Source organism: Chitinophaga tropicalis (assembly GCF_009758205.1).
Lineage (GTDB): Bacteria > Bacteroidota > Bacteroidia > Chitinophagales > Chitinophagaceae > Chitinophaga > Chitinophaga tropicalis.
Genome location: NZ_WRXN01000005.1, coordinates 57,672 through 115,342, shown reverse-complemented (window position 1 = coordinate 115,342; position 57,671 = coordinate 57,672). Strand labels below are relative to the sequence as shown.

Sequence of the window (57,671 nt, the reverse complement as noted above, 5' to 3'; positions counted from 1 at the left end):
TTATCCGTGGAGTGACCGTCAACTCCGTCGGTATACCAAGAGGAGACGGAATTGATATTGAATCCAGCCGGAATGTACTCATAGAATACTGTACGCTGAGTTGCGGGGATGATTGCTTTACAATGAAAGCCGGTCGCGGGGAAGATGGATTACGGGTGAACAAGCCTACAGAGAATGTAGTGGTAAGATATTGCCTGGCCAGGCAAGGGCACGGGGGAATCACTGTAGGAAGTGAAACAGCCGGTATGATCCGCAACCTCTATGTGCACGATGCCGTGTTTGACGATACCGGCGTAGGTATACGGTTTAAAACCAGAAGACCCAGGGGCGGAGGCGGAGAGCATCTCTACTATGAGCGTATCCGCATGAACCTGCGTGAAGATGCTTTCCGGTGGGACATGCTGGGCAGCAGGATGTATGTAGGAGAGCTGGCAGACAGACTGCCGGCCAGGGAAGTCAACAGACTAACTCCTGTATACAGGGATATTCATGCAAAAGATATCATTATAGAAAAATCCAGGACCTTTGTCAGGATTGATGGTATTCCTGAATCGCCGCTGACAGGTTTCGATCTTGAAGACGCCGAGGTGAACTGCAGGAATATCATAATATGCCGGGACGCAAAAGACATCAGCATCAAAAATACTGTTGTACATAGTGAAGAAGAACAAATGACTTTTACTGATACCAGGAATCTGTCATTTGAGAATGTGAATGTCATTTCAGTAACGCCATAAAAAAAGTGGGGATCGTCGATCCCCACTTTTCATGTAGATTCAGGTTGTTTTAAAGCTGTCTTTTTCCGGATGACCATCTTTCTTATACCGCATTGTATCCTTCATATACCATTGATTCTGCCCCTGGATCATCACGCCCAGGTAATGAGCAAAAGCACGTACTGTATCTGTATAAATGCCATAGTCCGGTACCTCTTGCTGCATCCGGCAGATAGTCTGTACGTCTTCGTCATGAATAGCCATAGCCCTGGTATGCGCCTCTTCCAGTGACAGGTTATATTCATGCTGTAAGACCAGCACCAGGTTGAGCGGCTCCCGGCCGATATCCTTTAACAACGAATAGAAGTCATTACACCAGGCAAACACCCTTGCTGCCAGCCGGTACAGTTCCTTCATATAATCGCTGTACATGATCTCGTCCGGCAAACAGCCTCCCAGCTGCATTTCTATGAGATCAAGATAAGCCTGGACCCCAATGGTCTTTTCCCTTAGTTCCATGAAATACCTGAGAGAAGGGAAGTGCATAACGCCTTTGTAAGGCACTTCTTCCTGCATGCTGGCTATCCAGACGCTTACATTCTGTATAAACCTTCTGATCCAGTAAGCTGGCATCAGGCTAACCAGGGAATCTCTGATACCGGCCAGGATAGTGAAGAAAGGCGTCTCTGAAGGATCCGGATCGCTGCCCTTAAGTATCTCCATGGCACGGTCATGCAGGTAGCGAAGCTCTGAAACGGTTTTAAATTCAAAGAAATCATCGAAGATGGTGCCCCACAACATAAACTGTCCTGTTACCCGCAGATGGGCGTAGGTAGGCATGTCCGGAAGACAGCGGGCGCTGATCTTCCCGAAGTTGCTCAGCTGGTACTTCAGTCGCATTTTTTCGGGAAGGAAGGAGAAGTCCTGTTCCAGCCATTTATCGGTATCTTCCTTGATGGCGGCAGACCATGAACTGATAGCAGCGGGAAAAGTATATCCCGGCAAAGGCAATGATGCTAAGTTTGTCATATAATAGAGGTTTGGTTCTGCAAGAGATTACAGTGCCAACCGTACCTACTATAATGCATACTATGCATTATCCCTCCTTGCCGAAAAAGCCGGACCGGAGCTGGTAACAATAAGTGTCGGAGTTTCCCCTTTGGAAACTAACAGTACATAGGTTTATACCCGGATATTGAGGATCTCTGTTATACTTTTTTGCAGTTCATGAATGGTATACGGTTTCCTCAGAAACAAAGCAGCTCCGGCTTTACTTACTTCATATCTCAAGAGGTCCGAATTCTCTGAGGATGCCATGATAACAGGAACATCCAGCAGGCGTGGATCGTGCTTAAGCTCTCTTAGAAAGTCCAGGCCGCTCTTGTCGGGCAGCTGAACGTCCAGTATAATGAGGTCAGGAATATTATTGATCGCTTTCTGCATACCGTTTGCCGCGTCGGCAGCAGCATCTATACGGGTGCATCCCAGTTGTTGCAGGCATTTGATGCCGTATTCACGGGTCATTGTGTCATCTTCTATCAGCAGGATATTCCTGCCGGCAAGGATGATGGGCAGGGAAGCGGACGGGAAAGGGAGCAGGTTATGGCTCTGCGGATTAGAGATATCCCTCACTTTGACAGGTACTTCAACCGTAAAGGTAGTGCCTTGTCCCTCGGCACTGTTAACCATGATCTCGCCATACAGGAATTCCACATAACGTTTGGTAAGTACCATCCCTACTCCATAGCCTTCTATCAGTTCATTTTTTTCTGATACATACAGGCTGCTGAATAACCCGGTTTCTTTCTTTTTGCTCATACCTTTGCCAAAATCCCGGATCTGGAAGGTGAGTACGGATTGATGAGCGCTGACATTAAACTCTACAAAAGCATCATTGTAACTGAACTTAATGGCGTTCGACAGGATATTGGAAAGGATAACGGTAAGTTTGTTCCTGTCAGATTCCACCCATTGGGGTACATCTGCGTCTACTGCCAGTTTGATGATGATGCCTTTCCTGTTGGCCAGCGAGGTATAGGCATTCTTAATATCTGCCAGCCAGTTCCTGGTTTCGATCAGGTTGTTCTCATGAATATCATATTTACCCGCCTCTATCCTGGAAAGGTTCAGACCGTTCCTGACAACGTCCGCCATCGTTTTGGCAGCAATCTTCATCACTTTAAGATCTTTCTGTTTTATTGTAAGCGTATCTTCTCCGGGTTTGTCGGTTTTATATTTATCCAGCGCATTGAGGATCGCTTCGAGAGATTTGTTGATCTCATGATTTGTTTCCCGGAGAAAGCTCGTTTTATTTTCACTTGCCCGTTGGTTTTGCTGTACAAAGAACATGACAACAATACACGTCAGGGCAAAGATCACCCCATCTGCCAGCCATTTGATCATTTCATGTTCACCGGTGGTGAATGAAAAGGGCTCTACAAGGTGGAAGTAATCGTTGATGTTGAGCAGTGCCATGGAAATGAAAGCTACAAGCAAACCGATGCCCCTTGCTTTCAGGTCATTAAAAATAAAGACAGCGGTAATTCCCAGGGCAATGGAGAGCATTTTAATAGGAATGCCTTCTCCGAAAAGCATACCGAAGTATACGGCTGCCAGGTTTTGTGTGGCCAGCATGACAAGCGCCGCCTGGAAGTAGTGTCTGTAATAGTTCAATACAAGTGCGGAAAAAAAACATGCAGCTTCTATCAGACCCGGTACTAAGATAGGCTTATGTGTGGTGGCTGTAAGTATTGGTGACAGCACCAATGCGGTACCGCCGGTTACAAGGCTGAGGGTGTTGACCAGACGGATGCTTCTCCTGGTTTCCGAAGGAATGCCCGGTCTGACGCCTAAATCCAGTAATTTCTTTAAACCTTTGAGGGACGAATTCATGTTGATAAGGGTATTAAATCAATGGGTAGCAAAACCTGAAGCGGTTAAAGCACGCTGTTCTAATATACGAGTTTATTATAAAAGAAAATTATGATAGTGTATCAATTTAAATTTTTAGCCGGTTGCAAGCCCCCAATTTCCCCATTCAAAAAGTTATCAGCCACAGGTAGCGTAAAGCAAACTCCCTCTCAAAAATCCCCTTCATTCAGCCGCGCGCAGCGTAAAAAGAACTGCTCAAATAACTGGGTTTTGCCGAAGTGAAACCCAGTTATTTGAGCAGTTCTTTCAACTTTTTTCTAAAAGAACTTCAATTGTTTGGCCTGATTTTTACAGCATATTAATTAATAAACTAATTCTCATGCTATGCAAACTATTCTGGCACTTACAGACTTCTCAGCCGTAGCCTCACACGCAGCAGCATACGCCGCAAACCTGACCCGGCATTTCCACAGCAAACGACTGATCCTGCTGAATGTTTACCCCACTACAGCAGTAGCTGTGGGAGTCCCCGTTATTCCTGAAATGCCCGTCATAGAAACCAATACCGACGAATTCAGGCAAAAGAGCATAGAGATGCTGGAAGAACAACAGAACAGCCTGAAGCCGCTGGCAGATAGTAATACCGTTATCGATACAATAGCCGAAGTGGAATCACTGGAAGAAGTCGTGAATACGCTGGCAAAAGAAGAGGGGGTAGACCTTGTGGTAATGGGCATTACCGGGAAAAGCAATCTTGAAAAGATACTGGTAGGCAGCAGCACTATCCGTGTACTGGAACATACTAAAGTACCATTGATCATCGTACCAGCAACAGCTGATATAACAATCCCTGAAAAACTCTTGCTGGCTATAGATTTTGAGAATGTAAGGGAAGGAGAGGCTTTGTCTTTAGCTGTACTGCTGATAGACCGGTTAAGGCCGGAATTATTTGTGGTCAACGTGACAAAAGGAGAAGGATATTCTTCTGCAACAGAGCAGGACATAAGATATCTGCATCAGTTGCTGGATGGATACAATACCTCTTTTCATTATATAGAGAATAAAGAGGTAGCAGATACGATCACCTCTTTTGCACAACAGCATAATATACCAATGATCGTAGCAGCACATCATAAGAGAAGCGGTATTTCATCATGGTTCCATAACAGCGTTTCAAAAAAGCTGGCATGGCATTGTGAAGTGCCATTGTTGATATTACCCGATTAGAACCGGGTTTTTAATGTTTATATTGTTGATAATCAATTGAAAATAATTCTGTTGACCTCATCTCCTCCGGAATTTGCCTTTCCCGGTTGTGCCGGAAACGTTTAATCCGTATATTTGCATTCTCCCATTAAATCACTACACTACTCCCATTGAATAACTTATTGTAAATTAAGCAATTGTGTTGCTAGAACGGCACAGGTCGTTTTGTCATGCGAATTGTCATGGCTTTACCCTGTACGTCATAATCTAAGAGGATTTAATACTATAATATATGGATAAGCTTAAACTGAAATTACAGGAGTACTATCAGCGCTGTCAGCAACAGGAAACCCGGACTAAAAGTCGTAAGGATCAGGCTGGAGGCGCCAGTGTGCTGGAGATGGAAAGTGATATTCTGCTACAGTTCGGCTTGCCTGCATCCAAGCGGTTTGTGCAGATACTGCATGACTTTGTTAGCCACAGCCAGGTAAATGATCATCTGATCGACTATGTGAGTAAAAAACTGCGTACCGCGGCCAGTAAATACCTGCTGGCGCCCGTGGTATCAGATATTGATCAGCTGGAACAGGCCAGAAGCCAGAAACGCAGCCCTTATGATCTGTTGCCGGAGCTGGGGTACCCTGTGAACGATTACACCGTCTTTCTTACCGGAGAATTACTGTACAGGCGCAACATACCTGCGGCAGATATCCTGGAAGAACTGAAAAAAGCACAATATGCAGAAGCATGGGAAGATATACTGCTGTTAAGCAGGATCATCAGTTATACCACGCATGAGTTGTACAACAGACTGAAAAAACAGGAACTGAGATTCATAGATGAATTTATACAGCATGCCCGCAAAAAAGACGAAGCCAGGGTGGTACCGGCTGACAGAAAAGCTACGCCGGCTACAGAAGGATATACGCCTAATTACCGCGTAATCAGTAAAATACAGGTAGAAGACATTCTTTTTGAGGAGAATAATGCACTGAGCATTGTAGGAAAAATGAAAGCAGGTTCCCGCTACAGCCGCGTTTCCATCGGAATGGATTTCACACAGCTGAACCAGTTACTGCTCAGCAGCGGAGAGCTGGGAACTCAGATCAGCAATTATATCAAAAAAAAGAAGGCCGCATTAATGAAAGAACAGGCCGCCGTAATAGATATCCGGGTTGAGTTCGGACAGGTCTTACAGCTGGATAACTGCTACCTGGAAGTGTACAAGCCGCAGCATAAGTCCAGGGGGAAATGGATAGAAAGCAAAGATAGCTTTTACCTTCTGGAGAAGATACTTTCAAAGAAAGAGTTTGAAAAGAGAAGTAAAGAACAGGATGTAAGGCAGAAAATAGAAGAATGCCTGGAGCTCATAGGGGGGGCCTATGGTTATTACCAGCGGATGCGCAAACTTGGGATCACAGACGATGAAGCGAAGCTGAGAGCAGGACTGCAGGATGAACTGTTGTTTAAATTATCAACCTTCCTTCATAAACTGAGGGATTAATAGAAAAAAATAACAGAAAAGGTCTCGTTAATACGAGACCTTTTTTATTAGTTGGTTTCTGATGAAAAATAGTTGACTGTATTAGATACTAATAACAGCCACTTTCTTTATTACTACGTGCGAATTGTTTCCCCCTTTAATAAGTTTCAGTCAATAACAGTTTTACAAATGTCTTTTCGCAAAGAGAACCCCTCACCCCCAAGCCCTCATACGGTATTGTATGAGAAGCCTGGAAGTAAAGGACAACGTGCTTTTGCTTTTATCAACACAAAAATACGATGGGAAAATATCCTTTAGGTTAACTCCTTGTTAAAGAGAAAGTTAACTGCTTGTTAATGGGAACAGGAGGGGCTGTCTCCCGCAGCTCGTATATGGTATAACGTTGTTAGGAGTGCTTACTGTTTGAGATAAATAGCTTCTACGAGGTATTTATACGGTGCATACATATGATGCACAAAAATATTTTTACCATCAAAATGATACGTTGCATGATAGGCGCTATCCGCATACAGGACTATCGGCGCACCAGCTGGCGTATAATTATGACTTTGTACAAAGCCAGGAGGCCGGTAACCAGGCATAGACTTCCTGACCTGTGAAGCCAGCATTTTTCCCAGCAGCCTTTGCATACGCCGGCTGGCTCTTTTAGAGCTTCTGTCCATACGGCCATAAACATACCCTATAGCCAGGCGTGCTATCAGCTTTTGCTTCCTAAGCCCTTTTTTCACGTTCATGAAAGGGTTCGGAACGTTAAAATCCCTGGTGGTCTGTAATGAGAAAGGAGTTTCCGGTACCCAGTCAGCCGTATTCACAACCCTGAAGCCCCAGCCGTTACGGGTAATATAATCATAGTCATAAGCATAGTACAGGTTACCAGGTTTCGGAGCGGCGCTGCAATAGGTTTTGAAGGTCAGGTTTTTGGGAAATCCCGGTTCGTCAAGGTATTCAAGATAGGAGCGGAGCAGGAAACAGATAGCGGCGCCCTGGCTATGTCCGGTAATGATAAAGTCACGTATGCCTTTCTCATAACATTCCCTGATATGTGCAGTAATATCCGCCGCCATACTTCCCAGCGCCAGTGTCCAGCCCGCATGCACGTATGCGTTATTGTCACGTGCAAGCTTATATCGGAAAACGGTAGTATCATTCAGTCGCAGACTGCCTATAGCAGGTATCATACCCGCATGGAAGTTCTCCATCCAGGATTCCTTATTGCCAACAGTACCACGTATACTTATAATAGCGATGTTATCATGCTGGATCCAGAGGTCCCAGCGGTTATGCAGGCCCGTTTCCTCAGACCTGTATACAAGCTTTGTACCTTCAGGAATAACAGGCTCTTTGCGCGTCCATGGAGTATCAGCATGGAGGAAATCCACGTTCAGCGTTTCGAGGTATTCCTCAGCGTTAAATCCTGGCTGAAGGTGCTGTGCTGGCAGCAGAACGGGGAGAAAAAGAAAGAGTATCCCAAACAGGTAATTGCATCGAGTCATAGATCCGCGGCATTATATAAATAAAAATAGCCCATAGTTTACAGATTTCTGTCTACTACGGGCTATTTTTTATTAGTAACCTGCCGTTAACGGCTTACTATTGATAAAGTTGTTCTGTACGGCCGATGCTGCCATCTTCACCCATACCTTCTATCACTACACGGAAACGTCTTGTAAAGTCGTTGTTGTAGAAAGATATTTTAGCGGTATGCGTCAGCGTATCTGCAATCAGGTTCGGATTCCAGTAAAGGGTCAGGCGCTTATCCTGCAGGATATGGATCTCTTTACGAACGGTATAATCCGGTGCATAGAATTCCTTCATGATATTATAACCACCTTTCCTGTATTTTTCAAAACCACGTGTATCCACATCGTTTTTGCTGTCACCGCCTTTCCTGGTATATACAGCGATAGCGCCGCTGCTACCACCAAAACCACCTACGAAAGTAGGACGAAGTACCTTGATGAAAGCCACATCACCGATATTGATGTTGTTCAGCATGCTGATATTGGTTGGCATTTCGTTCAGGAACAATACCGGCGGACCGCCACGCCACTGAAGGGTAGGATTGCCCGGTTCTGTGGTGTTGATGGTCAGACCCGGAACTTTTGACTGCAGGTACTGGAAGATACCAATACTGCCCGCCTCGTCCCTGGTAAGGTCAAAAGCATAACCATCACCCTGTGCAAACATACCGGAAGAATAACGTTGTTCAACAGTCTGGGCTTTGCTCAGACGTTTTTCACGCACGTTCACCTCTTTCAGGAAAACCGGTTTATTTGTGATAGATTTATTTACAGCGTTGTTCTCTGATACGGTAGACAGGTAGCTGCGCAGTGCAGTATTGTCCAGCACCTCAGGCTCCCTGAAAGGATAAGGCAGTGTCAGCTTTTCGTTCTTCTCGAAGAAGTGAGGCTCAAATACCACATTTACGTCTTTCCATGCTTTGTTAGGATCATTGGCACGATAGAATACGTTGATGGTATCTACAAACTGGAAGTGGTCCACAGCAAATTCACCCTTATCATTTGTAGTTACGGAAGAGAACGCAGTCGTGGTATCTACCGGTTGTTTCAGGATAAAGTCCACTTTACCATTCGACAACGGAGCCGCACCCTTGTTTGTAGTAGCAACACCTTTCAGCAACAGGCCCTGCTCATAGGGGAACCTGATCTCAGGCATATAGTTATGCAGGATCTTTTCCCAGCTGAACCTTCTCCAGCCGTTGGTCATCATAATGAGGTCCAGACCGGTCAGGGTAGCAGGGTCCAGATCTTTGAAGTACTGTCCCGGATTATTAATATATCCTTTCAGATCAGATGTAAGGAGCAGGTTGGACAGGATGTTGTTCTCATCCTGATCTTTCAGTATCTGGTCAGCATCTGTAATAGATACTGAAAGGCTTGTCAGCATGGTATCAGGCACTTTCACCTCGATAGTGTTTTTCTGCCTGGGCTGAGTATTGATAGAAGTGTTCTGCAATGTCAGTGGCAGCATGTCGTTCTTCCTTACAAAAGCCAGTCGCTCTGCCATTGGCAAACCATCACTGTTAAAGATGGTCAGCTGTACAATACCGGATGGCAGCTGTGCTGTTGGTATAAAGCCGCTCATCTGGCCTTCCGCTGCATTAAGTTTAGCTTTGTACACAACGTGCTGGTGCATCTGGGCAACTACCATCATGTTATTGTACATCGGATTATCTTTCGTCGCAGGTAAGGTTTGATAGAAAATGCGGGTGCCTTTATTGAAGACTTTAAGACCAACACCGGTTGTTTTTACTACAGGTAACAGAACGGTTTTCTGCTGTCCTTTGGATGTCTGGACAAGTGCCTTATAAGTATCGCCGGCAGCAGGGGTAAGATCAAACATACCCATACCGTCGCGGGTAGTTTTTACCAGGGCAACGGTCTCTCCTTTGAGGTTCTGAACAATACCATTTACCTCCAGTGGATAACCCTGCGCATCGATGGCTTTGAATGCCACGCGACCAGCAACACCGGCAATCATATTACCACCTTCCGGGAAGAACTGTACAGCAAATTCATTGCTGACAGGTTTAGTGGCAGCAGGAGCCGGTTTCAGCGGGTCAAATATTTCAATGTTCTTGTAGAAAAGGTATTCAGCGTCGAAGTTCAGCATCCACGCAGTATATGCACGGAGCTGATACTGGCCCGCTTTCTGGCCCTCGGGCAGCTCAAATGCACCAGCACCGGTAGCTCCACTGACAGAAACCAGCTTTTTCATTACCACATTCCCGGTCTTATCTACCAGCTCCACATAGAGGTTGGTGGCAGACAGGGAAGGTTGACCCTGTAGTAAAACATAAGCTTTGAACCACATGGTTTCCCCCGCGGCATAGTAATCTTTATCCAGGTGCAGGTAAACCTTTTCCTGAGGAAAGCGTTTGCTGTACTGCTCCAGGGCTTGAGTGATCTTATCCTGCCATTCATCGGCAGGGTAAAATGCAAGGGTGGCAGTGACACCCATCAGGCAGGCGGGCAGCAGCCACTTTAAACGTTTTCTTTTTTTAGATAACACAGATTGCATGTGGAACAACTTTTAGCGACAATATAGTATCAAAAATTATAATATGCAAAATAGAAAGAAAAAAATATATATGCAAATAATGTTATTGGTATTTAAGAAATTAGAATGTCCGGGCTTTGATTTATTATTGCTGCTGAAATGAACACCGGTTAAAATCCGGTTATACAAGAATATGATAAACAACAGATTAGTAATTATAGGTGGTGGAGCAGCAGGTTTTTTCTGTGCAGTTAACGCAGCAAGGCTACATAGTACATTGGAAGTCATATTACTAGAAAAAAATAATAAACTTTTATCTAAAGTGAAAGTTTCCGGCGGAGGAAGGTGTAACGTAACACATAATGCCCCTGATATATTATATATGTCCAAACGCTATCCGAGAGGACAGCATTTTGTAAAAAAGACCTTCAGCCAGTTCTTCGTGCCGGATACCATTGCCTGGTTCCGGGAAAGGGGAGTAGCCCTCAAAGCAGAAGCTGACGGCAGGATGTTCCCTGTTACCGACAATTCACAGACCATTATCGACTGCCTTTTAAAAGAAGCAGACCGCTACGGAGTAAAGATCCATATCAACACCGGGGTAAGAAGCATACAACGGCGGGAGACCGGCTGGGAATTGCAGCTGGATAACGGAAACATAATGAAGACAGATTATGTATGCGTCGCCGCCGGCGGATACGCCCAGGCAGATAAGTTTGCCTGGCTCCAGGCTACCGGTCACCAGGTCGTACCTCCATTACCATCCCTCTTTACATTTAATATGCCCGCTAACCCAATAACTACTTTAATGGGAGTAAGTGTGGAAGAGGCACATGTGAAAATAGCAGGCACTAAACTCCAGGAACGCGGGCCATTACTTATAACCCATTGGGGAATGAGCGGCCCCTCCATATTACGTTTATCCGCATGGGGAGCCAGGGAACTGGCGGCCCTGCAGTATAATTTTACCGCGGTCATTAACTGGCTGCCGGCATTCAACGAGAACAGCCTGCGGGAAGAAGTACAGGAATTGCGATTTTCCCTCGGTGGACAAAAAGTATATCATAAAAATCCTTTCGGCCTGCCACAACGTCTCTGGCATTTTCTGCTTCAACAGTCTGGACTTACAGAAGAACATCGCTGGGCAGATATGCCGGCAAAGGAACAGAATAAACTGATCAGGCAATTAGTGGCAATGGAATGCCCCGTAAAAGGAAAGACCACTTTTAAAGAAGAATTTGTAACCTGTGGGGGCATACAGCTCTCTGAAATAGATCCGGGCACCATGGAAAGCAAGCTGGCGCCGGGATTGTACTTTGCCGGCGAAGTGATGGATGTTGATGGCATCACCGGTGGATTCAATTTTCAGCATGCCTGGACCAGTGGATGGATCGCTGCCCAAAGCATAAAAAGCTTATAAATAGTGAACTCCCGGTGCGTATTCCTTATCAAGTGATCCCAGCAGAAAGTCAAAGTCGGCCGGATTTTTCACAAAATCAACTTTGGTCATATCTATCATCAGCGTACGCACAGGATGCTGTTTGATATACTGCATATACATTTCATGTACATTCTCCAGGTATTCATCAGCTATCTGCTGCTCATAAGACCGGTTACGGGTCCTGATATTCTGCTGTAATCTGGAAACAGGAGCGTTCAGGAAAATGAGCAGATCAGGTTGCACCAGTTGCGGATTAATTATCTCAAACAGTTTCTGGTAAAGGTTATATTCTTCTTCTTTAAGATTGATCTTCGCGAAAAGCAGGCTTTTAATGAAGAGGTAATCTGATATAACCAGCCGGCTGAACATATCCTGCATCTGCAGCATATCTTTCAGTTGTTTGTAACGCTCCGCCATGAAGAAAAGCTCAAGAGGAAAAGCATATTGCTGGGGCTTTTCGTAGAATTTAGGCAGAAAGGGATTATCTGCAAATTCTTCTAGGATAAGCTTTGCGTTGAAATGTTCTGCCAGTTTGTTGGCCAGTGTTGTTTTACCTGCTCCTATGTTGCCTTCTATAGTAATATATCTGTATTGCATGTATCAGTTAGTGGTCGGGTGTTCAAATTTACGGGCAGGCAGTTTATCTGTACATAGCGCCAGAAGTTCGGTAATATCCTTATGCAGAACGGGATGCTGCCAGTGGGGCAGTATTTCCTGCAGCGGTACAAGTACAAACTGACGGTATTGCATCTGGGGATGAGGGATCTTCAGCTCAGGAAGGTTAATGATCTCATCATTAAAGAAGATGACGTCTATATCTATTACCCTGGCGCCCCATTTCTGACGGCGGATCCGGCCAATATCATGTTCTATGTCCAGTACAGTGCGCAGGAGCGTCAATGCGTCCAGGGGAGTATTTACCAGGAGGGCCTGGTTCAGGTAATCCGGTTGCTCTGCAACGCCCCATGCAGCTGTTTCATAAATGGCTGAGATCTTTTCTACCCTGCCCACCTGTTCATTTATCTGATCAACTGCCTGGCGGAGATGCGCTGTACGGTCGCCCAGGTTACCACCTATAAGTAATATTGCTTTATTCATGTATCTTCAACGGCCCAAAAGTAGACATAATCTTTATTTTTGGGTGGTCATACCACAAAAAAACAAACCCATATGCGTAGTTTTCTTAAAATATTTTTTGCAACACTACTGGCTTTTATCGTCTTATTTCTCCTTGTATTTGTTTTCCTGGTTGGGTACATAGGCCGTACCCTCAGTAAGAAGGAAGAAGTAGTGATATCCCCTAATTCTATATTGGTGCTCGAAACCAATCAGAGTTTCAATGAGTTGAAAGTAATAGATCCCCTCAACAGCATACTGCGCAGTGGCCCCAGAGAAGTCCCGGGACTCTATGATGTAGTACGCCTGATACGGAAAGCAGAAACAGACGATAATATCAAAGGCATCTACCTGAAAGCGGAAAATAACGCTAACGGATTTGCTTCCAGTGAAGAAGTGCGTAACGCCCTGCAACACTTTAAGCAATCCGGTAAGTTTATTTACGCATATGGAGAGGTAATGGACCAGAAGAGCTACTACATCGCTTCCCTGGCCAACAAAATTTACCTGCATCCAAAAGGTGGAATGGAATTCAGTGGTTTCTATACACAGCTGACCTTCCTGAAAGGCGCCCTGGAAAAACTGGAAATACAACCACAGATCTTTTACGATGGCCGCTTCAAGAGCGCTACAGAGCCTTTACGTGAAACCCAGATGACAGTGGCCAATAAAATACAAACCAATGCTTACCTGGGTGATCTCTACCGTAACTTCCTGCAGCACATCGGTGAATCCCGCAAAATAGATACCGCTACCCTGCATAAGTATGCCGATGAAGGTATGATCCAGGAGGCTGCAGATGCAGTAACCTATAAACTGGCAGATGGCCTCAGATACAATGACCAGGTAATGGATGAGCTGAAAAGCAAACTGGGACTGAAAGGAGATGATAAAGTGAATTTCGTAACCCTGCCCAGGTATTACAGCGCTTATTCTCCCCGTTATGCCGATTCAGATAACAGGATAGCGCTCATTTACGCAGAAGGAAATATTACCGGCGGTGATAGTGAAGATGCAAGTACGATCAGCAGTGGCCATTATCTGAAACTGATCCGCGAGGCCAGGCAGGATAAAGACGTGAAAGCCATTGTGTTCCGTGTTAATTCTCCCGGCGGTAGCGCCCTGGCGTCAGAAACCATATGGCGGGAACTGGTACTGGCTAAAAAGAGTAAACCTGTGATCGTGTCTATGGGCGACTATGCCGCTTCCGGCGGTTATTATATCTCCTGTATGGCAGATTCCATCTTTGCACAGCCTAACACTCTCACCGGCTCCATTGGTGTATTTGCCATATTGCCTAACCTGCAGGGGTTTTTCAGGAATAAACTGGGTGTAACGTTTGATGGCGTGAAAACAGCTAAATATGCCGATCTCGGCACCGCTTCCCGTCCGCTTACAGAAGTTGAAAAGAAATTTATCCAGAACTCTGTCGATAGCATCTACAGCACCTTCAAAGGCCGTGTGGCAGAAGGCCGTAAACTGAGTGGTCCTGTAGTTGACAGCATTGCACAGGGCCGTGTGTGGAGCGGAATACAGGCGCAACAGTTAGGCCTGGTAGACCGCGTTGGTGGTATCGACGATGCCATTGCCTGCGCTGTCAGGATGGCTAAGATCTCCGGCTACCGTCTGCGGGAATATCCTGAAACAGAAGATCCGGTTAAAACATTACTGCGCCGTTACAGCGACGATTCCCGTGCTTCAGCTATAAAGAACGAGCTGGGAGAATATTATAAAATATATGAGCAACTCAGGCAGGTGAAGGAAATGAAGGGAGAAGCACAGGCCAGATTGCCCTACATACTGGATATAAGATAGTCCGTAACTGCTTAAATTTCGATTAAACCTGCCGCACGCGGCAGGTTTTTTTATGGAAATGGGCAAAACAATAGTAGTTTTACGCGATTTTTTAAGCAATAGTTTCCAGCAGTATTAGCAGTATGGCGGTAAAATATAATCAATGGAAGGCCCTGTTGGCCATGTCGAAAGCGAGTTTGAAAGCGATCCTGAGAAGTCCTTCGGCAGTGATCTTCAGCCTGGGTTTTCCACTGGTATTTATCCTCGTGTTCGGGTTTATAGGAGATAACGGGATTACAGTGAAAGTAGGGGTAGATAAACAAACAGATACCAGCAGCTACCTGTACCGGGAACTGGCTAAGGAAAAAAGCCTGAAGCTGGTCACAGACAAGTCTGAGGCCGAAATGCAGGATGACCTCAGGAAAGGCCGCCTCACCGCTATTATCCGTATCAATACCTTACCCAACCAGGGGGCTGCACCTTCTGCTGATGTGAAAGTAAGTACCTCTACCGCAGCGGTTGACAAGATCTCCCTGTTCAACTCCATTCTCCGTGGAGTGATCTATAAAGCAGACGACAGCTATTATCCCCGCGCTTCTGTTGCTAAACTGGAGCCCACAGAAGTATTGCCCGGCAGAAGGTACAGGACTATCGACTTTATCCTGCCCGGGTTGCTCAGTTTTTCTCTGCTCAGTGCAGCAGTATTCAGTACCGCATTCCTCTTTTTCAATCTCCGGCAAACATTGGTGCTCAAACGTTTCTTTGCCACACCTATCCGCCGTATCTATATAGTGCTTGGAGAAGCGCTGGCCCGCCTGGTATTCCAGCTGGCAGGTGCTATACTCATTATCGCCATCGGCTATTTTGCATTTGGATTTACGCTTGTACACGGATGGAGCACATTCCTGGAGATGCTGGTACTTACTGCCTTTGGGGTAATAGTGTTCATGGGCTTCGGGTTTGTGGTGAGCGGACTGGCAAACAGCGAAAGCACTATTCCGCCTATAGCTAATGTTATCACCTTACCTCAGTTCCTGCTGGCAGGTACATTTGTATCTGTAGATGCTTTTCCTTCCTGGTTACAACCCATCTGCCGTATTATGCCCCTGACCTATCTCAATGATGCCTTCAGGAAAATAGCCTTCGAAGGCCTGCATCTGTGGAATGTAGGGCTGGAGCTTGGAGTCATTGCCCTATGGGGTGTAGTAGTGTATATTGTGGCAGTACGGGTATTTCGCTGGGAATAGTTCGGAAATTTTCCTACCTTTTACATATGCAAGCCTTATATATTCTTCTGGGAGCGATGGCTGTGCTTATTCCCGGGTTGTTTATAGTGAGCATGTTCCTGCCTGCCACTGTAAAAGTGAGGCGTACGAGAGTGATTCCGGCTTCTCCTTCCAGGCTTTTTGAACAGGTGAATGTTCTGCGTAACTGGGAGCGCTGGTCGCCATGGCACCAGGTAGATCCCACCATGCAATTAAAATACAATGAAACCTCTTCCGGCGCAGGCGCCCGCTATACCTGGCAAAGCAAACACCGGCAGGTAGGTAAGGGCTCGATGACCATTACGGAATCCCGTCCGGATGAATTTATAGCTACAGACATGCAGTTCATGGAACAGGGCGCCGCCAAAGCTTCTTTTCGTTTTGAACCGGTGAACAATGGTACCCTTGTAACCTGGGAAGTGGCAATGAACATGGGACAGCGTCCCGTACGTAAACTGATGGGACTGATGATGGATAAATGGGTAGGAAAAGATTTTGAAAGAGGATTGGAAAACCTGGAGAAATTAGTAAAATAGACCGAAATTTGCCCCCTGCCATTCCTTTTAACTGTCTGGCCCGAGACCATGCGAATTGTCAAATTATTGCTGATCAGTGCTTTTGCCTTTGGAATACTGATATTCCTCATTTCATTGTTATTTCCTTCACGGGCTATTGTTGAACGTTCCGGGGTAATAGATGCCCCTTTATCCGTTGTATATTCCCAGGTGAACAATTTATCCGGCTGGCCTGCATGGAATCCCTGGGCTGACCCGGGAACTGCACAGGAAGTAACGTATTCCGCTCCCGCTTCCGGTTCCGGCGCCTACTATACATGGACAGGCATGCAGCATGAAAAACATGTTACAGGAAAGGTAACTATCAGGGAAAGCGATCCGCAGAAAGGAATACACTATGACATGGAATTTAATGATATGAAAACGGTGAATGCCGCTTTCGAACTGAAACCATCAGCAGATGGAAAAGGTACCGCTATACAATGGCGACTAGAAACATACCTGGGCTGGTTACCCTGGTGGAAACTGAGAGGTTTCCTGGCAGATAAGCTAACCGGACCACAACTGGAAGACGGGCTGACAAAGCTGAAAAACATATGTGAAGAAAAGAAACGTTAAAATCTGTGAATTTCTATGAGTGGTAATATGCGTTGTATCTGAAAAATGTAAATTTCACAAAATTCTTTCTGAACAGAAAAACAACAACTACCATGAAACAGTTCCTCTTATTCTTTGCATTACTGGCTGGCACCAGCACCCTGGTATCTGCACAGAAAGCTCCGCAAAGCCCACGTGTGACAGCTGAAGGCAAAAATGTAAAAGTAGCCTATGGCCAGCCCTCAAAAAGAGACAGGGTCATTTTCGGCGAACTGGTACCCTATGGCAAAGTATGGCGTTTAGGCGCTAACGAAGCCACCGAGATCACTTTTGAAAAAGATGGCAGCTTTGGCGGTAAACCTGTAAAAGCAGGTACTTACAGCCTGTTTGCTATTCCTGAAGCGAATGAATGGACATTCATCCTCAACAGCGAAAGGAAACAGTGGGGTGCTTATAAATATGATGAGATCAAATCCAAAAACGTAGCCGAAGCAAAAGGAAAAGTTTCTAAAACCAGCGGTCCTGTTGAAAAACTGACCATCACGGTACCGGCTAACAAATTGGTAGTAGAGTGGGACCAGACACATGTGGAAGTGCCTGTAAAGTAGCCTGAATTTTTTAAAAAAGCGCTTTAGTTTTAAACTAAAGCGCTTTTTTTATCAGGTCTTGTATACGGTCATTACCCGTAACCACCTTCGCCTTCAGATCACTCAATATGGAATATAATCCAAAGTAAGTACGGTTTACATAAAGCGAATGGCGGGAGCCTCTTGCTACTTTTGATTCCCTTACCTCTTTCAGATTAGATACATAATCCATATAAGCATAGATCTCAGCAAAATAAGATTCATCTCCAAAGTCAAATGTTTCCAGCGTAAAAGGCAGCGTCAGCATGTCTATCATTTTCTGGAACAGTGCAGAGAAAAATACAATCTCTTTTTCAGTATCGCTGGGATGGATCATCTCCAGCGCAGTGTAGATCTCCTTACGGCGGGCCTCATCCTTCAGTATCTCTTTATCAACCAGTAAGAAATAATTGATATAGAAATCTTCAGGAATTTCCTTGATACAGCCAAAATCAAAGATCCCTACTGTACCATCTTCCCGCATAAGGAAATTGCCCGGATGAGGATCAGCATGTACTTTTTTCAGCTTATGTACCTGGAACTGGTAAAAATCCCATAGAGCCTGGCCTATTTTGTCACGGACCTCCTGCGAAGGATTTAATTCCAGGAATTCCTTCAGATGAAAACCATGCAGCCAGTCCATGGTAATGATCCTGTTGCTGGACATTTCCGGGTAATACACAGGAAATACCAGGTTAGGAATATGCGCACATTGCTGTGATACCTCTACAGAACGGCGAAGTTCCAGTTCATAATCAGTCTCTTCCAGTAGTTTCGTCTCTATCTCTTCGAAATATTTATCCATATCCACTTCATTCATTCCCACAATGCGTATAGCAAAGGGCTTCACAATGCGAAGGTCAGATTTGACACTGTTGGCAACGCCTGGGTACTGTATCTTGATAGCCAGCTGTTTACCGTCTTTCCAGGCCTTATGTACCTGACCTATAGAAGCGGCATTGGAGGCCTGTATCTCAAATTTATCGTACAGCTGTGACGGCGTCTTACCCAGGGTTTTAACGAAGGTATTGATGACAAGCGGCCCGGAAAGGGGAGGCGCACTGTATTGTGACATGGCAAAGCGCTCTGTATAGGCTTTAGGCAGCATACCTCTGTCCATACTGAGCATCTGCGCCACTTTAAGGGCGCTGCCTTTCAGATTGCTCAGTGTATCATAAATATCTTCAGCATTGTCTGCATGCAGTTCTTCCCTGCTGATGGATGGGTCTATGAGTTTTTTGGTATAATGCTTCAGGTAATTGGTTCCTACTTTCAATCCTGTCGTAACGAACCGGCTGGCCCTTTCCACTTTGCCGGTAGGGATGTTGGTCTGTTCTTTCATTACTTGTTATTGTTTCCCGGCAAACATGAACTTCCCGAAATCGAGAAGGCTGTCTATTGTGTTGGAGCTGATCAGCTGGAAGCTGAGATTTACGGCTTTTTCGATCGCTGCATCAGTCATTTCGAAGCGTTCGCTGGTGTCTTTTGTCCAGTAGCGTAATACAAACAGCGCCTGCATCCAGAAGCCATGTACATATTGGTCGGAAATGTATTTACGTTCTTTTATCTCGCCAGTCTGATAGCCTTCTTTGATCAGTTCACGGATGTAATCGTAAAAGGCATGCCGGAAAGTTTCAAGCTTTTCCAGGTGAAGACCCGGTATCCTGTGGTTTTCCTTTTGCTGGAGAATAAAACTCCTGTTTTCACGGAGTTGCTGCACCCAGAGGAAATAAAATGTCAATAGCTTTTCGCGGGCAGAATACTGGCGGTACGTCTCATCTTCTTTCAGTTTATCAACGGTATCCTGGAAGAAGGAGAGCCAGAGGTCTTTTTCAACAGCATCGAAAGACGAATACATGTCATAAAATGTAGTTTCTGACAATGCCAGTAACTGGCAAAAGGCGTAAACAGAAACGGGTCTTTTTCCATTTTCCAGCCAGTAGTTTTTATATGCTTCGCGTATGAATTTTTTATCCATCGTTCAGGGTTTAAGAAGTGAGAGAATACCTTATCAAAGGTATGTCAGAAACGCCGGATATTGATCAATACCCGGCGCGCTATTGTTAAGGAAAATCTAAAAATCAGTGGGAAGAAGGCCGGCCTGGATTGTACCTGAACCTGTTGAGATCGGAATACAGGATATTATCGTCCGGTATCAGCTGTTTCAGGATATTGATCTGGTTATAATTACCGTTTGCCAGCTGCTCACTTATAATACGATAGGCAATATCTCTGGACGTTCTCATGGTTTCTTCTGTAGCCTGTTTGCTGATGATTAACAGCACATTGAGCAGTGAACTTTTCCTGTGCGCCGGTACCTGGTTATAGATACCCATGATCTTTTCCGGCAGGGTATCCTCATCCTGGATACTCCTGAAATAACAGATCAGACATTCTTCTTCCCGCGGGCCGGATGCCCATCCCTGCAGCCATATTCCCTGTGCATGTTCACGAAGCTGCAATTTCTCGTTATATATCCTGGCTGCAGTGAGATGATCTTTTTGTGCAAGCGCGGTTTCCGCCGTTAACCGGAAATATTTTTCCGCCTGCTGTTGTTGGGAAAGCCGGGTATACAGATCTCCCACCTTCTCATATCCCTCCAGTTTTTTATAGATCTCAATAGCTTCCAGTAATAAACCGCCTCTTTCCAGGCATTGGGCCGCTGCAATGGGCATTTTGAGATGATCGTTGTATAAAGCCGCCGCTTCCCTGTAGAAATGACCTTTTTCCAGTACTTGCGCGGCCCCGGAATAATCACCCAGCAGGTGGGCCAGGATGTACGCCGCTTTACTGTAATCTCCCGCAGCTTCAGCTTTTTCTGCCTGGGCAAGATATTTTGCCCGCAAACCGGAATACTGGTCCTCAGAGGTATGCCAGTTATCTACCGGCCCGCCTCCGCCTAATCCGCCAAGGGAGAAATTTGTATTATTCCTGGACAGGGTAGAAGCTGGAGCTGCCGTACCCCTGCCTTCGTATTTGTTGTGAAGCGGAAGTGCATAGCGTAAGGCTTCGTCCCCGTCTTTATCAAACATATTAAGTAACCTTTGCAGTTCACTCTGCCTGCGGGCAGCAATATCTTCCAGTTTCTGTTTGGCCCACCCGGTAAAACGGCCATTGCCAGGCCCTCTTTTGGCAGGCAATTGTTTCCTGAACAGGTTAATAAAAAACATGATCAGCTTTAACAACGGATAAAGAATCCTGTCTATAAGGGCCAGGAGCAACCCGCCACGCCTTTTATCCTCATGAATATCAGCCAGCGGCCTGCTGTCAATACGCTGGTCAAGTAACACCATCAGGTTGTTTTCCGGTTGTGGAGGCAGGGAGATAGATTCAAGCGGAGACATAGGAGGCAATCCCGAGTGTGCCTGTCCCCAGCGGGAAGGCAACGCCTTGGGGTAAGTGATGAACTGTGCGGGATACAGTATATCTTCCTGCTCAAAGCCAACAAAGCCTGAAGAAGGATGAAATACCTGTTTGTGCCAGATAAGCAGTTCATCCATTTCCGTATTACTGAGCACCGGGAAAAGAGAGGCATTTACCGGCAGATATAGCTTTCCTGCAACAGCGCCATAAGGGTGGGTGATCTTCTCTTCTGCAGGAATATCCTGATTGAAGATAACAAGCAGCCCCGCCGGTCTGACAGAGCTTGTACTGTCAGGTACAGGCAGGCATTGAAGATGCTCCAGCGGAATATCCCACCGGGACATTTCCATCAGCCATTGCCTTGCAGTCGTGCCACGGATAAAAGCGGCAACGGTATTGTGCCGGATGCCGGGATCATATGTTAACTGAAGCTGCATTTTTTATCAGTACTTGCGTGAAACGTTGGATGTATGAACTGTAAAACTCATTTGGTTTTAATATCTGACCTGCGTCCCGGATAAAGTAGGGATAACCTGTTGCTGCGCCATCAGAGGCCCGGCAGCTGGTTTCCATTCTCAACACCAGCACTATCGTGATCTCCGGAATGGAAGGGTCAGAGCTGCGCAGATGCAGTAAACCGCGATAGTTGTCTATCCAGGCGGTGCTGCCATCTGTCCAGCTGAATTTTACCAGTTTATGCCGGCTGTTGGGAACAGGTATCTGCCGTCCTTTTCTTGCATGACAGGAACCCATTTGGGGAGAAGCGCCGGGCTTCAGTATGATCCTGTTAAACCCCTCCAGCTCTATACGAGTGCTATCCAGGCAAAGACGTCCCTCATCGTCCAGGAATATCTTGGCTATTTTATTCAATACATTATAACCATGACGGATGAAACTTTTACCATTAGTATACCCGCCCCGGGTTTTCATTACTATCTTTTTCTGCACCTCTGCAGGAAAGCTATCTACTGTTGTCACTCTTGCTGAAGCAGGATCTATCAGTAACTTCACTTCGTTAGAGGCTTTTTCAGAAAATCTGACATCTGCTCCCAGCACATGTGCATAAAAGCGCTGATCGCAGAAAACCATGTTATACACCTTATTAACGCCACAGATATGCTGATAACCGGTTTGTGCCGTGTCCTTACTGATACTGAGCAGATGAAGGCTGGCCTGGTTCTGGTACAGTACATACAACAACTGCTGATCATTATTGCCGAACCAGCAGGTAGTGTTGATCAGCCCTTCCTTCAGTTCTGTAGCGCCATGCTGTATTGAGGACCAGAACAACAACCGCCCGTCTCTTGTAAGCGCCAGGGCTCCCATATTCTCTGCATAATAGAAGTACATCCTGTTGTCCAGCTGCAATTTGGAAGGAGGCAGATAGAGGGGGAACGGTTCCTGGAATATGAAAGCAGGCAGTTCATCCGGATTGTGTTCTATGCGTTTTACCTTGTTATCCGTTTCATATTGCAGGCTGATCATCGCACTGTTCAGCAGCTTGCGGCGGCCGGCCATGTAGCGGAACAGCTGCACAGCGCCTGTACGGTTCACCGTAATAAGGAAACCACTGTTATTACGGATGAGGGAGAATGATTGCTGGAACTCCGGTATGTGGAACAACTCTTCTTCTATGATCAGCAGGAATTCCTGTGGTTTGCCCATCTGCTCCAGTGCAAATGCTTTCAATGCGTTTCCGCTATGAAGGGCGGGCGAGAGCAATTCCAAGGCGGCAATAACACCTTTTTTGGAAAAAATGTCAATGGGTACATATGTATCGCCCATCAGGCTGAAAGCAGCTGTTTCTACATGATGGTCATAAGTACAGGTCAATGCCGCAGCAACAGACAGCAGGCGGGGAATCCCCCAGTTCCTGATACTGTTGTCTACCAGGATGAAACGTTGATGGGTTTCATTGTCAGGCAGCTGCTCCCGGCGCAGGTAGAGCGCCTCGTTATTGGCCAGCCTGGCCATTAGCGTCAGGTCTTCATTGGCCAGCTCACTAAGTAACAGGCGGTCAAAACTTCCGCGGTTGGTGATGTCTGATATACCGCCAATGTCGCTCTTGTTACTGCCCGTAGTATACAGCGGAAGATGCAACGCTGCCATGAGCCGTTGTGATAACTGTGCCGTATGAGCGGTATGCTTATCGTTCAGCAGTTCCTCCAGGAAGGCACCCGGATCCGTCGTAAGCGGTTGCTCCTCGATGTCTGCATCCTGTTGCTGACCTGCGCCCATCGGTGGCGCTATTTCCAGCGGAGCCGGGGCAGGAATCCCCGTATTACCGGTACGGAGCTGCAGTTCAAGGACCTCTGCATCGGGAAATCTTTTTAATATCCCTTGAAGTACAGCCATTTCATATTTGAACTGCAGCCAGTTGAAAGGAAGCTTTTCCTGGTAAACAGCAAAGGTCCAGCTGGCGCTGTGCCCCATATAACCGGACAATGTATTGAAGGCTTCAGCGGCAAGTACGGCAGGAGTTTCTTCAAACAATGTTCTCAGAAGCAATATGCGTTGTTCCCCTTGCCAGTATTCTGCCGGCAGCTGATAAAGTAAAGCCAGCAGGGGCTTTACGCTGTTATATTTGGCCTCGGCCATTTCTGCCAGGGTATAATAATCTTCCTGTACCTCCGACAGGCTCTGGATCTCTTCTATGGTAAGCGGTGTTTTAATAGCCTGCTCACTGACCAGCGTATCCGCACCCCATTTCCCTTTGCCGGCAGAGAGTATCAGCAGCAAAGGTCCCAGTGGAGGCAGCTTATCCGCCAGCTGTGAGAGTATCTGCCTCAGCTCATTATTGTAGCAGATAGTATGGCCATCTGTCCATTCAATCACACTGCCAGAGTCAGCCCATTGCCAGAAATAACCTTCCGGAGGTTTGAAGTAATTCTCTGTATTGTCAGCGTCAATATACATATCAGGTAACACTGTGAGTAAGGCGTATAGCGCTTCTTGTAGCGCGTACAAAATTCTGTGCGGGAATACGTTCCCATTGCCCGTTCACATGGAACAGCAGAAGGGCATCATTTTCCGGGTTCAGCCGTGCTGCCGTCAACGATGCCACGGCCGGCAGATCAAAGTCATATCCTGCCGGCAGCAGAATATTATACCTGATCGTATATGCTTTACCGGGAATTGGAGGCAGTGGTGTGCCGGTAATGAGTACCTGCCCGACTTCTGTGGCAGCAAAACGTAAACGTTGTAGTCTTATCAGCGGTGCTGTTTCAGCATATTCCTTCCAGGTCTGTAATGAAGTAAGTAACGCCTGTACTTCAGCAGGTACGCCGGAAGGCGCAAGTACAGGCATATACCGTTCCTGTAGCCTTGCAGGAAGTGCTGACATAGGCAGCTCTGCTTTTATAAAAGAAAACATTGGCTCCCAGGATAAGTACGGTAACGCGCTGTGTGGCGTCCGTTTTCCCGGCAGGAACAGGCGTTCTTCAGCGTCCAGGAGATACGTATGGAGCACAGGCAGCTGCCTCAGGGCCTTCTCCGGCTGATGAGGACTGATCCCTCTAAGCCAGATCTGGTCTCCGTGGCGGGCCGCTGCAAGGCGGGGTATGGTACGCACATTTCCCAACGCATTATATGCAGAAGCGGGAAGGATCATGACCATTTCTTTCATGCTGGTAGATTGAAGTGTTGTTTATGCAGACTGGGTTATCTTTTTCCACAGTGCATTGATGGGTTGTAGTACATAGTTACGCTGTGTTTCATTGCTGATCCATTCACAGCGGCCATTCAGATAACGCAGCCTGTCACCTATCTGTGCCCGTTCAGCGCCGCTGAGCGCAGGGCTGTCCAGCCGGACAGACATTTGCTCCACTTCTTTGTAAATAGCTTCAGCATCCGGCAGTGCGTTGGCTTCTGCACGGGGATGTTGCTGAGGATGCGCAGCTTCTTCCCTGATCACACTGTTAACAATCCCCGCAATGATCTCCTGTTGTTCTTCTGTATCCCAGATATAACGCAACACCCACATATCTGAGAGAATAGCTGTTTTCCTTTTACAGATCAATGCACTTGTGGCAATAAGGCGTTGCAGCTTTACAGCCCTTCTGTCTGACAGCATAACACCCGCATTGCGTAGTTGCTGTACCAGCATAATATATGTCGGCCTGATAGCCGTAAGATCTACTGTTGTAGTGAGCCGTTGCAGCGTCTGTATATCTGCTGCCGTAATGCCTGTATGCTGCTGAGAGGTTTTCTGTTCCAGCTGCCATCCGGCATTCAGCACTTTTTCCAGGTGCAGCGGATCTACATTCTCGCAACGTACACGTAGGAGGAAACGGTCAAACAATGCCTGTAAGGCCTCATCTTCCGGCAGGTGGTTGCTGGCGCCTATGAAGATCAGCGCCGGCAGTTGCCTGGTCTCCTTGCCACGGCGGAATATCTTCTCATTCAGCGCCATGAGCAGGCTGTTAAGAATAGCACTGTTGGCATTCAGTAATTCATCCAGGAACACCAGGTTGGCCTCCGGCAGCATGCCTTCGGTATTGGTGACAAGGTCCCCTTCACGGAGCCGGCGGATATCGAAAGGGCCAAACAGTTCGTTAGGCTCGGTAAAACGGGTAAGCAGGTATTCAAACGTCTTACCCTCCAGCAGCCGTGCCAGCTCTCTTACCATGGCACTTTTAGCGGTACCGGGAGGGCCCAGCAGGAACAAGTTTTCCCTGCCGGCAAGACAGATGCCCATGAGGTCAATAATATCGTCTTTACCCACAAAGGTTTCTTTCAGATGCTGCAGTACGTTATTCAGCTTGTCTATCAGCGGGGCTTCCGTTGATGTGATTGGTTCCATAGTTAAGGTCGTTAAGCAAAGGTTCAAATTGTGGCCATAGTGTGGCGGTATGTGCGCCCAGCGCCTCCCTTACCAATGGGAGACAGTCAGGGTGTGAGCATTTTTCTTTGTTACCGGCATAAATGATCCTGTCAACGTATGCCTGTCTAAGGGATGGATGACTTAATATCACAGATAGATTCTCCCCGGCCGGCATGTCATTGATAGCGGCGGCCGACAATGGCCAGGTAGCCGCTGTAGCACGCATCTGTTTTACCAGCGGATCGTCAGGTGATAGTCCTTTGGCAAGGTTCAGAAGGTCTGGCAGGTAACGCAGCGTAAGATCGGCAGAATACGCCGCCGCTGGTGTCATATTCCCTGTATAAGGTTGTATACAGTTGTGAAGCGCATTTTCATCCAGGTTACGGATCAGTATGAACTGAACAGTCCTGTACAGGTATTCTGCAGCCCATAAGGCTGCAGCCAGGTCAGGTTCCGGGGCGCTGTAAGGCATATCAGCAGTATCATCTTCCTGATATTGCTGCAGGTGCATAGTAGCCTGCTTCAGATCGTCTGCAGAAAAAGGGATGATCTTAGGCGCTACAGTAACACTGCCATCGTTGATGAGGCCCGATATAAAATCTGTCAGTTTCATTTATTGTCTTATTCCCCCGGTGGTTATACACAAGATAGTGAGCAGAACTTTCATATACAAATTGATTATTATGTGGCGGCGCACTGGTTTAAATTCGTTAGTGTACATCAAAAAAGAACTACCTTAAATTCTTAGCCTTGTTATTTGTCCCATCTATTTTTAACTTAGGGAATTAAATTATTGTGATCATGCATAAGAAAACACTTGCAACGGCGGCTGCTGTTGTTTTTTCAGCCACGTTATTTGCACAGTCAAAACCAGAAGAAACAGAAGTATGGGAACCCGTACCCACGGTTGTTACACCCGGCAAAGTCAACACAGACGCACCTTCAGACGCCATTATCCTTTTTGATGGAAAGAACCTGGACCAGTGGGCATCTGTTAACGATCCTTCCCAGCCTGCAAAATGGAAAGTAAGCGGCGGAATATTTACAGTAGATAAAAGCACCGGCAACATACAAACGAAACGGTCTTTCAACAACTATCAGCTGCATATAGAATGGCGTATTCCCGGTAACATCACCGGCACCGGACAGGGCAGAGGCAACAGCGGCCTGTTCCTGGCCTCCACCGGTGCAGGAGATGATGGTTATGAACTGCAGATACTGGATAACTACAATAACAAGACCTATGTGAACGGTCAGGCGGCAAGCGTTTACAAACAAACTCCGCCTCTGGTAAATGCCAATAAGAAACCAGGTGAATGGCAGGTATACGATGTGATCTGGACTGCCCCCAAATTTAATGCAGACGGCTCGTTACAGTCGCCCGCAAGAGTAACAGCCTTCTTTAATGGCGTACTGGTACAGAACAATACCGAACTGCTGGGCCCTACCCAATATATAGGTAAACCGTCTTATAAGAAAGCACATGGCGCCAGCCCTATTAAACTGCAGGCGCATGGCGATAAGAGTGAACCTATCAGCTTCAGGAATATCTGGATCAGGGAGTTGTGATCAGAACATGATACTGAAAGAAAGGGGCTGTCTGAAGATAGCCCCTTTCTTTGTTATTGTAATACAGTTAGTTAACTGCTGTCAGACAATATATTTGCAAATCTTACGTTTATATTTATATTTTTGCATATATGTTAGCGGTTTCGACCTGGGGGAATTTGTATGATGTCACGTGAATCTTTAAACAGCATCAATTATAAACACTATTACTTAAACCAATGTATCATTCTATGAAAAAAAACCGCAACCCCTTGTTCCGTAGCAAGTCTGCACTGTTGTTCGTATGCCTGGCTGCCGGTATTTCCCTGGTAATTCCTGCGTGTAAGAAAGACAATGACACTACTGCCAATAGCGGCGTAAGCGAGAAACAAGCAATTACAGTGGTATCAGATGCGATGATCAACGATCAGAGCGGTCTGGTAACACAGATCAGTTCTGCAGCTCAGATTGCCAGTGGCATGTCTGCCGAAAGAAAGGGCGCTAAACTGAGTGACCTGTGTGGCCTCAATGAGAATGGAGCTCACAATGGTTCCTTCACATCAGAAGGTACAACCATTGCTTATGATGTAGCATGGAACTATGTACTGAATTGCGTACAGGAAGTACCTCAGTACCTGGGAATCAGCTATAACTCAAAGCTGGATGTAAGCAGCGATAAACTGACTGCAAAAGACAGCTCTGTAGCTGCATTCAAGATCAGTGGCCTGGACTCAACTGCTGCTGAATGGGTATTTAACCAGAAGTTTGATCATGCTGGTCAGATCACATCTAAAACTGCTGAAACGCCTTCTTTCAACAGCGTGATCGCTTATACTTCTACTGATGTAAAAGTAAGCAAAACTACTCTCCTGATCGTTTCCGGTACTGCTACACTGACTATCAGCGGTAAAGACAGCAAAGGCAACTCTTACAGCTACTCTGGTACTATTACCTTTAAAGGTAACAAGAAAGCAACCCTGGTTGTGGCCGGCGGAAGTTCTTACGAACTGGCATGGTAAGTATCATGATATAAAATAAAAAAGTCCCGCCAACCGGCGGGACTTTTTTATTTTATAAGGATCAGTTCCTGATCATTTCACTTTCATCCAGCTTCCATTCATTGTTAAAGAAACCAGCCGTTTTAACGGCGCTGGTATTTCCCTGCAGGAGATCTGTACTGAAGATCATATAGTCAGGAAATCCACTGCCACCGGCAAAATACTGGTTGGCATCTGCTGCACGCATACCTGGCAGACCAGTACCTCCTATCACAGCTACAGAAGCTGTTTTACTGTCAGCACGGGGCCACATGAAATAAGCTGCCAGCCCCTCACCACTGTATTCCTGGCTGCCTACTGTCACCTTACCACGCGTTACCTGTACCGGTGCATTCTGCAGCAATTGCTTCCAGGCTTTATTAGTGCTGGCATTACCATAAATGATAACACCGCGGTCAGGATATTTTGTGGCATCAAAATCTTTATCTGCAATAATATCCACAGCGCCATTACCCCTGTAATACCAAGTTTCTGCGTCGTAACGTGCTTTGCTGAGCGACCATTCATTTTCTGCCGGTTGCCCGCCCGTACTGTATACAAATACCATATGGTGATTAAAGGCTTCTTTAAATGTACCATTCCGCAGCGGACCTTTATCTGTTGCCACCGGAGCCTTACCAATTGTCCACTGAGCGCCGTTATGAAGATAAAGCAGCGTATCGCCGTCTTTCTTAGTATAGTTCACCGCAGGTTTACCATCCAGCTGTATGCTGAGAGAATGGCCTGTGGGTACATCTTTCAGGTCCAGCGCCAGTATACCGGTATTGGTAGTGGTACCGGTGATGGCGCTGCGGGATGCATTCCTGCTCAGTTGCACGCGACTGTATTCCAGCGGGTGTTCTTGCTGCAGGATGCGTATCCAGTGATGCACAGAAGAAATAGCAGGACTGGCAGTAGAGAAGTCAATTTCATTTACACTGGTATCTGCAGGAATAGTATGCCACCTGAAATATTGGTAGAGCGGTCCCCAGTCAACACAGGTATCTCCATACCAGTGTTCCCCGCCGGGATATTCAAAATAACTGAAATCCGGATGAAACTTAGCCAGTATATTTTTCATCTGGCGGGCATAATCAACAGAAACCACATGATCACTATCACCATGTAATACATATACACCACCTGCCTTATAGTTAGTTGCCAGCTTAAATGTGTTACTCGGATTGCTGGCCCTGAGCAGTATCTGCTCAGTATTATTACGTGGAGAGTCAGGAATAAGCCCGTCTGCCGATCCATATCCCATCAGGGTTGGATAACCGGAACAGGGAGCAATGGCGGCCCACTTGCCGGCAAAGGTAGCGCCCAGGTACCAGGTGCCATGCCCACCCATGGAATGCCCTGTCAGATAGATCCTTTCAGGATCCGGGTGGAAACTGCCGGTGGCTATGTCTAATACCTCCAATGCATCCAGTCTGCCCCAGTCTTCCCAGTTGAAACCACGGGGACGACGGTTAGTTGGAGCGACCAGTACACCCCAGTCCTTTGCTTTATAGGCGCGGGCCTGGTTAATGGCCTGTACCTCAGCACCGTGAACAGAGAGGAAGAGGGCAGGCGCTTTCCCATTAGGATTAGCCTGTGGTGATACAGCGTAGTATTGTACACTGCCATCAATTGCACTGATAAAGGTGTTGCTGTAATGACGTGTATTATTTACCGTAGTAAGAGCGATGGTTTTGGTGTCGATAGCTTTCCTGTTGATCAGCGTCAATGTGCAGGAAGCCCCGTTACCGGAAGCATCCATCTTAAAACCTACTTTGCGGGTAGTAAGCGCTGCTATTTCAGGCAGGGTAGTGGTGATCGTTTTACCTTGTACTGTAGCCTGTATCTGCAGGTCTTTCAGCGGTTGACTGGTAGTGTTGACTACTACTACCGCACCCCATAGCTGGCTGTTGTCATTGCCCGTTACTACAAACGGCATAGTAGAATCAGCTACACTGATGTATACCGGTTTTTCAGGAAACAGCAGTTTAGCTTTAATACCTTGTCTTCCCCAGCTGCGACCGGTACGGATATAAAACTCATTTATACCCTGGCGCAGTTGTACAGGAACATACATCCAGCCGTAACGGTACATATCTCCAGCATGCGGAGTACCGTTAACATACACCATCTGGTGACCAGCAATATTCAATATAGCTGTCTGTGCTTTCGAAGCGTTATAAGTCACATAGAGATAACCATTGTTGATAGCGCGGCCGGCAAATGATCCTTCCGCATCGGCAGAGATGTTCTGCCAGTTGTTCAGTTCTCCTTTTTCACTGGTAAAGGAAGCAGTTCCTGCAGCAGGAGCTTTCAGCTTACCGTTGGATAGCTGCCACGCCAGCTGGTCTGTAAACAATGCTGTTCTGCCATACTGATGACAGGGACCACTGATCAATCCCTCCCTGAATACATAAGTCTGTTGAGCCCTAATGCTGTAACCCGGTAATAGCAATACCAGGAGCAATAAAAGTTTCCGCATATAAATTATTTGTGAACAAAATAGAAGCGGAGAAGGGAAAGTGCAAATTATATTGACGGATGGCGAGGGCAGGGGAGGAATGGCTGTTTTTCTGAATTTTTTTATAGAATTTAATGTAAACCGAAAACTTATCTTATTTTTATTGAGTTGGAATTTTTTAAAAATAGTCATGTGATCTTCATTGAATCAATAAGAGAATGACTTTTTTGTTATCATGTTTGTGAGCCACCATTATTGACTCTCTCTGCTTTGAATCATTTATAAAAAAATTTGTTAACCTGATAGTGATTTAAACTCGTGTGAAATCAGTTTATACGGATACTTCTGTCGTGGGAGGATGTTTTGACCACCAATTTAAGGAGTATAGTCTGGGGTTGTTTGGTGAGTTTAGGAAAGGGGTGAAGAGGATGATGTATTCAAATGCGGTATTAAATGAATTAAAACCCGCCAGGAAAGAGATAATAGATCAGTTAGAAACAGTACCAACAGTATTTAAAATAGAAGTTAAAATTACAGTGAAAGCTTTGAAACTGTCAAAGGCTTACATCGAAGCTGGAGCGCTTGATCGTAATGATGACAATGACGCTTTACATATTGCATTGGCAACTTTACATGGTGCAGATATACTGGCAAGCTGGAATTTTAAGCACATTGTTAATCAAGGAAAGATCAAGCAATATAATAATATTAACCAAAGAATGGGGTATCGTATGATTGATATCAGGACACCACGTGAAATTTTAAACTCTACATTTTATGGAAGCAATCAAAGATTATGACTATATAGCAGAAGCCAGGAAAGCTAAAGCAGAATCGGCAGCAAGGATGAGAGGTATGAGTGTTAGGAAAAAGATCAGATATCTCCGAAAGGTAAGTAGAGAGTTTGAGAAAGAAGAAAGAGAATATCATCGACGTCAACAACAAGAATCTTTAAAGTAAACTTTAAAAACCAACCGCAAAAAACATTTTATGGAAGTAATCAAAGATTATGACTGCATTGCAGAAGCCAGAAAAGCAAAAGCTAGAATATCCGCAGAAATTAAAGGTAAATCTGCTATAGAAGTGGTCAGGTATTTCGAAAGAGGAAGCAGGGAGTTTAAAAAGGCACAAAGAGAATACAGACGTCAACAACAGCAGGCTTTAAAGTAAATTTTATCAAAAGACGTTGGGTTAACATGTAAGTACAATACCGGTCATAATATCGTGACCGGTATTTTCTATTAAAAAATATCAGTCATCCCCCTGGCTGAGTGCCATCATATTTACCCCTCATTTCCCTCCCTACTTTTCCATCTCGTTCTAAACACATACTATGAAACAAGTAAGGAACAGATGGTTAATCGCCGCTTCTGCAGTAGGCATACACCTTTCTATTGGCTCCGTTTACGCCTGGAGCGTCTACACAAAACCATTAATAGAAAAACTCGGATGGGGACTAAAAGAAACACAATTCACTTTTAGCCTCGCAATATTTTTCTTAGGCCTGTCCGCCGCTTTTCTTGGCAGCTATGTAGAGAAGATAGGACCCAAAAGATCGGGGCAGCTATCAGCGTTTTGCTATGGTGTAGGTATTGCAGGATCGGGATTAGCAGTATACATAGGCTCTTTACCACTACTATATTTATTTTACGGCGTAATAGGTGGCATCGGTTTAGGATTAGGATACATTACACCTATCTCTTCACTGGTAAAATGGTTTCCCGACAAACGCGGACTAGCCACTGGCCTGGCCATTATGGGATTCGGCTTCGCGGCGCTCATAAGCAGCCCTGTCATTGTAGCTTTGATAGAAGAGGCTGGTATTTCCAATACATTTTTCATCATGGGCGCCTGTTACTTCTTCATTATCCTGCTTTCTTCATCATACATCGCCCCACCACCACCTGGATGGCTGCCGTCAGGAATGGAAAATAATGTCTCAGTAAAGAAAGACGATCTTTCTCAGCTAACAGCTAAAGAAGCTGTAAAAACAAAGCGTTTCTGGTATCTGTGGATAATGTTCTTTATCAATATCAGCTGTGGCATAGCTATTATCTCAGCCGCATCTCCTATGGCCCAGGAATTTGCAGGGCTATCACCTGTTGCTGCTGCCGCGATGGTAGGATTCATGGGTATATTCAATGGCGGCGGACGTATAGGCTGGTCAACACTATCTGACTATATAGGGCGGGCTAATACATTTACATTATTTCTTACACTGGAAATCATAGCTTTCCTGCTGGTGCCAGGTATAACCAACCCATTCCTGTTCCAGGCCCTGATCTTCCTGATCGTATCCTGTTATGGAGGCGGGTTCTCCTCCACAACAGCTTTTGTAGGAGATCTGTTCGGTACAAAAGAACTTGGCGCTATCCTCGGTTATATACTGACTGCCTGGGCTGCCGCAGGTATTGCCGGTCCACTGTTCGCCGCTTTTACCAGGAGTACAGCTAATAGTTACAACGGGACATTATACAGTTTCGGCGCACTATTAGCAGTAGCATTAGTGTTCTCGTTACTATTGAAAAGAGAGATTAAAAGGATACGTGAGTAAAGCTAAAGCCGGTCAATCCGGCTTTTTATAATTATTCCTTATTTTTGGAAAATAACCCCCACTTATGAAAAAGTATATCTGTGTAATACTATCAATGCTTTTTATCCTCATATCAGTCACTGGACATGATACAATCTCTGCCAGCGTAGAAACAGTTTTTATATGTAAATCGGGAACAAGCTATGCTTATCACAGAAAAATGTGTAGCGGTTTGAGAAGGTGTACACATAAAATAGAAGAAGTAACGGTGAGAGAGGCGATAGCGATGGGAAATGGGAAGCCCTGTGGTTATTGTTATAGGAAATGAGAATTTGACTTTCCGGGAATATAGTTTATAAGAAGTTAACTACTCTTCTCTCCTGGTACAATTACTTTCAACGCTCTTGGCAATATCGTCGCAATCACCTGGCTGCTCTTTCCCAGATACTCACCATCCACCTGGAAATGCGCTTTTTTCAGGCTGATAATATTCACCTGGCTCGCAGGTATGATCTCTGTTTTCTTAGGGTCAAATGGTCTGTGACGGAACAGCATCTTCAACAACTCAAAGAAAGAGAGCTTACGCAGTATCACCACTTCAAACACCCCGTCAGATAAGTTACCATCAGGATTGATACTGGCGCCGGTGCCATACATCCTGGCATTGGCAAGAACTATCATATAAGCCTTACGGGATATAATGAACTTACCGTTTTCTATCTGTACTTCCAGCAGCTTTTTCTGTGTAAAGGTTTTAAACGTAGAGAGCGCATATCCAAGTTTGCCCCTTATGCCTCTTTGTTCAAAGTTCTTTACAAGAAGAGCATTTAATCCCATATCGCTCAGGTGAATACAGATATGATCAGGCGTATTATTGGTTCGGATGCTGATCACATCTATCTCTCTTATCCGGACGGGTTGTGTAATGAGTTCCAGCGCCTGTTGTCCATCACCTGGAAGGGAGAGCTCTGCTGCCATGCCATTGGCAGAACCGGCAGGAAGAATACCCATGGGAATATCCGTATTCAGCAATTGTTCAGCTACCAGCTTCACAGTGCCATCTCCACCAACAGCAATAACACAATCCGGCCGGCATTTTTTAATATATGCTGAAAGCTCTTCCTGTGGCTGGTCAAGATGAAAAATGCTGATCTCTTCCGTTCTTTCGGCAAAATAATTTGTGATCAATACTTCAGGATCGGCCTTTTTTTTGCCGCCCGATAGTGGATTGATAACAAAGAGTAGCCGCATAGGTGATTGTTGCGCCATGTGGTTTGGTGGTAGATGACTTACCTTTCATTGCAAAATAAGCGCCTGATGTTGTCGAGGAATAAAATTCTACATTGGCTCGGACTGGAGGGAAGGACCCATATAAAGCTTTACCACGGATTTGGAGGGGTGGAGCAGCTGGAGATCTTCGGACATGTACTGGACAGAGGGCCATTGCCTGAAACCCGTTACAGCCGCTTCTTTCTCTTTAATATACTTGCACTGATGCGCCTTTTTATAGTAAAACCCCGTGCCGGAGCCCGTGTACAGATGCAGTGGAACAATGAAATAGCAGAGGCTGTTACAGAGACAGACGGTTTTTTTCATATCCAATGGAGGCCCGCAAAAATGCCGGAAGCCGGTCATCACAAAGTGGAAGTCACCATCGTAAATGTGGAACCTGGCCCGGTTACCAAAGCAGATGGTGTAGTGATAATTCCACACCGTACAGAATATGGATGTATCTCCGATATTGACGATACCTTCCTGGTATCACATTCTTCAAAGATCCTCCGGCGACTGAAAGAATTGTTTACCCGAAACTCCCGTACACGGAAACCTTTTGAAGGAGTGGTACGTCACTACCAGTTACTGAGCAATACGGGACATAAAGGCTTTGTGCCCCGGCCATTCTTTTATGTGTCCAGCAGTGAATGGAACCTGTACGCCTATATCCTGGAATTCTGCAGGATGAACAGGATGCCGGAAGGCGTTTTCCTTTTAAGTCAGCTGAAACCGTTTCATTTACTGCTGAAAAGTGGCCAGCAGAAACATGCTACAAAATTTACGAGGATCAGCCGTATCCTGAAACATTACCCCCATATGAGGTTCATTCTGCTGGGAGATGATTCGCAGGAAGATCCGCATATCTATCATGCAATAGCATGCCATTTTGCACCGCAGATAGTAGCTATATATCTCAGGCATGTGAGGAAAAGCAGGAAAACAGCAGTAGCACAGGTGCTGGGAGAGGTAGAAAGTAGAGGCATCCCATGCTGCTACTTTAAACATAGCCGGGAAGCTATTGCGCATTCAAGGGAAATAGGATTGATCAGTTAGTGTATACATTATGAAACGTGTTTTGCTTTTATTGATTGGTATTTTATTATGTAGCGCTGCAATGGCACAATTCAGTGATTCCGTTCATTATTACGGAAAATATGCCTCCACTGGTTCTGTTAACAGAACCCAGGATGGAAGATCTTACCTGTTGAGTAATAATTTCAAACTGGGAGTCAGCAAAAAGAAGATAGCGCTGAATGCAAGCGGCGGATGGGTATATGGAGAGCAGGATGGAGTGCTTACAAATAACGACCTCTCTACCGCAATGGATTTCAACCTCTTCAGGGCTGTGAGACAGATCTATTACTGGGGACTGGCCAGTTATGACAAAAGTACTTCCCTGAAGATCAACGACCGCTTCCAGGGAGGTGCGGGTATTGCCTATAATATTCTTGACCGGAAGAAGGCATATCTGTCATTAAGTGATGGTATCCTGTTTGAAAACAGTGATCTGTTCCTGGAAGATACTATAAGAGATGTCTATCATACTTTCAGAAATTCATTCAGAGTGGCATATAAGTTCGTAATCCATGATATTGTAACTATTGACGGAACTCATTTCCTGCAAAACTCTTTATCCCACGGAAGTGATTTTAATATTCGTTCTACTTCAAATCTTGCTATAGCACTGAGGAAGTGGTTAAGTATTACCGCTACATTAACATATAATAAGCTAAACCGCACAGGAAGGGAGAACCTGTTGATGACATATGGACTGACGGTTGAGAAATATTGGTGAAGTATGTGGAATAAATTTTATAATATTAAAAATGTTTATACATTTGCATTCATGAAAATAGCAACTCAATATCAAAGCCAGTATTATTACTCTCTGCAGGAGTGTGATCAGGCTATGGTATGATATTGCTTAAAACGCATTTACGCCCGCCTGGTATACCTGGCGGGCTTTTTTTATGCCATTGAAAAATAGTTTGTAATGAAAAAGATTCCAACGCTGTTTAAGCGTGACAACGGTTTACCTAACAACCCGGTAATGAACGAAGTGAATCCCGGTTGTGAATGGGTGCTGGCCGGAGAAGGCATTGCAACCCACAAATGGGATGGCACATGTTGTATGATTAAAGAAGGTGCGATGTTTAAAAGGTACGATGCAAAGAAAGGAAAAACACCTCCTGATGGTTTTATTCCTGCACAGGAACCTGACCCGATCACCGGGCACTGGCCTGGCTGGCTGGAAGTAACCGGAAAGCCGGAAGATAAATACTTTGTAGAAGGCATGAAACATGCATCTGCCGGAGGTATACTGCCAGACGGCACTTACGAGCTGATCGGCCCTAAGGTAAATAGCAACAAAGATGGCGTAAGTGAGCATACGCTTATTGCACATGGTAATAGCGCGTACAATGATTTCCCAAGAACTTTTGAAGGAATAAGATCTTTCCTGGAAACTTTTAAAGGGGAAGGAGTTGTATTTCATCATCCTGATGGAAGGATGTGCAAAATAAAACGCCGCGACTTCGGTTTTAAATGGTAAAAAAAAGGAGGTTATCTCAGACAACCTCCTTTTTCTATTTTAATTCGATGTTTGTTTCTGTTTTTGTCTCTGCTGCCCATGGCCATGAGCTGGCTGACCTTTCCCACTGTCTTTCTGATGACGGGGAGTAACATGTCCCTGACGGTTATGTGAGAAACCTCCTTTCTTATTCCTCGGATGCTGCGGCTTCTTCTGTGAAGGCGGCGCTATAACAGGAGCAGAGAGGCTGTCTCCGTTGTGGAAGGGCTGTGCCGTTACAACAGGAATATCTCTTGCAATCAGTTTAAGGATATCTTTCAGGTAAGCCTTTTCTTCACCTTCGCAGAAGGAAATAGCAATACCATTTGCTCCTGCACGGCCGGTACGGCCTATACGGTGTACATATGTTTCCGGAACATTCGGCAGTTCATAGTTGATCACGTGTGTAAGGTCATCAATATCTATACCTCTCGCCGCGATGTCTGTAGCTACAAGTACCCGTGTCTGTTGTGATTTGAAATTATTCAATGCACGCTGGCGGGCATTCTGCGATTTGTTGCCGTGAATAGCTTCCGCGGTGATCTCTGCTTTGTTAAGATCTTTCACCACTTTATCTGCTCCGTGCTTGGTACGGGTAAATACCAGTACTGTACGGATAGACTGATCTTTAAGGATATGTAGCAGCAGGCTGCGTTTATCCTGTTTATTCACAAAGTAAACAGATTGGGTGATGGTCTCTGCTGTAGAAGAAACAGGCGTTACCTCTACTTTGGCCGGGTTTTTCAGAATGGCATTTGCCAGTGTCTGGATTTCCGGAGGCATGGTCGCTGAGAAGAAAAGTGTTTGCCTCTGTTCAGGCAGTTTGATGATCACACGTTTTACATCGTGTACAAAACCCATATCCAGCATCCTGTCTGCTTCATCCAGCACAAAGTATTTAATATCCCTGAGCGTGATGTAGTTCTGGCTGATAAGGTCCAGCAGCCTGCCAGGAGTGGCTATCAATATGTCAACCCCTTTTTTCAGGGCTTCTGTTTGCGGATGTTGTGAAACGCCGCCGAATATCACCAGGCTTTTCAGGTCAAGGAATTTCCCGTAAGCTACGAAGCTTTCCTGTATCTGTATAGCGAGTTCGCGTGTAGGCGTTAAGATAAGGGCCCTGATATTACGGGGACCTTTACGTACTGCAGATTGGTCCTGGTGCATCAGTTGTAGTAACGGAATGGCAAAGGCGGCTGTTTTTCCTGTACCTGTCTGGGCACATCCAAGGAGGTCCCTTTTTTCAAGCACATATGGTATTGCCTGTTGCTGGATGGGTGTAGGTGCAGTGTAGCCTTCATTTTCAAGCGCTTTCAGCACCGGCTCAATGAGCCTGAGTTGTTCAAATGACAAAGTCTTAAATTTTTAATGAAAAATGTTGGTAAGGCTATCAATCAGGAGATGATACTTTACCTGCCTTACTCGCAAGCCTGCACAATTTTTTGAAGGGTAACTACAAAAGTAGGAGAGCAAGAGAATAAAAGTGACGCAAAGGTACATCAAATATTTGGTAGTGCAGCAGTTAAAGTGGTGCAAACATTCAAATACTTATTAATAATAAGTAATTATCTTGCATACATTATGAACGACGGACCTATCGTACTGGCGGAAGAGCCAAACAGCCGTCATACATTGTATGCGGTAGTAGAGCAGGATGAGCGGACTGCCTACTTTTATCTTTATCCTGCAGAATTACAAAGCAGGAAGTATAAAATGCGGGCCTGCTGGCTGCGTAATCTTAAACCAGGCCCCCTTAAGCGAGACAGCGAAGCAATGGTGAATGGTATGGCTCCCATGCTGCAGGCCTCCCTCTGCAACCATCCCGGCGGAAAAGAACCTCTGCAGGCAGAACGCCTGTCTATAGTATGGTTCCCGGAAGAAGACGGAGCTGCTGTGCTGTATGACGGGGACGTTCTTGGCGTAATACCAGGCTGGAGCCTCTACGAAGACGAACCGGTGGCCTATGCAGCAGATTGTACTGAAGCCGACGCTAACGGACTGGTATTCCCCCTGGGAGAAAGAGGCAGAAATGAACAGTATGAGCGTGTGGCAGAAGCAGTTAGCTTCAGACGCATGTGGGAAGATACTACAGAGCCCCAGTGGACGCCCATTCAGCAGAATTTCATCAATACATACGAGCGGTACTTCGGCAAGATGCTGCAATATTTTGCCATCGATAATAACCAATGGCCCCCTATGGCATTGGGTAAATTCGAAAAAGATAATATCATTTACTTCCTGACAATGGGAGTGAGCATCCGCCCCATGCCCTGGGTATCCCACCTGTATAGCAACAATGCCCCTGCTTATCGTAGAATGGAACTGGCACTGGCCGTCAGCAAACTGGATTATACAGAAGATGAGATCAAGAAAATGGCAGAAGGACTTTCTGTCATTGCCGACATCCCCTGGAGGCATATCAGCTGGCTGGGAGAAGGACATACCATCGGCTCCGCCAAACTGCCCGCGCCTTTTGAAAGCCTGGTACTGTCTTCCGCCCTGTATACAGGAGAAAGCATTGAATTACCCGAGATGTACGGAGACAAAGTGAACCTTTTCTGGGCCAGCCCGGTAACACTGGCAGAAAGAGAGTTTGCACACCGCAAAGCGAATGGAGGATATGAGTTGCTGGAGAAAATGATCGAAGAAGATATTACACATATTGTAAAAAGAAGGCAGGAAATTATATAATGAATGTTCGGAAAAATTATTCAGAGGGCGTACCAGTTTTGGTACGCCCTTTTGCTTTCCACGGTTAAGAACAGCAGAAAATGCCCTTTTTGCAGTAATTTTGCGGCTTCCGGAACAATATGGTCAAGATCGATAATATCATACTGCCTGATTTTCCTTTATTACTGGCGCCCATGGAAGACGTGAGCGATCCGCCTTTCCGTGTGGTATGCAAAGAGAACGGGGCCGACCTCATGTATACAGAGTTTATCTCCAGTGAAGGTCTGGTAGGCGATACAGACAAATGCCGGAGACGCCTGGAGATCTATGGCGAAGAAAGACCGGTAGGAGTACAGATCTTTGGCGGCGACGAAGGAAAACTCTCCATGGCTGCCAGGATAGTAGATATGACCAGACCTGACCTGCTGGATATCAACTTTGGCTGCCCCATTAAAGGAATCGTCAGCAGGGGGGCCGGATCAGGGGTATTGAAGAATGTAGACCTGATGGTAAGGCTCACCGCCGCCTGCGTAAAGGCCACCAACCTGCCGGTTACCGTAAAAACCAGGCTGGGATGGGACGAAGACACCAAAAATATAGAAGAAGTAGCAGAACGCCTGCAGGACGTGGGAATCAAAGCCCTGGCCATCCACGGCCGTACCCGCTGCCAGATGTATAAAGGCACAGCCAACTGGGAGCTGATCGCCAAAGTAAAGAATAACCCCGGAATACATATTCCCATCTTCGGTAACGGAGATATTGACAGCCCGCAGAAAGCACTGGAGTATAAGAACCGCTACGGAGTAGATGGCATCATGATAGGACGGGCTGCAATAGGCTATCCCTGGCTTTTCCGGGAAGTAAAACACTATATGCAGACTGGAGAATTACTGCCCGCCCCCACTCTGGCAGAGCGTATTGCGGTATGTAAACGGCAGCTTGAAAAATCGCTGGAATGGCGCGGACCGGTAGCCGGTGCCTACGCCATGAGAAAGCACTACTTCACATACCTCAAAGGACTGCCTGATTTCAAGGCTTTCCGCAGCAAGCTGGCCACTCCCACAGATCCGCAGGAAATAATTGCCGCGCTGGATGAAGTACAGCTTGCCTATGACGGATTCCAGTTTGAACAACAGCCCATTGAGCTGATCAATTATCACGAAAATTGCTCTTTATAGTGCCGGCCGGAGGCCGGTATACACCTCCTGCACAAAAAAACGCTTTTACCTCCGGCAAAAGCGTTTTTTTGTGCAGTTTTTATCTACAATTTCTTCTTCAGCCTGATCACATTGATAGAATAAGGTGGCGCCTGCCACTCTTTCCGGAAGTCTATGACACTGATGCCGGGAACATATGCCGCCGGTGCATTAAAAGAATTTTCTGCCTCAGTACTACCTGCCTTTAATGTAGTGACCACAGCTTCATCGGCCACCCCGTCTATCTGAAAGATAGCTGGTACTGGTATATCATAACCATTCACTATTTTAATAACAACATCCCCGTTCACATCTTTCCCCGCAATGGCAAAGAACTGTTGCGGCGGTTCATACGTCATGATCAGCTGATTATCCAGGTAACAATCCACTTTCTCTTTTCCTACTTCCAGCCGTATATCATACCACCTGCCGGTTTCCACAGGCTTTATCCTCTTCTGGTTAGTAATATCCACTACATTATACCCTTGGGTCACGCTCTCAAAAACGCAATTACTGTTGTACCAGGAGCCTATATGCGCTCTTTTGTAAGTGTTTGAGTCAATGACAGCAAAGGGAATGGTAAAGGCGTTAATTCCACCTGTTTTACGCGCTTTCAGGGTAAGCGTATAAGTATCGAACGAATGGCCCTTTAACATGGCCAGCAACTGAGCGCCTTCTGCTGTCTGCGCCAGGCTGCTGCCAGATACGTTCCATTTACCACGAGGAAAGGTCCAGTCGCCCGTTCTGTTCTCATACAACACCTTATTACTGCTGGTTACTTTAATATCCTTGTATTCCGCCTGTGTATCCCATGTACCCAGTCCTATACCTCCGCTGAAAGCAGGAGCGGGATTACTGTCTTTCAGAATGTTAACAGAAGTCGGGTAGTTGACAGCCGCTTTATTTTCCGACAGCATTTTTATTGCATAGTAAGAAATGCGGGCAAAAGACCTGGAGGCATCATAGTGAATAAGGTTTACCGGCCAGTCCACATCATTCTCGTTGACCAGCAGGGGAGCATAGGAAGACATTTTCACCAGGTCAGCATTCTTTTCCATACTGAGAATATAAATGGCATCGCTAAGGGCAGCCCTCATATTGCCGGCGCCCACACCTGCATTGGTAGCATATTCTCCTACATACATATCCCAGCGCCCCCTCTTATATTTATCGAAGTGATCGAAATTTCGCACACTCCAGAACGCATCTTTATAGGCATGCTCATCCACCATATCTACTTTTTTCATACTGTCCAGCGTATGTTTGTTCACATCTCCAATACCCATGCTGGCCATGATGGTGATATCAGGATAACGTTGATGGATGGCATCATAAAAGACATTGTAACGTTTAGCGTAACGGGGGCCATGCTGCTCGTTCCCTACCTCCACATATTTCAGCGGGAAAGGCGCCGGATGACCGTTCTCCGCCCTAACTCTGCCCCAGGTAGAGGTAACCGGGCCAATAGCATACTCTATAGCGTCCAGCGCATTCTGAATGTAAGGAGCGATACTGTCATCCGGTACAAATGTACCGCTGCGGTATTCACATGAAACACCGGCATTGAAAACAAAGAGTGCATCTGCATGAACATCTTCACAGAACTGCAGATATTCATGATAACCTAAACCATCACTGCTCCAATATCCCCAGGGACTGAAAGTACCGGGTCTTTTTTCCACCGGGCCTATCGTATTTTTCCAGTTGGGAGCACTTTCTATAGTAATACCTTCTACAAAACAACCTCCCGGCCAGCGTATAAAAGATGGACGAAGACTGTCTATCAGGGAAGCTATATCATTTCTCAGGCCATTAACGCGGCCTTTGAATGTCTTTGCAGGAAAGAGGGACACAAAGTCCAGCCAGCATGTGCCGCCGCTGCCAAAAGATAATACCAGCTTAGCTTTAGGATCAGATTGCGCAGGTACAAGCTGACAGCTGTATTTCTTCCACAATGGATGACGGGTGCCGGTAAAAGTATGAGAAGCAAGTATCTTATTGTCTGCTGTTTGCAGGGAAACAGTAAGAGGACCCTTGAAATTGTTATCTGTACGAAGATAGAAAGACAGATTATAAACATCTCCGGCTATAGCGTTCATACCCCAGAAGCCTTCATTCACAATCGCCGCCCTGCCTTTTTCTTCTGCCTTGCTGATGCTTATCTGCAAGGAATTGGGCGTTGCTTCGTTTAATGGACGACGTTGGGTAAGCTGTAACTGCATAGTGGCATTGCCGGACGTCTCCATATGCCATGCTGGCCATTGGCTGTTATAAGGCCATTCCAGCTTCCAGTCAGAGGGTTGCGGCTGCAGCATAAAATGTGGTTTGGAAGGAGTGGGCACAAGAAAACCGTTTTCCAGTTTTGTACCTGCCGGAATACGGCTCTCTTCAAAACCCCTGTTCTGCACCATTTCAGCGTATAAACCACCTTCTCCCGCATGACTGATCTCTTCAAAGAATATCCCATGCAAAGTGGCGGGAACAACGGCTGCCGTTTCTGCTGTATTTACAGTGATCACGGCCTTTTGCTGTGAGTGGCCGGAAAGACTGTACAGCATACAGGGAAGAATAAGAACAGATAATTTATTCATCAGCAGTAGAATTATTTCGTTTTCAATAATAACACCCCATGAGGGGGTATGCGTGCTTTATAGCCTTCTTTGATCAGCTCCAGATCTTTCTGTGTCCACAGGTTCCTCACTCTTTGCGCTGCCGGTAGCCCCAGGGCCTTCCAGCTGATGGCAATGTCCCTGTACTTTGTGTCCATGTTGAAGATACCAATCGCTTTACTGCCGTCAGCCAGTTCTTTTACCCATACCTGTTGCTGCGGAGTGTAGATGATACGCCGTGCCTGTTTACCCAGCGTATCCTGGTCAACCGCCAGTACTTCATCGTTTGTAAGAAGGTTAAGGGTGAACGCATCCAGCTTACTGATATCGCAACCTATAAGAAGGGGGGCGGAAAGCAGGCACCAGAGACTTACATGCGTATATTGTTCATCCGGCGTCAGCCGCGTAGGATGCAGGCTTTCACCCCAGCCTACCTGGCCCACTATCATCATGTCCGGATCATTCCATTTCCCCGGGCCAGCCCAGGGATATAAAGCATGTTGATGAAACCCGATGTCATAAAGACTTTGCCAGGTGTCCTCAATATCTTCTGTTGTACGCCAGCTCTGAGCATCTGTTGACGGTCCCCACTGCCATACCTGCTTCATTCCATACTGGCAAAGGTTATATACAATGTCCCTGTTATGACGGCGAAGCGCCTGTTGCATAACAAAGAAAGGTTTTTTGTAAGCTGCAGTGGTGGTGTCATTCAACACTACCTGGTCATAGCTGCACCAGTCATATTTCAGATAGTCAACACCCCATTGTGCATACAGGGCAGCGTCCTGTTCCTCATACCCCAGAGAGCCCAGGTAACCGCCACAGGTGATAGTGCCGGGAGAAGAATATATTCCGAACTTCAGGCCATGTGTATGTAGCCAGTCGCCCAGTCCTTTTATATCCGGGAACTTATTATTAGGCAGCAATTTACCGCTGGTAGTACGTTGCGCTGCCTGCCAGCCGTCGTCAATATTGATGTAAGACCAGCCATGGCCTGCCAGCCCTTTATCCAGCAACGCTTGCGCAGAGCTTTTTACTTTTTCTTCACTTACACTGAGCCCCCAGCAATTCCAGCTGTTCCAACCCATAGGAGGGGTGAGGGAAAGCAGGCTGCCAGCCTTGACAAGGAAAGATTGCCTGGCAGCGCCATATTTATTGTTGACAGTAAGTTGAATGGTGTAATTACCTTTAAGGGAGATGATGCCCGTCAGGATACCGGTGCCGGTATCAAGGACTACTCCTTCAGGAAGACCTGTGGCATGATAGGTAAGCGGAGCCTTACCAGTGGCCGCTATCCGGAAAAGCAACGGGTGGCCGGGCCTCACACCCAAAACAGGTGCATTGTTAATACGCGGTGCGTCGGGAGTAGGAGGTGTGAGCAGGTAAGGTAGGGAGAGGGTATCAGTTATCTGTAAACCAGTACCTGTTTCTGTAAAACGGTAATTGCAGCGTATACCGTCTTTATGTGGTGTATTGACCCATACCTGTTTTTCACCGAAGGGAGACAATTGTAGGTTTATGCTGTTTGTAGTATATGTTTTACCGCTAGATATATCGTGAATGGTGTATGCAAAGGTACCTTTAATAACAGTGTTAAACCTGTTGATGATCTTAACAGGCATAGCTGCTGTTGCAGGCTCATAGCGAATGCTGTCACTGTTGGTGCGGATAGTAAGACCATCCGTTCTCTCCAGTATATCAATAAAAGGAGAGCCCATAAAAATACCGCCTGTACCACCTCCGTCATATACACGGATAGCCAGCACATTTTCTTTGTCCCAGCGTATGGAAGGATGAGCCACCGGCAAATGATATGACCTGGTATAAGGCCATTTGCTGACATAACCACCTGCATCTTCCGGCAATGAGCCTGTTTGCCCTATCTTTACACCATTCAGGAAAGTCTCGTCCACATCGTTCACATTGGCCAGGAAGATACGCAGACTGTCTTTCCAGTGCGCATTATTCTTCATGGAAGAAGGCAGTATGAAGTGTACCCTGTACCAGGCAAAACCATGATAGTCGGGATATCCCTGTGATTGCCATACCTTTCCGGGAATGATGTTCTTCCATGAACTGTCGTCAAAAGAAGGGCCTTTCCAGCCGGGATCGTCGCCGGTACAGAAGCGGGCGGATGAAATGTGTATGGCGCCTTTGTGCTGACTGATGCCACGGTTACAGAGCAGAAGGATTGGTAAGAAGAATAAAATGTACCGCATGTATGCAAATTACGGCTATCAGTTCCCGGCACATTTACACATTTTGGCAGATGATGAGCAGATTTAAACAAAATAATAATTATTTCATATTGAATTTGTTGCTAAAAACGCTTAAAATAGCTACTTCGCAAAAAATTAACGAGATGGGAATTATCCGTACATGTCTGCTGCCGGTACTTTTGCTGGCAGGCTGTGTAGCAGTAACAGCACAATCAAGAGAAGAAGAAAAAGGAATGCTGATCCGCGGACCTTACCTGCAGGCAGCATCATCCAAAGGTATAACAGTACGCTGGCGTACCGCCACAGCTGCCAGAAGCAGGGTGCACCTGGGAACAACACCGGGAAAATGGGAGAAGGAAGTAAATGATTCAGCAGTGGTAACAGAACATATCGTGTCCCTGGATGGATTACAACCCCATACAAAATATTATTATTCAATAGAGACCTTTACCGGCGTATTACAGGGCGATAGCAGCAATTACTTTTATACCTTGCCGGAAGCAGGAAAAGAAGGTGTATACCGGATAGGCGCTTTCGGAGATTGTGGAAACAACTCCGTAAACCAGCGGAACGTAAAACAATCAGTGCTCAACTACCTGGGCAATAATTATATGGATGCCTGGATACTGCTGGGAGATAATGCCTACAACAGTGGAACAGATGCAGAATATCAATCCAATTTCTTCAATGTTTATAAAAATGATCTGCTGAAACAGGTCCCCGTGTTCCCCTGCCCGGGCAATCATGATTACAATGACAGGGACTTCCCCAACGCAATTGAATACGCACAGCGTACCCACCAGGTATCTTATTATCAGAACTTCACAATGCCGGTTAAAGGAGAAAGCGGTGGTGTACCATCCAATACCCAGGCCTTCTATTCTTTCAATATAGGTAACATTCACTTTCTTTCGCTCGATTCTTACGGCAAGGAAGAACAGCAGTACCGGTTATATGATACAGCTGGTCCGCAGGTACAATGGGTCAAAAAAGACCTGGAAGCCAACCGGAACAGGCAATGGGTAATAGCTTACTGGCATCATCCGCCATATACAATGGGCTCACATAATTCTGATCAGGAACAGGAGCTGATAAAAATCAGGGAGAACTTTATACGCATACTGGAACGTTATGGTGTAGATATGGTATTATGCGGGCATAGTCACGACTATGAGCGTACAAGACTGATTCAGGGACATTATGGCAAGGAAGAGACTTTCAGCGCAGCACAACACAACCTGAGCAATTCTTCCGGTTTGTATGATGGCAGTGAAAACTCCTGCCCTTATGTAAAGGATAGCAGTAATCATGGTACGGTATATGTGCTCAGCGGATCAGCAGGGAAATTGGGCGGTACGCAGCAAAGCTTTCCCCATGCAGCCATGCAATATGCCAATGCAACCGAAGGTGGCGCCTCCCTGCTGGAAGTAAGAGGAAACAGGCTTGACCTGAAATGGATCTGTGCAGATGGTGTGATCAGGGACCATTTCACACTGATGAAAGATGTGAACAGGCAACAGGTCATCACTGCAAAGAAAGGCAGTAATGTAACGCTGACAGCTTCCTATGAAGGAAGTTATGAGTGGAGTGAAGGAAAACAGGCTGGCAGAAGCATTACCGTGAAAGTGCGCGCAGGGAAATCACAATACACGGTACAGGACAAGGAAAGTTGCCTGAAAGATACATTTACAGTTATAGCAGCAAAATAGACTTATGAGGCGTTGGTGGATCATTCCGGGATTGTTGATAACCTTACTGCTGACAGGAGGACTGAGCTCTCCCGGAAAAGATCATGCGCCCATGACCGATGTAGCGATAGCACATTTTAAACGGGTACAGCCTGTATTTGAGCAGAAAGTGCTGCTGTTGCAGGAAAGGATACGGCAACTGAATACAGGAGATCTGCAAACCATACAGAACGCAAAAGAGGCATTGGCAGACTGCCGCATCAGCTACAAACAACTGGCGTTTTTCCTGGAATACTTTTTCCCCGGACAGGCATATGTCTTCAATTCACCCGCTAAATATGAAATAGAAGAGCCTTTTGTGGAATACGAAGAACCGGTAGGTTTTCAGCAGATTGAAGCTCTATTGTATGACACAGCCGTTTTCCGCCATAAAACAGCGCTGGAAGCCCAGGCGGTGGTAATGGCTGAATCAGCCTCCGATCTTCCTTCCCTGCTCTATAATTTTTCCGCAACAGATCATCAGGTAAAAGAAAGCATACGGCAGGAACTGATCCGCGTAATGACATTGTATATCAGCGGCTATGATGCTCCTTTACTGAAAACCGGCATCAGGGAGGCAGCTGCCGCCATGCGGGCAATAGATACCCTGATGGTGGGCGATAGCCTCCACTACTACATGAAGCAAGGGATCGCTTTCCTGGATGCCGGTGCTGATTTCGATTCGTTTGACCGTCTGCATTTCCTCACGGAATATGCCTTACCGTTACAACGGTTAATGGGCGATACCCGTCTTTTCAGCAGGTCATTCCTGGATAGGCAGGCATTTCCGGGAAGCAATAATACTGATACACAACTGGGCAGAATACTTTTTGCAGAGAAACTGCTTTCCGGCAATGGCAGCCGCAGTTGCGCCAGCTGTCACCAGCCATCAGCATTTTTTACGGACGGCGCTATCCGCAATACAGTCCTGGATAGCGACAGCCTCTTACCCCGGCATACTCCCGGGCTACTCTATTCCTGTTACCAATACTCCCAGTTCTGGGATGGGCGTGCCCATAACGTGGATGACCAGGTAATGGCTGTCCTGCATAGCCGGCAGGAAATGAATGCGATAGATGATAGCATACTGGCCCGCTTGCAGCACAAATACAGGCAGCCCTTTTCCATACCACAGGTAACAGGGGCGCTGGCAGCCTACCTTCGTACACTGGCGCCGTTCAGCTCCCCGTTTGACAGGTACATAGAAGGGGATAGGCGGGCAATGACCCCGCAACAGCAGAAAGGATTTAATGTTTTTATGGGGAAAGCGCAATGTGGTACCTGCCATTTCGCTCCGGTGTTTAACGGGTTGATCCCGCCATTATATAACCGCACAGAATTTGAAGTATTGGGAACCCCTGCCAATGAAGATTTCAGGCGCCCGGCAACGGATGCCGACAGAGGCCGGGCTGCATTCTTTCCGATTGAGTTCTATGAAGGGGCCTTTAAAACTCCAACTGCCAGGAATACTTCAGTAACAGCCCCTTATATGCATAATGGCGCATTCAGCAGTATAGATAAGGTGATAGATTTTTATGATAAAGGCGGAGGAGCCGGGTTAGGCATGACCGTACATAACCAGACCCTGTCAGCAGTGCCATTAGGGCTATCTGAAGATGAAAAGAAGGCATTGATAGCGTTTATGGAAGCATTGACAGATAAACTGTAGCCTGCTTTCACAATGTTTCTTTAGCCGTCCGCCGTCCCAATCCCATTATTAAAAAAATCAGCCGTGCGCAGCGCAAAAAGCATCAGTTTTTGAGCAATTTTCTCAAGCGGTACCTCAAGAAGAGAATTTTTACTGATAAACAACCCTTTATATAATCCTTTGAAAGATTAACATTTAAAACTAAATTGCCTCCTATTATTTTTTTAAATAAAGCATAAAGGTTCTATGAACAGTTTCTCCTGGAAAAAGATCATTCCTCATGTGATCGCTATTGCTGTTTTCCTTATTGTGGCACTGGTATATTGCAGTCCTGCGCTTGAAGGCAAAGTATTGCAGCAAACCGATATTGTGCACTGGAAGGGCACAGCGCAGGATGCATTTAATTATAAAGCGCAACATGGGCATTTCCCTTTATGGAACACCCATTCCTTCAGTGGAATGCCTAACTACCTGATAGCGATGGAAGGACACTCGTTGTTGCCCAACCTTCAGAGGCTGATGCAGTTCTACCTGCCCCAGCCCGCAGCAGCTTTTTTCATGGCATGTCTCTGTTTTTATATCCTTTGTATGGCATATAGTATGAACGTATGGGTAGCCATTCTGGGCGCCCTGGGTTTTGCCTATGCCACTTATAATCCTATTATTATTTCGGTAGGTCATGAAACCAAGATGGCTGCCATTTCCTATATGCCCGGACTAATGGCCGGCCTGGTGCTATTATATCGTAAAAGATATGTGATAGGCCTGATGGTCACCGCGCTCTTTGCCACCCTGGAGATCGGCGCCGGGCACCCGCAGGTTACTTACTACCTGCTGATGACCCTGGGTATCATGACGGTCGCTTATATTATCAAGTGGATTGTTGGTCCCAGCTTCAGCAAAATGGACCAGAAAGATAAAACCAGGTTACTGATATCCCTGGCTGTCATTATCCTGCTCGCATTCTGGAGAATAGCCTCCGGCGATGCAAGCCCGCTGTATTATGTATTGCTTGTAATAGTAGCTTTCGTTATCGCCTTCATCTGGATTTTGATAAGAACAAAAGGCCGGAAACGGGATTTTGAGTTCAGGCATATGTTCATTGCCCTGTCCCTGGCCGCACTAGGTGGCCTCATCGGTATTGGCAACTCCGCTCTCAGCCTGCTTACTACTTATGAATACACTAAATACTCTATTCGCGGTAGTAAAGGGATAGATGTGACAGGTGGAGATACCAAACAGGCTCAAACCTCCGGTCTGGATGAAAGCTATGCATTCAGCTACAGCCTCGGAATGGGAGAGGCCCTGGTACTCATGATGCCCAACGCTTATGGTGCAAGTTCTGCACAGCACCTGGACCCTGATTCAAAAGTGATCTCCGCACTCACAGCGAAGAACGTTCCGGAAGGTCCCGCTTCCCAGCTGGCAGCCAATCTGCCAAAATATTGGGGTGGTATCTCACCGTTTACTTCAGGTCCTCCCTACAGCGGTGCACTGATCTGTTTCCTGGCTGTTATTGGGTTTGCTGTCACAAGAGGTGTTTCCAGGTGGTGGATACTGGCAGCTACTGTTTTTACCATCTTTATAGCATGGGGTAGCTATTTCATTGAGTTCAACAAGATCCTGTTCGACTATCTTCCTATGTACAATAAATTCAGGGCGCCTTCCATGGCATTGATCATCCCTCAGCTGTTACTGCCGCTGATGGCCACTATCGGGTTACAGCGCATCTTCTTTGAGCCCGATGGTATGGAAAACCTGAAAAAGAACTTTAAGAACGTATTATATGCAGCCGGCGGCCTGTTTGGCGTAGCACTGCTGGTTTACCTGTTCAATGACTTTTCCGGAAGTATTGACGGACAGATAGTACAGGCATATGCACAGCAGGCTGGCGAAGAGCTGGCTCATACCATCATCAGCGGCATGAAAGAAGACAGGAAAGCAATGTTCATTGCCGGCCTGGGACATGCATTGTGGATAGGCCTGCTGGTGCTCATCGCATTATTCCTTTACCAGCGCAATACTGTTAAACCTACAGTAATACTGGCAGTATTCATTTTCGTGAATATGGCAGACCTGCTGATACAGGCCAACAAATACCTGAACAAAGAGAATTACCAGGACGAGCTGAGCTACCAGTCAAACAACTTCGCATTTACAACGGCAGATCAGCAGATCCTGCAGGACAAAGACGCTCACTACAGGGTCTTAAACCTCGCTTCCGGCGATCCTTTCACAGATGCCGTGACTTCCTACCACCACCGTTCCGTAGGCGGATATCATGCCGCCAAACTGCGCATCTACCAGGATGTCCTGGAAAACCAGTTCTCCCGGAAAGATGGTGGGTTAAATATGAATGTGCTCAACATGCTGGACACACGTTACGTGATCACTCCTTCCAGACAGGAAGGACAGCCTGCAGGAGCTGCCGTACAACGTAACCCGGACGCCCTGGGTGCATGCTGGTTCGTGAAGAATATCAGGTATACCAACGGCCCGGTAGAAACTATTAAATCACTTTCAGATTTCAACCCGAAAGATACCGCGATCGTCGACGCTTCCTTTAAAGCAGCTGCGCCTGAGCCAGTGTTTGACTCTGCTGCCAGCATTAAACTGGTAAGTTATGATAACGACGATATCAAATATGCTACAAACGCCGCCAGCAACCAGTTTGCCGTGTTGAGCGAAGTATATTATCCTGCAGGATGGAACGCCTATATAGACGGAAAGAAAACTGCTTATGCCAGCGCAAACTATATTCTGCGCGGTATATCAGTACCTGCCGGACAGCATACCATAGAATTTAAATTTGAACCAACAGCATTCTATACTGGTCAGAAACTGGTATACATTGCAAATGTGCTGCTGTGGTTGTCCATTGCAGCAAGCATCTTCATTTTCTGGAAACAACAGCGTAAAACGGCATAAGATAGAATAACATGGCCCAACTTAATTTCACAGAAAAGATCATTTTAGAGGATGAACATGTATTGCTTCGTCCCCTGGAAACTACTGACGTTGAATACCTTGGTCCATTTACAATTTCAGAGCCGGATATTTGGAAATACTCTCTGGCCCAACCTGTGGGTATAGAAGGAATGCAGCAGTATATTAACACTGCTGTCAGCGCCAGGGAAGCAGGCAGGGAATATCCCTTCATTGTGTATGATAAAAAACAGCAGGCATACGCCGGCAGTACACGTTTTTATGATATACAGCTGTCCTACAGCACATTACAGCTTGGATACACCTGGTACGGCAAACAGTTCCAGGGAACAGGATTAAATAAGCATTGTAAATTCCTCCTGTTGCAGCTTGCTTTCGAACAGCTGGGAATGGAAAGAGTAGAGTTCAGGGCTGATAATTCAAATGAGAAAAGCATCGCCGCTATGAAAAGCATAGGCTGTACCGTAGAAGGGGTATTACGCAGCCACACACCCAAACATGGCGGCGGCAGAAGAGACTCTATTATACTCAGTATATTGAAAGATGAGTGGCTGGAAGGACTGAAAGATAAATTGCAAACTAAACTTTCCTGACGCCCGTTTAAATTTTTAGCAGACCGCAGGTCTGCCCTCACCTCTAAAAAAAAGTCGATTTTGCCGAAGGCAAAATCGACTTTTTTTTAGCAGTTTCCTCCCCTTAAATAATCCCCAAACTAATAAACTACCAATCTTACTTATTATGAAAAAACATCAAATAACCGTAGCTTTGCCACTATAATTAACCTGGTATCAAATACCTGCTGAGACCCAATAACCTATGTACCTGAAGGCCGGTTACCTATGTCTTTGTCTGTTACTATGTTTCACCTGCACCCATGCCCAGGACATAGTGATACGCAATGCTTCCCTTGAAGGAATGCCGGCACAGTACCGTGCCCCCAGCCAATGGATCGTCACCTCATCCACTCCTGATATCCAGCCCGGTATTACCGGTGTAACCTTTCCACCATCTCACGGCAACAGCTATGTAGGTTTCCGCGGAGGCAGGAACTGGCTGGAAGCTATCTGCCAGCTGCTTACCACACCTATGAAAGCCGGTAACAGGTATACTATCTCATTCGATCTTTCCTTTGCCCGCGGTTATGATACCGCAACCTGTTACGGCGCACTGGCTATTTATGGTGGTCATAAGGTAAACGATACACTTGAACTGCTCTGGCAATCCGGCCCGTTTGATCATATGGAATGGAAACGCTATACCGCTGAATTTACTCCGAAAGGAACATATGAGTATATTGTCTTCGGAGGAGATGTACGGGATGCCTGTGAAACGGCAGATGGTATCGCCCTGGGCATCGATCATTTGTCTGATAGCCTGAAAGAAGTACCGGTGGTAACGCTGGATATACAACATACCTGCCCAAACAGCAACAATGGCGCTATAAAGGTCCTGGCAACAGGCGCCACACAGCCATACCGCTATGAGTGGCTACCAGGAGGATCTACAGCAGACAATATCAGCGGACTGGCGCCCGGCAATTATTCTGTTACGGTATACGCTGCCAACAATGCCAGCGTTAAAAGAGATATCACCATCACCACTACAGATCTTTCCGCTACAGCAGAAGTCGTAACTCCCGGATGCTTCGGAGACAACAGCAACAGCATTATTATGCAACCCAGCGGAGGTTCTTCTCCTTATACCTATTTCATTAACGGAGAGAAAGAAGGACGAATGCAGCCGGAGATAGGTAACCTTTACGCAGGCACATACAATATCATTATGCAGGATGCTCACGGATGCGAGTATAAAATGCCTGCCATAGAGATCAGCGATCCACCGGCACTGATATTGAACGGCCTGGAGGTGAAAAAGATGAGTTGCATAGGAGCTAATGATGCAGCGCTCATTTTCACCGTAAAAGGAGGTACGCCTCCCTACACCTATAGCATACCCGGAAGTGTGAGGCAACCGGACAGTACTATCCGCCAGCTGGCTGCAGGTACGTACAATTATCAAATAACAGACAGCCATGACTGTTATATAACAGGCGCTGAACCTGTACCCGAAAGTGACGCCCGGTGTGCAGTATATGTACCTACTGCATTCAGCCCTGACGGGAATGGACAAAACGATGTGTTCCGTGTAAAGATGTATGATGTGGTGAACAATTTCAGGATGTCCATTTATAACCGCTGGGGACAGCTGGTATATCAGAGCACTGACCCGAAGCAGGGATGGAACGGAGAACGGAAAGGTATAAGGTTAGATCCGGGTACTTATCTGTGGACAATCACCTATGAAGATCATGCTCATCAACCAATGCAGCAGCAGGGAAGCATCCTGCTGATAAGATAAAAGGGGCTGATCTGTCAGCCCCTTTTGTTTATTAATTCAAACCTCTTTCTTCCAGCAGGTATTTTACATCCGGCTCCCTTTTACGGAAAGCCTTGTATAAGGTCATCGGTTCTTCTGTACCCCCTTTCTCCAGTATGTTTGTGCGGAAAGAGGTAGCCGTGTTCTTATCAAAGATGCTGCCCGCTTCCTTAAATGCAGCATAGGCATCGCAATCCAGCACTTCAGACCATATATAGCTGTAATAGCCCGCTGAATAACCACCATAGAAGATATGCTGGAAGTAAGTGCTGCGGTACCTGGGGGCGATCTGCGCAATGAGCCCTATCGCCTGCATCTTCTCCTGTTCAAATGCCAGCGGCTCTACTGCTGCTCCGGCAGGTAGTGTATGATAATCCATATCAAGGAAAGAAGCAGCAAGATATTCTACCGTTGCAAAGCCCTGGTTGAACTTCGAAGCTTCTTTCATTTTGGCGATGAGTGCCGCAGGAACGATCTCGCCCGTTTTATAATGCTTCGCATAAAGCGATAATACCTCCTGCTCAAATGCCCAGTGTTCCATGATCTGGGAAGGAAGCTCTACAAAGTCACGCGGAACGCTGGTACCCGACAACGTTTCATATTTTACCTGTGATAGCAGTCCGTGCAACGCGTGCCCAAATTCATGGAAGAAGGTTTCCGTTTCGTCAGGCGTAAGCAGGGCAGGAGTTCTATCTGTAGGCCGCGAGAAGTTGCATACGATAGAAATTATAGGCGCTACACGTTCCTCTTTATTGAAGGACTGTTTACGGTAAGAGGTCATCCAGGCGCCGCTGCGTTTGGAACTGCGGGGATGGAAGTCCAGGTACAGTATACCCGTCAGCGCCCCGTCCGGACCACTCACTTTATAAGCCAGTACATCTTCATGGTAGACAGGAATATCCTGCAACAGGGAGAAAGTAAGCCCGTACAGTTTGCCGGCTACGGCAAAGATACCGTCACGCACATTTTCCAGCTGAAAATAAGGCCGGAGAGCTTCTTCATCATAATTGTATCTTTTCTTCCTAACCTTATCTGCATAGAAAGCCCAGTCCCACGCTTCCAGCTGCTGTCCGTCATCCATGATCTGCTGCATTTCCTCCGCTTCCCTTCCGGCAATAGGCAATGCTGCCGTCCATAGTTGTTCCAGCAGTTGTTTTGCTCCATCAGGATCTTTTGCCATATTCTCTTCCAGAATAAATGCGGCATGTGAGCTATATCCCAGCAGTGCTGCACGGGATGCCCTCAGGGAGGCTATACGTGCTACAATAGCCTTATTATCACGTTCGTCATCATGATTACAGCGGTTAATATATGCTTTGTACATATGTTCCCGCAACTGCCGCTGTTCGCTGTATTGCAGGAACGGCATTATGCTGGCGTTATGCAGGGTAAAACGCCATTGCCCCTCATGTCCTGCTTCCCTGGCAGAAATAGCGGCTGCATCCCTGAGAGAGTCCGGTAAACCGGCCAGATCTGTTTCCTTACTGATAAGCAGCTCAAAATTGTTGGTCTCCGCCAGCAGGTTCTGTCCAAAACGCACGGTGAGCAGGGAAAGCTCTTTATTGATCTCCCGTAGTGTTGCCTTCTTGTTATCATCAAGCCCGGCGCCACTACGCACAAAGTCCTTATACGTCTTTTCCAGCAGCCGGTACGCTGCCGTATCCAGCTGAAGCTGTTCCCGCCGCTCATAAAGGGTTTGGATCCTGTTGAAGAGGGCTGTGTCCAGGTAAATATCATCATCATGTTGTGCCAGTACAGGCGCCATATCCCGGGCAATATCCTCTATTTCTGCAGAGGTATTGGCCCCCGCCAGGTTGCCGAAAATGGTCCTGATACGGCGCAGGAAGCTGCCGCTGCTTTCAAAGGCTACAATAGTGTTTTCGAAAGAAGGAGCTTCCGAAGATGTATTGATCGCTTTTATATGTTGGTACTGTTCCTGCATAGCCGCTTCATAAGCAGGCTTGAAATGTGCAGGTAATATCTCTTTGAAAGGAGGTGCGCCATAAGGCGTTTTGAATTCCTGTAAAAGTGGATTTATCATCTGATGAAGTAGAAACGGTTTTACCAAAGATAACATATCAGCCCTCAATGCAATCCCAACAGGAATAAAAATATTATTTTAGAGCCATATGCATTACACCCTCGTCATCTACATCGGACTGTTATTTGTTATCCTGTTGCTTGTCATGCTGGCACAACGGCTCAGGATATCGTATCCTATTGTGCTGGTCCTCGGCGGATTGGTACTGAGCTTCATCCCCGGTTTACCTGCCATTTCAATAAACCCGGAGCTGATCTTCCTGATCTTTCTACCTCCCTTATTGTATGAAGCAGCCTGGTACACCTCCTGGAAAGAACTGTGGAAATGGAGGCGCGTGGTAAGTTCTTTTGCATTCCTGATAGTATTGCTTACCTCCTGTGTAATAGCCTGGGTATCCAGTAGCATTATCCCCGGTTTTACGCTGGCGCTGGGCTTCCTGCTGGGCGGTATCATTTCTCCGCCGGATGCAGTATCTGCCACTACTGTACTTAAAGGGCTGGACGTCCCTAAAAGGTTGATAAGTATAGTAGAAGGAGAGAGCCTGCTGAACGATGCATCCAGCCTGATCGTATTCCGTTTTGCCCTGGCCACGGTCATTACAGGAAGCTTCACCTTCCAGGCTGCAGCCGCCAGCTTCTTTATCGTGATCATCATGGGTATCCTGACGGGACTGGCCATAGCACTGGTATTCTATGCCATTCACCGCTGGCTGCCTACTACTCCCAGTATCGATACAGTGCTCACATTCATTGCGCCTTATGTCATGTACATTACGGCAGAACAGTTCCATTTCTCCGGTGTACTGGCAGTAGTGTGCGGAGGTTTGTTCCTGTCCGGCAAAAGCCATGATATGCTGAGCCATCGAAGCCGTATGCAAAGCGTCAACGTATGGGCCGCCGTCGGCTTTGTGCTGAACGGCGTCATATTTATGCTGATAGGACTGGAGCTGCCGGTAATAGT

45 protein-coding genes (2 of these 45 cut by a window edge) are annotated in these 57,671 nt (G+C 46.3%); 26 read left to right on the top strand and 19 right to left on the bottom strand.

The window, feature by feature from the left end:
- Positions 1-737, top strand: partial view of a glycoside hydrolase family 28 protein gene (locus GO493_RS13040; RefSeq protein WP_232538833.1) — the 3' portion only. The gene continues 868 nt to the left of window position 1, outside the view; 737 of the gene's 1,605 nt are visible here — the last part of the coding sequence; its start codon lies off the left edge, out of view; the stop codon is at positions 735-737.
- 39 nt (positions 738-776) lie between these two features.
- Here GO493_RS13040 and GO493_RS13035 read toward each other — a convergent pair whose 3' ends face one another.
- On the bottom strand, positions 777-1,745 hold the full coding sequence (locus tag GO493_RS13035; protein ID WP_157306619.1) for a terpene synthase family protein: 969 nt from the start codon (positions 1,743-1,745) through the stop codon (positions 777-779).
- A 153-nt stretch (positions 1,746-1,898) separates the two neighbouring features.
- Complete coding sequence (locus GO493_RS13030) at positions 1,899-3,608, bottom strand: ATP-binding response regulator (protein WP_157306618.1); 1,710 nt, start codon at positions 3,606-3,608, stop codon at positions 1,899-1,901.
- Positions 3,609-3,971: 363 nt separating this feature from the next.
- On the opposite strand from GO493_RS13030, the gene GO493_RS13025 reads away from it, so the two are divergent.
- On the top strand, positions 3,972-4,814 hold the full coding sequence (locus GO493_RS13025) for a universal stress protein (RefSeq protein WP_157306617.1): 843 nt from the start codon (positions 3,972-3,974) through the stop codon (positions 4,812-4,814).
- A gap of 271 nt (positions 4,815-5,085) precedes the next feature.
- On the top strand, positions 5,086-6,297 hold the full coding sequence (locus tag GO493_RS13020) for a hypothetical protein (protein ID WP_157306616.1): 1,212 nt from the start codon (positions 5,086-5,088) through the stop codon (positions 6,295-6,297).
- A 395-nt stretch (positions 6,298-6,692) separates the two neighbouring features.
- Here the strand turns inward: GO493_RS13020 and GO493_RS13015 are convergent, their stop codons facing one another.
- Together GO493_RS13015 and GO493_RS13010 are read right to left on the bottom strand one after the other, a co-directional pair.
- A complete protein-coding gene (locus GO493_RS13015) occupies positions 6,693-7,790 on the bottom strand; it encodes a lipase family protein (RefSeq protein ID WP_157306615.1) in 1,098 nt (365 codons plus the stop codon).
- Between the two features lie 97 nt (positions 7,791-7,887).
- On the bottom strand, positions 7,888-10,338 hold the full coding sequence (locus GO493_RS13010; protein ID WP_157306614.1) for an MG2 domain-containing protein: 2,451 nt from the start codon (positions 10,336-10,338) through the stop codon (positions 7,888-7,890).
- Between the two features lie 172 nt (positions 10,339-10,510).
- Here GO493_RS13010 and GO493_RS13005 point away from each other — a divergent pair, with 172 nt between their 5' ends.
- Positions 10,511-11,737 carry a BaiN/RdsA family NAD(P)/FAD-dependent oxidoreductase gene (locus GO493_RS13005; protein WP_157306613.1) on the top strand — a complete coding sequence of 409 codons (1,227 nt, stop codon included), beginning with the start codon at positions 10,511-10,513 and terminating at the stop codon, positions 11,735-11,737.
- Here the strand turns inward: GO493_RS13005 and GO493_RS13000 are convergent.
- A complete protein-coding gene (locus GO493_RS13000) occupies positions 11,732-12,355 on the bottom strand; it encodes a deoxynucleoside kinase (protein ID WP_157306612.1) in 624 nt (207 codons plus the stop codon). The two genes, GO493_RS13005 and GO493_RS13000, sit on opposite strands and share 6 nt — an antisense overlap.
- A 3-nt stretch (positions 12,356-12,358) precedes the next feature.
- Positions 12,359-12,856: a 2-amino-4-hydroxy-6-hydroxymethyldihydropteridine diphosphokinase gene (folK, locus tag GO493_RS12995; protein ID WP_157306611.1), complete on the bottom strand. Its 498-nt coding sequence runs from the start codon at positions 12,854-12,856 to the stop codon at positions 12,359-12,361.
- 72 nt (positions 12,857-12,928) lie between these two features.
- On the opposite strand from folK, the gene sppA reads away from it, so the two are divergent.
- The 5 genes from sppA to GO493_RS12970 all read left to right on the top strand — a co-directional run bounded on the left by sppA (position 12,929) and on the right by GO493_RS12970 (position 17,653).
- Positions 12,929-14,689, top strand: coding sequence for a signal peptide peptidase SppA (gene sppA / locus GO493_RS12990; protein ID WP_157306610.1), 1,761 nt, complete (start codon positions 12,929-12,931; stop codon positions 14,687-14,689).
- Positions 14,690-14,811: 122 nt separating this feature from the next.
- Positions 14,812-15,915: an ABC transporter permease gene (locus tag GO493_RS12985; RefSeq protein WP_157306609.1), complete on the top strand. Its 1,104-nt coding sequence runs from the start codon at positions 14,812-14,814 to the stop codon at positions 15,913-15,915.
- 26 nt (positions 15,916-15,941) lie between these two features.
- The gene (locus GO493_RS12980; RefSeq protein WP_157306608.1) at positions 15,942-16,469 is read left to right on the top strand and encodes an SRPBCC family protein; all 528 of its coding nucleotides are present in this window, start codon (positions 15,942-15,944) and stop codon (positions 16,467-16,469) included.
- A 48-nt stretch (positions 16,470-16,517) separates the two neighbouring features.
- The gene (locus tag GO493_RS12975; protein ID WP_157306607.1) at positions 16,518-17,066 is read left to right on the top strand and encodes an SRPBCC family protein; all 549 of its coding nucleotides are present in this window, start codon (positions 16,518-16,520) and stop codon (positions 17,064-17,066) included.
- Positions 17,067-17,158: 92 nt separating this feature from the next.
- Positions 17,159-17,653, top strand: a complete 495-nt coding sequence (locus tag GO493_RS12970) for a DUF2911 domain-containing protein (RefSeq protein ID WP_157306606.1) — start codon at positions 17,159-17,161, stop codon at positions 17,651-17,653.
- A gap of 34 nt (positions 17,654-17,687) precedes the next feature.
- Here GO493_RS12970 and GO493_RS12965 read toward each other — a convergent pair whose 3' ends face one another.
- The 7 genes from GO493_RS12965 to GO493_RS12935 form a co-directional block, all read right to left on the bottom strand.
- Entirely contained in the window at positions 17,688-19,013 is a 1,326-nt protein-coding gene (locus tag GO493_RS12965) for an ABC1 kinase family protein (RefSeq protein WP_157306605.1), read from the bottom strand.
- A 6-nt stretch (positions 19,014-19,019) separates the two neighbouring features.
- Positions 19,020-19,649, bottom strand: a complete 630-nt coding sequence (locus GO493_RS12960) for a TetR family transcriptional regulator C-terminal domain-containing protein (RefSeq protein WP_157306604.1) — start codon at positions 19,647-19,649, stop codon at positions 19,020-19,022.
- Between the two features lie 103 nt (positions 19,650-19,752).
- Positions 19,753-21,471: a hypothetical protein gene (locus GO493_RS12955; protein ID WP_157306603.1), complete on the bottom strand. Its 1,719-nt coding sequence runs from the start codon at positions 21,469-21,471 to the stop codon at positions 19,753-19,755.
- A complete protein-coding gene (locus GO493_RS12950) occupies positions 21,449-23,950 on the bottom strand; it encodes a hypothetical protein (RefSeq protein WP_157306602.1) in 2,502 nt (833 codons plus the stop codon). The genes GO493_RS12955 and GO493_RS12950 overlap by 23 nt, the downstream gene beginning before the upstream one ends.
- Before the next feature lies 1 nt (position 23,951).
- Complete coding sequence (locus GO493_RS12945) at positions 23,952-24,659, bottom strand: hypothetical protein (RefSeq protein WP_157306601.1); 708 nt, start codon at positions 24,657-24,659, stop codon at positions 23,952-23,954.
- Positions 24,660-24,680: 21 nt separating this feature from the next.
- Positions 24,681-25,835 carry an AAA family ATPase gene (locus GO493_RS12940; protein ID WP_157306600.1) on the bottom strand — a complete coding sequence of 385 codons (1,155 nt, stop codon included), beginning with the start codon at positions 25,833-25,835 and terminating at the stop codon, positions 24,681-24,683.
- Positions 25,786-26,469 (bottom strand): hypothetical protein, encoded by a 684-nt coding sequence (locus tag GO493_RS12935; protein ID WP_157306599.1) that lies wholly within the window; start codon positions 26,467-26,469, stop codon positions 25,786-25,788. The genes GO493_RS12940 and GO493_RS12935 overlap by 50 nt, the downstream gene beginning before the upstream one ends.
- A 188-nt stretch (positions 26,470-26,657) precedes the next feature.
- Between GO493_RS12935 and GO493_RS12930 the strand changes: the two genes are divergently transcribed.
- Positions 26,658-27,425 carry a 3-keto-disaccharide hydrolase gene (locus GO493_RS12930; RefSeq protein WP_157306598.1) on the top strand — a complete coding sequence of 256 codons (768 nt, stop codon included), beginning with the start codon at positions 26,658-26,660 and terminating at the stop codon, positions 27,423-27,425.
- A gap of 230 nt (positions 27,426-27,655) precedes the next feature.
- A complete protein-coding gene (locus tag GO493_RS12925; protein WP_157306597.1) occupies positions 27,656-28,423 on the top strand; it encodes a hypothetical protein in 768 nt (255 codons plus the stop codon).
- 61 nt (positions 28,424-28,484) lie between these two features.
- Here the strand turns inward: GO493_RS12925 and GO493_RS12920 are convergent, their stop codons facing one another.
- Entirely contained in the window at positions 28,485-30,923 is a 2,439-nt protein-coding gene (locus GO493_RS12920; RefSeq protein WP_157306596.1) for a carboxylesterase family protein, read from the bottom strand.
- Positions 30,924-31,222: 299 nt separating this feature from the next.
- Between GO493_RS12920 and GO493_RS12915 the strand changes: the two genes are divergently transcribed.
- From GO493_RS12915 to GO493_RS12900, 4 genes are all read left to right on the top strand, one after another.
- On the top strand, positions 31,223-31,702 hold the full coding sequence (locus tag GO493_RS12915) for a PIN domain-containing protein (RefSeq protein WP_157306595.1): 480 nt from the start codon (positions 31,223-31,225) through the stop codon (positions 31,700-31,702).
- The gene (locus tag GO493_RS12910; RefSeq protein ID WP_157306594.1) at positions 31,680-31,862 is read left to right on the top strand and encodes a hypothetical protein; all 183 of its coding nucleotides are present in this window, start codon (positions 31,680-31,682) and stop codon (positions 31,860-31,862) included. Before GO493_RS12915 ends, GO493_RS12910 begins: the two co-directional genes overlap by 23 nt.
- A gap of 30 nt (positions 31,863-31,892) precedes the next feature.
- On the top strand, positions 31,893-32,072 hold the full coding sequence (locus tag GO493_RS12905) for a hypothetical protein (protein WP_157306593.1): 180 nt from the start codon (positions 31,893-31,895) through the stop codon (positions 32,070-32,072).
- A 163-nt stretch (positions 32,073-32,235) separates the two neighbouring features.
- Positions 32,236-33,456, top strand: coding sequence for an L-lactate MFS transporter (locus GO493_RS12900; protein ID WP_157306592.1), 1,221 nt, complete (start codon positions 32,236-32,238; stop codon positions 33,454-33,456).
- Positions 33,457-33,798: 342 nt separating this feature from the next.
- Here the strand turns inward: GO493_RS12900 and GO493_RS12895 are convergent, their stop codons facing one another.
- Positions 33,799-34,704 carry a diacylglycerol/lipid kinase family protein gene (locus GO493_RS12895; protein WP_157306591.1) on the bottom strand — a complete coding sequence of 302 codons (906 nt, stop codon included), beginning with the start codon at positions 34,702-34,704 and terminating at the stop codon, positions 33,799-33,801.
- Positions 34,705-34,752: 48 nt separating this feature from the next.
- Between GO493_RS12895 and GO493_RS12890 the strand changes: the two genes are divergently transcribed.
- The 3 genes from GO493_RS12890 (at position 34,753) to GO493_RS12880 (ending at position 37,261) form a co-directional block, all read left to right on the top strand.
- Positions 34,753-35,763 (top strand): App1 family protein, encoded by a 1,011-nt coding sequence (locus GO493_RS12890; RefSeq protein ID WP_157306590.1) that lies wholly within the window; start codon positions 34,753-34,755, stop codon positions 35,761-35,763.
- Between the two features lie 61 nt (positions 35,764-35,824).
- The gene (locus tag GO493_RS12885; RefSeq protein ID WP_232538832.1) at positions 35,825-36,505 is read left to right on the top strand and encodes a DUF481 domain-containing protein; all 681 of its coding nucleotides are present in this window, start codon (positions 35,825-35,827) and stop codon (positions 36,503-36,505) included.
- A gap of 198 nt (positions 36,506-36,703) precedes the next feature.
- Positions 36,704-37,261 (top strand): RNA ligase 1 family protein, encoded by a 558-nt coding sequence (locus tag GO493_RS12880; protein ID WP_157306588.1) that lies wholly within the window; start codon positions 36,704-36,706, stop codon positions 37,259-37,261.
- Positions 37,262-37,300: 39 nt separating this feature from the next.
- Here the strand turns inward: GO493_RS12880 and GO493_RS12875 are convergent, their stop codons facing one another.
- Positions 37,301-38,632 carry a DEAD/DEAH box helicase gene (locus GO493_RS12875; RefSeq protein ID WP_157306587.1) on the bottom strand — a complete coding sequence of 444 codons (1,332 nt, stop codon included), beginning with the start codon at positions 38,630-38,632 and terminating at the stop codon, positions 37,301-37,303.
- A 228-nt stretch (positions 38,633-38,860) separates the two neighbouring features.
- On the opposite strand from GO493_RS12875, the gene GO493_RS12870 reads away from it, so the two are divergent.
- Complete coding sequence (locus GO493_RS12870) at positions 38,861-39,970, top strand: suppressor of fused domain protein (RefSeq protein ID WP_157306586.1); 1,110 nt, start codon at positions 38,861-38,863, stop codon at positions 39,968-39,970.
- Between the two features lie 119 nt (positions 39,971-40,089).
- A complete protein-coding gene (dusB, locus tag GO493_RS12865) occupies positions 40,090-41,127 on the top strand; it encodes a tRNA dihydrouridine synthase DusB (RefSeq protein WP_157306585.1) in 1,038 nt (345 codons plus the stop codon).
- An 83-nt stretch (positions 41,128-41,210) separates the two neighbouring features.
- On the opposite strand, the gene GO493_RS12860 is transcribed toward dusB, so the two are convergent.
- Together GO493_RS12860 and GO493_RS12855 are read right to left on the bottom strand one after the other, a co-directional pair.
- A complete protein-coding gene (locus tag GO493_RS12860; RefSeq protein WP_157306584.1) occupies positions 41,211-43,736 on the bottom strand; it encodes an alpha-L-arabinofuranosidase C-terminal domain-containing protein in 2,526 nt (841 codons plus the stop codon).
- A gap of 11 nt (positions 43,737-43,747) precedes the next feature.
- Positions 43,748-45,973, bottom strand: a complete 2,226-nt coding sequence (locus GO493_RS12855) for a putative Ig domain-containing protein (protein ID WP_157306583.1) — start codon at positions 45,971-45,973, stop codon at positions 43,748-43,750.
- A 143-nt stretch (positions 45,974-46,116) separates the two neighbouring features.
- Between GO493_RS12855 and GO493_RS12850 the strand changes: the two genes are divergently transcribed.
- The 5 genes from GO493_RS12850 (at position 46,117) to GO493_RS12830 (ending at position 54,652) form a co-directional block, all read left to right on the top strand.
- The gene (locus GO493_RS12850) at positions 46,117-47,682 is read left to right on the top strand and encodes a purple acid phosphatase family protein (protein WP_157306582.1); all 1,566 of its coding nucleotides are present in this window, start codon (positions 46,117-46,119) and stop codon (positions 47,680-47,682) included.
- Positions 47,683-47,686: 4 nt separating this feature from the next.
- The gene (locus GO493_RS12845; RefSeq protein ID WP_198315702.1) at positions 47,687-49,369 is read left to right on the top strand and encodes a cytochrome-c peroxidase; all 1,683 of its coding nucleotides are present in this window, start codon (positions 47,687-47,689) and stop codon (positions 49,367-49,369) included.
- A 225-nt stretch (positions 49,370-49,594) separates the two neighbouring features.
- A complete protein-coding gene (locus GO493_RS12840) occupies positions 49,595-52,276 on the top strand; it encodes a YfhO family protein (RefSeq protein ID WP_157306581.1) in 2,682 nt (893 codons plus the stop codon).
- An 11-nt stretch (positions 52,277-52,287) separates the two neighbouring features.
- Positions 52,288-52,887 (top strand): GNAT family N-acetyltransferase, encoded by a 600-nt coding sequence (locus tag GO493_RS12835; protein WP_157306580.1) that lies wholly within the window; start codon positions 52,288-52,290, stop codon positions 52,885-52,887.
- Positions 52,888-53,110: 223 nt separating this feature from the next.
- The gene (locus GO493_RS12830) at positions 53,111-54,652 is read left to right on the top strand and encodes a T9SS type B sorting domain-containing protein (protein ID WP_157306579.1); all 1,542 of its coding nucleotides are present in this window, start codon (positions 53,111-53,113) and stop codon (positions 54,650-54,652) included.
- A 31-nt stretch (positions 54,653-54,683) separates the two neighbouring features.
- Here GO493_RS12830 and GO493_RS12825 read toward each other — a convergent pair whose 3' ends face one another.
- Positions 54,684-56,711: a M3 family metallopeptidase gene (locus GO493_RS12825; RefSeq protein ID WP_232538831.1), complete on the bottom strand. Its 2,028-nt coding sequence runs from the start codon at positions 56,709-56,711 to the stop codon at positions 54,684-54,686.
- Positions 56,712-56,799: 88 nt separating this feature from the next.
- Here GO493_RS12825 and GO493_RS12820 point away from each other — a divergent pair, with 88 nt between their 5' ends.
- Positions 56,800-57,671: the 5' portion of a Na+/H+ antiporter gene (locus GO493_RS12820; protein ID WP_157306577.1), read on the top strand. The gene runs 724 nt beyond the window's last position; the window shows 872 of its 1,596 coding nt (coding positions 1-872); the start codon lies at positions 56,800-56,802; its stop codon lies beyond the right edge, outside the window.

Coding starts and splice junctions, on each gene's coding strand:
- GO493_RS12935 (WP_157306599.1), bottom strand. CDS start 26,469: ATGAAACTGACAGATTTTATATCGGGCCTCATCAACGATGGCAGTGTT.
- GO493_RS12880 (WP_157306588.1), top strand. CDS start 36,704: ATGAAAAAGATTCCAACGCTGTTTAAGCGTGACAACGGTTTACCTAAC.
- GO493_RS12835 (WP_157306580.1), top strand. CDS start 52,288: ATGGCCCAACTTAATTTCACAGAAAAGATCATTTTAGAGGATGAACAT.
- GO493_RS12945 (WP_157306601.1), bottom strand. CDS start 24,659: ATGAAAGAAATGGTCATGATCCTTCCCGCTTCTGCATATAATGCGTTG.
- GO493_RS12825 (WP_232538831.1), bottom strand. CDS start 56,711: ATGATAAATCCACTTTTACAGGAATTCAAAACGCCTTATGGCGCACCT.
- GO493_RS12885 (WP_232538832.1), top strand. CDS start 35,825: ATGGCACAATTCAGTGATTCCGTTCATTATTACGGAAAATATGCCTCC.
- GO493_RS12870 (WP_157306586.1), top strand. CDS start 38,861: ATGAACGACGGACCTATCGTACTGGCGGAAGAGCCAAACAGCCGTCAT.
- dusB (WP_157306585.1), top strand. CDS start 40,090: ATGGTCAAGATCGATAATATCATACTGCCTGATTTTCCTTTATTACTG.
- GO493_RS12895 (WP_157306591.1), bottom strand. CDS start 34,704: ATGGCGCAACAATCACCTATGCGGCTACTCTTTGTTATCAATCCACTA.
- GO493_RS12860 (WP_157306584.1), bottom strand. CDS start 43,736: ATGAATAAATTATCTGTTCTTATTCTTCCCTGTATGCTGTACAGTCTT.
- GO493_RS12950 (WP_157306602.1), bottom strand. CDS start 23,950: ATGTATATTGACGCTGACAATACAGAGAATTACTTCAAACCTCCGGAA.
- GO493_RS12890 (WP_157306590.1), top strand. CDS start 34,753: ATGTTGTCGAGGAATAAAATTCTACATTGGCTCGGACTGGAGGGAAGG.
- GO493_RS13035 (WP_157306619.1), bottom strand. CDS start 1,745: ATGACAAACTTAGCATCATTGCCTTTGCCGGGATATACTTTTCCCGCT.
- GO493_RS12830 (WP_157306579.1), top strand. CDS start 53,111: ATGTACCTGAAGGCCGGTTACCTATGTCTTTGTCTGTTACTATGTTTC.
- GO493_RS12845 (WP_198315702.1), top strand. CDS start 47,687: ATGAGGCGTTGGTGGATCATTCCGGGATTGTTGATAACCTTACTGCTG.
- GO493_RS12850 (WP_157306582.1), top strand. CDS start 46,117: ATGGGAATTATCCGTACATGTCTGCTGCCGGTACTTTTGCTGGCAGGC.
- GO493_RS12910 (WP_157306594.1), top strand. CDS start 31,680: ATGGAAGCAATCAAAGATTATGACTATATAGCAGAAGCCAGGAAAGCT.
- GO493_RS12920 (WP_157306596.1), bottom strand. CDS start 30,923: ATGCGGAAACTTTTATTGCTCCTGGTATTGCTATTACCGGGTTACAGC.
- GO493_RS12925 (WP_157306597.1), top strand. CDS start 27,656: ATGAAAAAAAACCGCAACCCCTTGTTCCGTAGCAAGTCTGCACTGTTG.
- GO493_RS13030 (WP_157306618.1), bottom strand. CDS start 3,608: ATGAATTCGTCCCTCAAAGGTTTAAAGAAATTACTGGATTTAGGCGTC.
- GO493_RS13010 (WP_157306614.1), bottom strand. CDS start 10,338: ATGCAATCTGTGTTATCTAAAAAAAGAAAACGTTTAAAGTGGCTGCTG.
- GO493_RS12975 (WP_157306607.1), top strand. CDS start 16,518: ATGCGAATTGTCAAATTATTGCTGATCAGTGCTTTTGCCTTTGGAATA.
- GO493_RS12940 (WP_157306600.1), bottom strand. CDS start 25,835: ATGGAACCAATCACATCAACGGAAGCCCCGCTGATAGACAAGCTGAAT.
- GO493_RS12955 (WP_157306603.1), bottom strand. CDS start 21,471: ATGCAGCTTCAGTTAACATATGATCCCGGCATCCGGCACAATACCGTT.
- sppA (WP_157306610.1), top strand. CDS start 12,929: ATGCGTAGTTTTCTTAAAATATTTTTTGCAACACTACTGGCTTTTATC.
- GO493_RS12960 (WP_157306604.1), bottom strand. CDS start 19,649: ATGGATAAAAAATTCATACGCGAAGCATATAAAAACTACTGGCTGGAA.
- GO493_RS12980 (WP_157306608.1), top strand. CDS start 15,942: ATGCAAGCCTTATATATTCTTCTGGGAGCGATGGCTGTGCTTATTCCC.
- GO493_RS13025 (WP_157306617.1), top strand. CDS start 3,972: ATGCAAACTATTCTGGCACTTACAGACTTCTCAGCCGTAGCCTCACAC.
- GO493_RS12905 (WP_157306593.1), top strand. CDS start 31,893: ATGGAAGTAATCAAAGATTATGACTGCATTGCAGAAGCCAGAAAAGCA.
- GO493_RS13015 (WP_157306615.1), bottom strand. CDS start 7,790: ATGACTCGATGCAATTACCTGTTTGGGATACTCTTTCTTTTTCTCCCC.
- GO493_RS13005 (WP_157306613.1), top strand. CDS start 10,511: ATGATAAACAACAGATTAGTAATTATAGGTGGTGGAGCAGCAGGTTTT.
- folK (WP_157306611.1), bottom strand. CDS start 12,856: ATGAATAAAGCAATATTACTTATAGGTGGTAACCTGGGCGACCGTACA.
- GO493_RS12855 (WP_157306583.1), bottom strand. CDS start 45,973: ATGCGGTACATTTTATTCTTCTTACCAATCCTTCTGCTCTGTAACCGT.
- GO493_RS12900 (WP_157306592.1), top strand. CDS start 32,236: ATGAAACAAGTAAGGAACAGATGGTTAATCGCCGCTTCTGCAGTAGGC.
- GO493_RS13020 (WP_157306616.1), top strand. CDS start 5,086: ATGGATAAGCTTAAACTGAAATTACAGGAGTACTATCAGCGCTGTCAG.
- GO493_RS12965 (WP_157306605.1), bottom strand. CDS start 19,013: ATGAAAGAACAGACCAACATCCCTACCGGCAAAGTGGAAAGGGCCAGC.
- GO493_RS13000 (WP_157306612.1), bottom strand. CDS start 12,355: ATGCAATACAGATATATTACTATAGAAGGCAACATAGGAGCAGGTAAA.
- GO493_RS12840 (WP_157306581.1), top strand. CDS start 49,595: ATGAACAGTTTCTCCTGGAAAAAGATCATTCCTCATGTGATCGCTATT.
- GO493_RS12985 (WP_157306609.1), top strand. CDS start 14,812: ATGGCGGTAAAATATAATCAATGGAAGGCCCTGTTGGCCATGTCGAAA.
- GO493_RS12930 (WP_157306598.1), top strand. CDS start 26,658: ATGCATAAGAAAACACTTGCAACGGCGGCTGCTGTTGTTTTTTCAGCC.
- GO493_RS12970 (WP_157306606.1), top strand. CDS start 17,159: ATGAAACAGTTCCTCTTATTCTTTGCATTACTGGCTGGCACCAGCACC.